This window comes from uncultured Amaricoccus sp. (assembly GCF_937891315.1).
Classification (GTDB): Bacteria; Pseudomonadota; Alphaproteobacteria; order Rhodobacterales; family Rhodobacteraceae; genus Amaricoccus.
This window is the reverse complement of sequence record NZ_CALAGI010000156.1, coordinates 1-55857: the sequence shown is the minus strand read 5'-3', so window position 1 is coordinate 55857 and position 55857 is coordinate 1. Positions and strand designations below refer to the sequence as shown.

General features: G+C 69.0%; 58 protein-coding genes, 1 tRNA gene and 1 pseudogene (1 of these 60 only partly in view). 23 read left to right on the top strand and 37 right to left on the bottom strand.

Features of this window, described 5'->3' with window-relative positions; translation table 11 throughout:
* A protein-coding gene (locus tag Q0480_RS15575; protein WP_299134290.1) for a NahK/ErcS family hybrid sensor histidine kinase/response regulator crosses the window boundary here: on the top strand, window positions 1-1732 show its 3' portion. It extends 1748 nt beyond the left edge of the window; the window shows 1732 of its 3480 coding nt (coding positions 1749-3480); its start codon lies off the left edge, out of view; its stop codon occupies window positions 1730-1732.
* 12 nt (window positions 1733-1744) lie between these two features.
* On the opposite strand, the gene Q0480_RS15570 is transcribed toward Q0480_RS15575, so the two are convergent.
* From Q0480_RS15570 to Q0480_RS15525, 10 genes are all read right to left on the bottom strand, one after another.
* Window positions 1745-2389, bottom strand: a complete 645-nt coding sequence (locus tag Q0480_RS15570) for a response regulator transcription factor (RefSeq protein ID WP_299134289.1) — start codon at window positions 2387-2389, stop codon at window positions 1745-1747.
* A 154-nt stretch (window positions 2390-2543) separates the two neighbouring features.
* Window positions 2544-2786 carry a hypothetical protein gene (locus Q0480_RS15565; RefSeq protein WP_299134288.1) on the bottom strand — a complete coding sequence of 81 codons (243 nt, stop codon included), beginning with the start codon at window positions 2784-2786 and terminating at the stop codon, window positions 2544-2546.
* Between the two features lie 142 nt (window positions 2787-2928).
* A complete protein-coding gene (locus Q0480_RS15560) occupies window positions 2929-4035 on the bottom strand; it encodes an acyltransferase (RefSeq protein ID WP_299134287.1) in 1107 nt (368 codons plus the stop codon).
* Between the two features lie 292 nt (window positions 4036-4327).
* Window positions 4328-5149, bottom strand: coding sequence for an arginyltransferase (locus Q0480_RS15555; RefSeq protein WP_299134285.1), 822 nt, complete (start codon window positions 5147-5149; stop codon window positions 4328-4330).
* A 189-nt stretch (window positions 5150-5338) separates the two neighbouring features.
* Entirely contained in the window at window positions 5339-5812 is a 474-nt protein-coding gene (locus tag Q0480_RS15550; RefSeq protein ID WP_299134284.1) for an RDD family protein, read from the bottom strand.
* 68 nt (window positions 5813-5880) lie between these two features.
* Complete coding sequence (ppk2, locus tag Q0480_RS15545) at window positions 5881-6759, bottom strand: polyphosphate kinase 2 (RefSeq protein ID WP_299134283.1); 879 nt, start codon at window positions 6757-6759, stop codon at window positions 5881-5883.
* A gap of 82 nt (window positions 6760-6841) precedes the next feature.
* Window positions 6842-7762, bottom strand: coding sequence for a homoserine O-succinyltransferase (gene metA / locus Q0480_RS15540; RefSeq protein WP_299134282.1), 921 nt, complete (start codon window positions 7760-7762; stop codon window positions 6842-6844).
* Between the two features lie 27 nt (window positions 7763-7789).
* Entirely contained in the window at window positions 7790-8755 is a 966-nt protein-coding gene (locus tag Q0480_RS15535; RefSeq protein ID WP_299134280.1) for a cation diffusion facilitator family transporter, read from the bottom strand.
* Window positions 8752-9618, bottom strand: a complete 867-nt coding sequence (locus Q0480_RS15530) for an ATPase (RefSeq protein WP_299134279.1) — start codon at window positions 9616-9618, stop codon at window positions 8752-8754. Before Q0480_RS15530 ends, Q0480_RS15535 begins: the two co-directional genes overlap by 4 nt.
* Window positions 9619-9949: 331 nt before the next feature.
* Window positions 9950-10501: an SH3 domain-containing protein gene (locus tag Q0480_RS15525; protein ID WP_299134277.1), complete on the bottom strand. Its 552-nt coding sequence runs from the start codon at window positions 10499-10501 to the stop codon at window positions 9950-9952.
* A 154-nt stretch (window positions 10502-10655) separates the two neighbouring features.
* Between Q0480_RS15525 and Q0480_RS15520 the strand changes: the two genes are divergently transcribed.
* Window positions 10656-11642 (top strand): D-glycerate dehydrogenase, encoded by a 987-nt coding sequence (locus Q0480_RS15520; protein ID WP_299134275.1) that lies wholly within the window; start codon window positions 10656-10658, stop codon window positions 11640-11642.
* A 26-nt stretch (window positions 11643-11668) separates the two neighbouring features.
* Window positions 11669-12697: a M10 family metallopeptidase C-terminal domain-containing protein gene (locus Q0480_RS15515; RefSeq protein WP_299134274.1), complete on the top strand. Its 1029-nt coding sequence runs from the start codon at window positions 11669-11671 to the stop codon at window positions 12695-12697.
* Between the two features lie 13 nt (window positions 12698-12710).
* On the opposite strand, the gene Q0480_RS15510 is transcribed toward Q0480_RS15515, so the two are convergent.
* The 5 genes from Q0480_RS15510 to Q0480_RS15490 form a co-directional block, all read right to left on the bottom strand.
* A complete protein-coding gene (locus tag Q0480_RS15510; protein ID WP_299134272.1) occupies window positions 12711-13052 on the bottom strand; it encodes a chaperone modulator CbpM in 342 nt (113 codons plus the stop codon).
* Window positions 13049-13975 (bottom strand): J domain-containing protein, encoded by a 927-nt coding sequence (locus Q0480_RS15505; RefSeq protein ID WP_299134270.1) that lies wholly within the window; start codon window positions 13973-13975, stop codon window positions 13049-13051. Before Q0480_RS15505 ends, Q0480_RS15510 begins: the two co-directional genes overlap by 4 nt.
* A gap of 242 nt (window positions 13976-14217) precedes the next feature.
* A complete protein-coding gene (locus tag Q0480_RS15500) occupies window positions 14218-14952 on the bottom strand; it encodes a TerC family protein (RefSeq protein ID WP_299134269.1) in 735 nt (244 codons plus the stop codon).
* A 133-nt stretch (window positions 14953-15085) separates the two neighbouring features.
* Window positions 15086-15352, bottom strand: coding sequence for a hypothetical protein (locus Q0480_RS15495; protein ID WP_299134267.1), 267 nt, complete (start codon window positions 15350-15352; stop codon window positions 15086-15088).
* 302 nt (window positions 15353-15654) lie between these two features.
* On the bottom strand, window positions 15655-17442 hold the full coding sequence (locus Q0480_RS15490) for an extracellular solute-binding protein (protein WP_299134348.1): 1788 nt from the start codon (window positions 17440-17442) through the stop codon (window positions 15655-15657).
* Between the two features lie 365 nt (window positions 17443-17807).
* On the opposite strand from Q0480_RS15490, the pseudogene Q0480_RS15485 reads away from it, so the two are divergent.
* A pseudogene (locus tag Q0480_RS15485) lies at window positions 17808-17969 on the top strand (3-hydroxybutyrate dehydrogenase); the annotation flags it as partial.
* 146 nt (window positions 17970-18115) lie between these two features.
* Entirely contained in the window at window positions 18116-19189 is a 1074-nt protein-coding gene (locus Q0480_RS15480) for a patatin-like phospholipase family protein (RefSeq protein WP_299134265.1), read from the top strand.
* Window positions 19190-19244: 55 nt separating this feature from the next.
* Here Q0480_RS15480 and Q0480_RS15475 read toward each other — a convergent pair whose 3' ends face one another.
* The 11 genes from Q0480_RS15475 to Q0480_RS15425 form a co-directional block, all read right to left on the bottom strand.
* Window positions 19245-19814 (bottom strand): RSP_2648 family PIN domain-containing protein, encoded by a 570-nt coding sequence (locus tag Q0480_RS15475; RefSeq protein ID WP_299134264.1) that lies wholly within the window; start codon window positions 19812-19814, stop codon window positions 19245-19247.
* Window positions 19811-21004: an RSP_2647 family RNA methyltransferase gene (locus Q0480_RS15470; RefSeq protein WP_299134263.1), complete on the bottom strand. Its 1194-nt coding sequence runs from the start codon at window positions 21002-21004 to the stop codon at window positions 19811-19813. Before Q0480_RS15470 ends, Q0480_RS15475 begins: the two co-directional genes overlap by 4 nt.
* 37 nt (window positions 21005-21041) lie before the next feature.
* Complete coding sequence (locus Q0480_RS15465) at window positions 21042-21731, bottom strand: ABC transporter permease subunit (RefSeq protein WP_299134262.1); 690 nt, start codon at window positions 21729-21731, stop codon at window positions 21042-21044.
* A complete protein-coding gene (locus Q0480_RS15460) occupies window positions 21721-22413 on the bottom strand; it encodes an ABC transporter permease subunit (RefSeq protein WP_299134261.1) in 693 nt (230 codons plus the stop codon). Before Q0480_RS15460 ends, Q0480_RS15465 begins: the two co-directional genes overlap by 11 nt.
* 48 nt (window positions 22414-22461) lie before the next feature.
* Window positions 22462-23223, bottom strand: a complete 762-nt coding sequence (locus Q0480_RS15455; protein ID WP_299134259.1) for a transporter substrate-binding domain-containing protein — start codon at window positions 23221-23223, stop codon at window positions 22462-22464.
* A 61-nt stretch (window positions 23224-23284) separates the two neighbouring features.
* Entirely contained in the window at window positions 23285-24052 is a 768-nt protein-coding gene (locus Q0480_RS15450) for a transporter substrate-binding domain-containing protein (protein WP_299134257.1), read from the bottom strand.
* 91 nt (window positions 24053-24143) lie between these two features.
* Window positions 24144-24671, bottom strand: a complete 528-nt coding sequence (locus Q0480_RS15445) for a sarcosine oxidase subunit gamma (RefSeq protein ID WP_299134255.1) — start codon at window positions 24669-24671, stop codon at window positions 24144-24146.
* Window positions 24664-27675 carry a sarcosine oxidase subunit alpha family protein gene (locus tag Q0480_RS15440; RefSeq protein WP_299134253.1) on the bottom strand — a complete coding sequence of 1004 codons (3012 nt, stop codon included), beginning with the start codon at window positions 27673-27675 and terminating at the stop codon, window positions 24664-24666. The genes Q0480_RS15445 and Q0480_RS15440 overlap by 8 nt, the downstream gene beginning before the upstream one ends.
* Window positions 27672-27995, bottom strand: coding sequence for a sarcosine oxidase subunit delta (locus tag Q0480_RS15435; RefSeq protein WP_299134252.1), 324 nt, complete (start codon window positions 27993-27995; stop codon window positions 27672-27674). Before Q0480_RS15435 ends, Q0480_RS15440 begins: the two co-directional genes overlap by 4 nt.
* Window positions 27996-28032: 37 nt before the next feature.
* On the bottom strand, window positions 28033-28344 hold the full coding sequence (locus tag Q0480_RS15430; protein ID WP_299134250.1) for a hypothetical protein: 312 nt from the start codon (window positions 28342-28344) through the stop codon (window positions 28033-28035).
* 90 nt (window positions 28345-28434) lie between these two features.
* Complete coding sequence (locus Q0480_RS15425) at window positions 28435-29682, bottom strand: sarcosine oxidase subunit beta family protein (RefSeq protein WP_299134248.1); 1248 nt, start codon at window positions 29680-29682, stop codon at window positions 28435-28437.
* 351 nt (window positions 29683-30033) lie between these two features.
* Between Q0480_RS15425 and ccmI the strand changes: the two genes are divergently transcribed.
* The 3 genes from ccmI to Q0480_RS15410 are packed head-to-tail and all read left to right on the top strand — an operon-like array spanning window position 30034 to window position 31983.
* A complete protein-coding gene (ccmI, locus tag Q0480_RS15420; protein WP_299134246.1) occupies window positions 30034-31269 on the top strand; it encodes a c-type cytochrome biogenesis protein CcmI in 1236 nt (411 codons plus the stop codon).
* 8 nt (window positions 31270-31277) lie between these two features.
* Window positions 31278-31751 (top strand): Holliday junction resolvase RuvX, encoded by a 474-nt coding sequence (gene ruvX, locus Q0480_RS15415; protein ID WP_299134347.1) that lies wholly within the window; start codon window positions 31278-31280, stop codon window positions 31749-31751.
* Entirely contained in the window at window positions 31744-31983 is a 240-nt protein-coding gene (locus Q0480_RS15410; RefSeq protein ID WP_299134244.1) for a DUF1289 domain-containing protein, read from the top strand. The genes ruvX and Q0480_RS15410 overlap by 8 nt, the downstream gene beginning before the upstream one ends.
* Here Q0480_RS15410 and Q0480_RS15405 read toward each other — a convergent pair.
* The 6 genes from Q0480_RS15405 to Q0480_RS15380 form a co-directional block, all read right to left on the bottom strand.
* Window positions 31980-32810, bottom strand: coding sequence for a sulfite exporter TauE/SafE family protein (locus tag Q0480_RS15405; RefSeq protein WP_299134242.1), 831 nt, complete (start codon window positions 32808-32810; stop codon window positions 31980-31982). The genes Q0480_RS15410 and Q0480_RS15405 overlap by 4 nt on opposite strands.
* A gap of 256 nt (window positions 32811-33066) precedes the next feature.
* Complete coding sequence (locus Q0480_RS15400; protein WP_299134240.1) at window positions 33067-34158, bottom strand: TRAP transporter substrate-binding protein; 1092 nt, start codon at window positions 34156-34158, stop codon at window positions 33067-33069.
* Window positions 34159-34197: 39 nt separating this feature from the next.
* Window positions 34198-35652 carry a TRAP transporter large permease subunit gene (locus tag Q0480_RS15395; protein ID WP_299134238.1) on the bottom strand — a complete coding sequence of 485 codons (1455 nt, stop codon included), beginning with the start codon at window positions 35650-35652 and terminating at the stop codon, window positions 34198-34200.
* Window positions 35653-35680: 28 nt separating this feature from the next.
* Window positions 35681-36220 (bottom strand): TRAP transporter small permease subunit, encoded by a 540-nt coding sequence (locus Q0480_RS15390; protein ID WP_299134236.1) that lies wholly within the window; start codon window positions 36218-36220, stop codon window positions 35681-35683.
* 109 nt (window positions 36221-36329) lie between these two features.
* Window positions 36330-36920, bottom strand: a complete 591-nt coding sequence (locus Q0480_RS15385; RefSeq protein ID WP_299134234.1) for a DedA family protein — start codon at window positions 36918-36920, stop codon at window positions 36330-36332.
* On the bottom strand, window positions 36917-37252 hold the full coding sequence (locus Q0480_RS15380) for a hypothetical protein (RefSeq protein WP_299134233.1): 336 nt from the start codon (window positions 37250-37252) through the stop codon (window positions 36917-36919). Before Q0480_RS15380 ends, Q0480_RS15385 begins: the two co-directional genes overlap by 4 nt.
* 174 nt (window positions 37253-37426) lie before the next feature.
* Between Q0480_RS15380 and hisA the strand changes: the two genes are divergently transcribed.
* Genes hisA through Q0480_RS15360 form a run of 4 tightly spaced genes read left to right on the top strand, consistent with a single transcriptional unit; the run spans window position 37427 to window position 39855 of the window.
* Entirely contained in the window at window positions 37427-38149 is a 723-nt protein-coding gene (gene hisA, locus Q0480_RS15375) for a 1-(5-phosphoribosyl)-5-[(5-phosphoribosylamino)methylideneamino]imidazole-4-carboxamide isomerase (protein WP_299134232.1), read from the top strand.
* 10 nt (window positions 38150-38159) lie between these two features.
* Window positions 38160-38780, top strand: a complete 621-nt coding sequence (locus Q0480_RS15370; RefSeq protein WP_299134231.1) for a LysE family translocator — start codon at window positions 38160-38162, stop codon at window positions 38778-38780.
* Entirely contained in the window at window positions 38780-39541 is a 762-nt protein-coding gene (gene hisF / locus Q0480_RS15365; protein ID WP_299134230.1) for an imidazole glycerol phosphate synthase subunit HisF, read from the top strand. Before Q0480_RS15370 ends, hisF begins: the two co-directional genes overlap by 1 nt.
* Window positions 39541-39855: a phosphoribosyl-ATP diphosphatase gene (locus Q0480_RS15360; RefSeq protein WP_299134229.1), complete on the top strand. Its 315-nt coding sequence runs from the start codon at window positions 39541-39543 to the stop codon at window positions 39853-39855. Before hisF ends, Q0480_RS15360 begins: the two co-directional genes overlap by 1 nt.
* Window positions 39856-39992: 137 nt before the next feature.
* Here the strand turns inward: Q0480_RS15360 and Q0480_RS15355 are convergent, their stop codons facing one another.
* The 3 genes from Q0480_RS15355 to ampH form a co-directional block, all read right to left on the bottom strand.
* Entirely contained in the window at window positions 39993-40214 is a 222-nt protein-coding gene (locus Q0480_RS15355; protein WP_299134228.1) for a hypothetical protein, read from the bottom strand.
* 49 nt (window positions 40215-40263) lie between these two features.
* Window positions 40264-40340: transfer RNA gene (locus tag Q0480_RS15350), tRNA-Arg, on the bottom strand.
* A 197-nt stretch (window positions 40341-40537) separates the two neighbouring features.
* A complete protein-coding gene (gene ampH, locus Q0480_RS15345) occupies window positions 40538-41677 on the bottom strand; it encodes a D-alanyl-D-alanine-carboxypeptidase/endopeptidase AmpH (RefSeq protein ID WP_299134227.1) in 1140 nt (379 codons plus the stop codon).
* A gap of 240 nt (window positions 41678-41917) precedes the next feature.
* Between ampH and Q0480_RS15340 the strand changes: the two genes are divergently transcribed.
* The 5 genes from Q0480_RS15340 to Q0480_RS15320 are packed head-to-tail and all read left to right on the top strand — an operon-like array spanning window position 41918 to window position 46433.
* The gene (locus tag Q0480_RS15340; protein WP_299134226.1) at window positions 41918-43201 is read left to right on the top strand and encodes an ABC transporter substrate-binding protein; all 1284 of its coding nucleotides are present in this window, start codon (window positions 41918-41920) and stop codon (window positions 43199-43201) included.
* 19 nt (window positions 43202-43220) lie between these two features.
* Window positions 43221-44102: a branched-chain amino acid ABC transporter permease gene (locus Q0480_RS15335; RefSeq protein WP_299134225.1), complete on the top strand. Its 882-nt coding sequence runs from the start codon at window positions 43221-43223 to the stop codon at window positions 44100-44102.
* Complete coding sequence (locus Q0480_RS15330; protein WP_299134224.1) at window positions 44099-45040, top strand: branched-chain amino acid ABC transporter permease; 942 nt, start codon at window positions 44099-44101, stop codon at window positions 45038-45040. Before Q0480_RS15335 ends, Q0480_RS15330 begins: the two co-directional genes overlap by 4 nt.
* On the top strand, window positions 45037-45738 hold the full coding sequence (locus tag Q0480_RS15325; protein ID WP_299134346.1) for an ABC transporter ATP-binding protein: 702 nt from the start codon (window positions 45037-45039) through the stop codon (window positions 45736-45738). The genes Q0480_RS15330 and Q0480_RS15325 overlap by 4 nt, the downstream gene beginning before the upstream one ends.
* Window positions 45738-46433, top strand: coding sequence for an ABC transporter ATP-binding protein (locus Q0480_RS15320; RefSeq protein ID WP_299134223.1), 696 nt, complete (start codon window positions 45738-45740; stop codon window positions 46431-46433). Before Q0480_RS15325 ends, Q0480_RS15320 begins: the two co-directional genes overlap by 1 nt.
* A 27-nt stretch (window positions 46434-46460) precedes the next feature.
* Here the strand turns inward: Q0480_RS15320 and Q0480_RS15315 are convergent, their stop codons facing one another.
* Window positions 46461-46919 carry a DNA polymerase III subunit chi gene (locus Q0480_RS15315; RefSeq protein ID WP_299134220.1) on the bottom strand — a complete coding sequence of 153 codons (459 nt, stop codon included), beginning with the start codon at window positions 46917-46919 and terminating at the stop codon, window positions 46461-46463.
* A gap of 5 nt (window positions 46920-46924) precedes the next feature.
* Complete coding sequence (locus tag Q0480_RS15310) at window positions 46925-48403, bottom strand: leucyl aminopeptidase (RefSeq protein WP_299134218.1); 1479 nt, start codon at window positions 48401-48403, stop codon at window positions 46925-46927.
* A 142-nt stretch (window positions 48404-48545) separates the two neighbouring features.
* On the opposite strand from Q0480_RS15310, the gene Q0480_RS15305 reads away from it, so the two are divergent.
* The 6 genes from Q0480_RS15305 to rsmA are packed head-to-tail and all read left to right on the top strand — an operon-like array spanning window position 48546 to window position 55793.
* Window positions 48546-49661, top strand: coding sequence for an LptF/LptG family permease (locus Q0480_RS15305; protein ID WP_299134216.1), 1116 nt, complete (start codon window positions 48546-48548; stop codon window positions 49659-49661).
* Window positions 49658-50752: an LPS export ABC transporter permease LptG gene (lptG, locus tag Q0480_RS15300; RefSeq protein WP_299134215.1), complete on the top strand. Its 1095-nt coding sequence runs from the start codon at window positions 49658-49660 to the stop codon at window positions 50750-50752. The genes Q0480_RS15305 and lptG overlap by 4 nt, the downstream gene beginning before the upstream one ends.
* A gap of 46 nt (window positions 50753-50798) precedes the next feature.
* Entirely contained in the window at window positions 50799-52964 is a 2166-nt protein-coding gene (gene lptD, locus Q0480_RS15295; protein ID WP_299134213.1) for an LPS assembly protein LptD, read from the top strand.
* A 26-nt stretch (window positions 52965-52990) separates the two neighbouring features.
* Window positions 52991-53932: a peptidylprolyl isomerase gene (locus tag Q0480_RS15290; RefSeq protein ID WP_299134212.1), complete on the top strand. Its 942-nt coding sequence runs from the start codon at window positions 52991-52993 to the stop codon at window positions 53930-53932.
* On the top strand, window positions 53929-54921 hold the full coding sequence (gene pdxA / locus Q0480_RS15285) for a 4-hydroxythreonine-4-phosphate dehydrogenase PdxA (RefSeq protein ID WP_299134211.1): 993 nt from the start codon (window positions 53929-53931) through the stop codon (window positions 54919-54921). Before Q0480_RS15290 ends, pdxA begins: the two co-directional genes overlap by 4 nt.
* Window positions 54918-55793 carry a 16S rRNA (adenine(1518)-N(6)/adenine(1519)-N(6))-dimethyltransferase RsmA gene (gene rsmA / locus Q0480_RS15280; protein ID WP_299134209.1) on the top strand — a complete coding sequence of 292 codons (876 nt, stop codon included), beginning with the start codon at window positions 54918-54920 and terminating at the stop codon, window positions 55791-55793. The genes pdxA and rsmA overlap by 4 nt, the downstream gene beginning before the upstream one ends.
* Window positions 55794-55857: the final 64 nt, after the last annotated feature.

Here is a 55857-nt window from a genome sequence, read left to right as displayed (position 1 = left end):
GCTCGCCCGGTCGGACCCCGAGGCGGCGCGGATAACCGAGCGGCTGCTGGCCGGGGCGATCGGCTCGGCCTCGGCGCGAGTGGTGGTGGCGAGCCTGTCGTCGGACCGACGCTTCTCGAAATCCGACGCGCGCGGCCTGCTCGACGAAGCATCGCGCGCGATCCTGAGCCGGCACGAGCTGCTGCGCGACACCTTGCAGAACGTGCGGCAGGGGATTTGCGCCTTCGACGAAGATATGCGCGTGGCCCTCTGGAATCGCCGGTTCCTGGAGCTCATCGATCTGCCGCCGGACATGATGCGGGTCGGTACCCGGCTCGACGAGATCGTCCGCTTCAACGAGGCTCGGCAGGAATACGGGCCGGAGGGCGAGTTCGAGTCGCTGCTGTCGCGCCAGATCGATCCGACCCATCGCGGTCAGCCGGACGTCTTCGAGCGGGGCCGGCCGGACGGAACCATGCTCGAGGTCGCCACCAATCCGCTGCCGAGCGGCGGATTCGTCGCGGTCTATACCGATGTCAGCGACCGCTACCGGGCCGCCTCCGAACTGCGCGAGGCGAACGAGTCACTTGAGCAGCGCATCGCCGAGCGCACCCATGCGCTGTCCGATGCCAAGGCCGAGGCGGAACAGGCGAACCGCGGCAAGACCCGGTTTCTCGCCGCCGCCGGCCACGACCTGCTTCAGCCGCTGCAGGCCGCGCATCTCTTCCTTTCGGCGCTGGCCGAACGGGTCAGCGACCCGGCCATCGCCCAGATCGACGCGTCGCTGCGCTCGGTCGGGCATCTGCTGGGCGAGCTCCTCGAAGTCTCGAAACTCGACGGCGGCGTGACCACGCCCGAGATCGCCGATTTCCGCGTCTCCGACCTGCTGCGGCCGCTCGGCGAGGAATTCTCGGCGCTGGCCGGTCAGCACGGGCTCGGCTTTCGCAGCGTCGCCTCATCGGCCTCGGTGCGCAGCGATCCGGCGATGCTGCGGCGAATCCTGCAGAATTTCCTCGGCAACGCGGTGCGCTATACCCGCGACGGGCGGGTGCTGATCGGCTGCCGGCGCCGGGCCGGGCGGCTGATCATCGAGGTCTGGGACAGCGGGCCTGGCATCCCGGAGGACAAGATCCACGAGATATTCCTTGAATTCCAGAGACTTGACACCGCGACGAGCGACCGGGGACAGGGGCTCGGACTCGGGCTCGCCATCGTCGAGCGGTTGGCGGGGTTGCTCGGTCACGAGGTGGCAGTGCGCTCGCGGCCGAGCCGGGGCAGCTGCTTTTCAGTATCGGTGCCGCTGGCGGCGCGGCCGGTGGCGCCGCGCGCGCCGGTCGACCGGGCGCGACGGTTCGACGGCGCCTTCGACGGGGCTCTGGTGCTCTTCATCGAAAACGACGCGACCATCGCCGGGGCGATGAGCGAGTTGCTCGCCGGCTGGTCCTGCGAGGTCGTCTGCGGCGCGACCGCCAAGGAAGGGCTGGCAAGGCTCGGCGGGCGCGCGCCGGATGTGATCCTCAGCGACTATCACCTTGATCACGGGCGCACCGGGCTCGAGGCGCTCGCGATCCTGCGCGCCCGCTTCGGGGCGGACACGCCGGCGGCGCTGATTACCGCGGACCGCGCCGCCGATCTGCGCGAGGCAACCGAGGCGGCGGGTTATCGGCTCCTGCGCAAACCGGTGCGACCCGGGGCACTGCGCGCGCTGCTGACGCGGATGCTGTCGGAACGGGCGGGACAAGCGGCGGAATAGGCGCGCGTCGCTTCAGATCGGCGCTGGCGGCGGCTTCAGGGCGAGCTGGCTCGCCACAAGGATCGCCTGGGTACGGTTGGAGGCGCCGAGCTTGCGCAGGATCACCGTCACATGATCCTTGACCGTCTGCTCGGCGATCGACATCTCGTAGGCGATCTGCTTGTTGAGCTTGCCCTCGGCCATGCCGAGCAACACGCGCAGTTGCTGCGGCGTCAGGTTCACCGCCCGGGCGGCCATCGCGGCGGCGGCGTCGTCCTCGGCGGCGGTGGTCTCCGGGAGCCAGACGCCGCCGTCCAGAACCGCGCGGATCGCCTCGGCCACCTGTCCGACCGGCGCCGATTTCGGCACGAAGCCGGAGGCGCCGTAGTCGATGGAGCGCTGGATGGTGGCCGCGTCCTCGGCGGCGGAGACGACGATCACCGGCACCGCCGAATGTTCCGAGCGCAGCATCATCAGACCGATGAAGCCCGACATTCCGGGCATATGCAGGTCGAGCAGCACCACGTCGGGGGACCAACCCTCGTCGAGCACGACGCGCAACTGCTCGAACCGGGCGGCCTCGCGAACCTCGACGCCAGCGAAGGCCTGGACCACGGCCTGACGCAGGGCCAAGCGCATCAGCGGATGGTCGTCGGCGATCACGATCCGCTGCGGCATGTCGAACCCGAACAATTTCCTGGCGCCGGCAGTATCGAAGCCTTGGCGGATCATGGCAAGGGCGTCGCGGACAGGGCGGTTTCGCGAAAGGTCGTCTGGCGCATGGCGGTCCGGGTTGGGGCGCGGGCGAACAGGCCCGCGCCGGGATCAGGGATCAGTCGTCGGCGTGGATACTGATGCCCCTGGTCTCGCGGACAAAGCGCATGCCGATCACGAATATGTCGGCGGCGACCACGACGGGATAGCGGAGGCCCGAATGGATGCTGTTCGTCGCCACCACGATGGTCGTTGGATCGAAGCCGGAGAAGACCCGCGCCGCGATGACGGCGCCGAGCCAGCCGCGAACATGGATGTCGACCCATTCGAACACCGTCCCGAGGGATGGGGCGAAGATCACCTTGGGTTCTCCGGCGGTCATCCGGCGCGCGGAATCTCCCGCGAGGGCATCGGGAGCCGAGGTGGACCACCGGCCCCTGAATGCAGGAAAGTGCCTTGGTCTCCGAGGCCGGCGAACCCAGACCTTGGTCAGGGCGTCGGAGTCAGGGCCGCCGGACTCCCGGGGCGGACGCGCGCGTCGCGGCTCGCGGCGGCGTGGCAAGGCGGGCGTGGCCGCGCAGAGCGATGCGCAGCGGCGGCGCGAGATGATCGGTCACCGCGCCGACGGCCTGGCCCGCCACGACGGCCACCACCGGCGCGAACAGGAAGAAGACGAGGTAGCTCGGACCCGCCGCGCCGCCGATGGTCCGGCGCCAGATCGCCCAGACGGCGTGAAACAGGGCCGCGTGCATCAGATAGGTTTCGAAGATCCGCTCCTCGAATGGCACGATCCGCGCGCCCGCCCAGGTTCCGGCGAGTTGCGTTGCGAGCGTGATCACCCCCGCCGACAGCAGCAGGCGGCGCAGGATATCCTCGATCGCGACGCCGCAGCCGCGCGCGCCGAGTCCCGTCACGTGGCAGAGGAACAGCGCGACGCCAACGGCGAGAAGGCAGGGAACGAGGCGCCGCGGCAGGACGAGTTCTGAAAGACTATCCACCCGTTGCGCCGCCACGACGCCGAGACAGACAAAGAGCAGGATCGAGGGCCGGAAGATGACCGGCTCCGTCAGCTCGAACACCGCGAGCAGGGCGACGAGCCCGAGCACCGGCAGCGGAAACCGGCGCAGCAGCGGCTGGATCCCGTATGCGACGAGGCTGGCAACGAAGATGTCGCGCAGGAAAAAGAGGGAAAGGTTTTCCGTCGGCCCGGCCAGCCCGGTCAGCGACGAGACGGCGGACAGTGTCGAGGTGAATTCCCGCGGCACCGGCTTGCCCTCGATCGCCGCGACCAGAACCACCGCGAAGCAATAGAGCAGGTTCCAGGTCAGCATCGGCAGGATCAGCGCCACGAACCGCCGCCGCGCGAAATCCGGGAACCCATGCGCCGCGCCGTTGCGCACGAGGAGATAGCCGCTGATCAGGCTGAGCGCCGCGACGCTGGTCCGGCCGAGGAAATCGATCCAGACCGCGCCGACCCAGGAGAAGGCGCCGCCATGCACGATCGAACTCTCGACCGGGCCGGGGTCGATATGCACGTTCATCATGAAGAAGATGCACAACACGCGGCAGATGCCGATGGTCTGGGATTCGGCGGAGCCGCGCGCGATCATCCGTCCCACATCCGCCTTCGTTCCCGGCTCACCCAAGCTCAGCGGATCGACCCGCCCCCGGCGCGCCGAGGCAACCAATGGAATCGTCCTGCATCCTCGAAACGACAGTTGCGACGAAGCCGTTCAGGATTGGTTAAGTCTGGCACGGGCCGCGCGTGGCGGAGTGCTGGGATGGACGAATTCCCGCCCCGCGCGACCGCTGTCCGACGCGCGGGAGGCAAAGCGGTATCTTCCGCCGGGGCCGATCCAGGATTTGGCAAGGGCCGGTTCGAGCGTCCGGGACGCGCCGGAGCTATTTCGTCGCGGGCAGCTCGATCGCGGCGACCTGATCGACGATCGCCGCGCGATCCCCGTGACGGCGCGAAATCTGCGACAGGTCGGTTTCGGTCAGCAGGCTCCAGCGGCCCTCGGAGAAAACCTCCAGCGGCTTGAACCGCGACTTGTAGTCCATCTTGCCGCTGCCCGGCACCCAATAGCCGAGATAGACGAAAGGCAGGCCGGATTCGCGGGCGAGCGCGATGTGGTCGAGGATGATGAAGCTGCCGAGGCTGTCGCGCGCTAGTTCCGGATCGAAGAAGGAATAGACCATCGAGACGCCGTCGGTCAGCAGGTCGGTCAGGCAGACCGCGACCAGATCGCGCCCCCGCCCCCCGGCGCGCGGCCTGTAATATTCGATGACCCGGCTGCGCACCGGCGTTTCCTCGATCATCGCCGAGAATTCGTGCATGTCCATGTCGGCCATGCCGCCGGTGGCGTGGCGCGCGTCGAGATAGCGGCGGAAGAGGGAATATTGCGGCTCGGTCGCCCAGGGGCTCGTCACCACCCGCTCCAGCCCCTCGTTCCGGCGCAGGATCCGGCGCTGGCCGCGTGCCGCCTCGAACCCCGCGACCACGATCCGCGCCGAGAGGCAGGCCGAGCAGCCGGCGCAGGACGGCCGGTAGAGCACGTTCTGCGAACGGCGGAAGCCCTGATGCGACAGCACGTCGTTCAGATGCGAGGCGCCTTCCCCCTGCAGCGCGGTGAACAGCTTGCGTTCAACACGTCCGGCAAGGTACGGACAGGGCTGCGGCGCCGTGACATAGAACTGGTGCGACTGCGGCAGACTGTGGCGCATTCCCGGCCCCGATGGCTTCCTCCGAGAGGAAAGCTAACAACAGGTGTCGCCACCGGGCAACAGGATTCTCGCCACGCGGTGAATGCGCCGGCGAACGATACCTCCCCCTCCCCCGGCGGCCGCCCCGAAGGCGCGCGAGCGGCCGAGGCAGGGCGATCAAGCCCCGGACCCGACCGCGCGCGGCGGCGCTCAATCGGCGGGGCGATTGATCGCGGTGGTGCGAAGGATCACGTCGGGCAGGCCCTGACCATAGCGGCTCGCCACCATCGAGACGCAGCTGACGATCTGCAGCACCACCACCCCGAAAGAGATGGTATAGAGCGCGGTATGCATGATCGCGGTCGCGAAATCGAAGCGCGACCCATCGGCGCGGCGCAGCTCGATCCCCATGGCGCGCATGCCCCAGGTCGCCGAGCCGCCGGCGATGGTCGCGACGCGGTAGACGAAGCCGACGGTCGCGACCAGGAACGGAAAGAGCGCGAAGCCGAAGCCGAGCGTCATCAGCCCGAACATCACCGCGGCTGGAACGCCGACCAGCAGGGTGATGAGCAGGTCGATCATCCAGGCGGCGAGCCTCCGCGCCGGCACGCCCTCGTAGAACTGGCGATCCATCTCGGGATCGGGCAATCCGGCAAGGGATCCTGCGTATCCATAGGCCTGCATCGGCGGTCCTCGTTTCGGTTCCAGCCCGACAGATGGGAAGGTTCGCCGCCCCGTGCAAGATCGCGGAGTCAGTCTCGACGGAGGATTTCCGGGCCGCCGCAGATCCGGGGATCGGGCGCCGGCACCTTCCTGTCCGGATAGTCGAGCCGTCCGAGCAGGGCGCGCATGCCCGCGATCCGCGCCCGGCGCTTGTCCTCGCCCCAGACCACGGTCCAGGGCGTCAGCGTCGCATGGGCGCGCTGCATGGTTTCCTCGATCGCGGCGGTATAGTCGTCCCAGCGGGTCAGGCCATCGACGTCGGTCTGGCTCAGCTTCCATTGCTTCAGCGGATCGGATTCGCGCTGCAGGAACTGGCGCAACTGCTCGGCGCGGCCGATCGCGATCCAGATCTTCACGAGGATGACGCCGTCGCGGACCAGCATGTCCTCGAACTCCGGCAACTGGAGGAAGAAGCGCTCGCGCTCGGCCTTGGTACACCAGCCGAACACCTTCTCGACCACGGCGCGGTTGTACCAGGACCGGTCGAACAGCACCATTTCTCCGCTGGTCGGCAGATGCGTGACGTAGCGCTGGAAATACCACTGACCGCGTTCGGTGTCGGACGGCGCCGGCAGGGCGACGACGCGGGCGTTGCGGGGATTGAGATTCTCGGTGATCGCCTTGATCATGCCGCCCTTGCCGGCGGCGTCGCGGCCCTCGAAGACGGCGACGATCCGCTTGCCCTCGGCCCGCATCCAGCGCTGCGCCTTGACCAGCTCGAGCTGGCAGGCCTCGGCCTCCTTCTCGTAGTCGTCTTCGTCGAGCCGGGTGGCATAGGGATAGCGCGGATCGAGGATCGCGCCCTTGTTCGCGCCCTTCAGCGCCTCGCGCACCGCCTTCGGCGCGTCCTTCTCGGCGAAGCGGCTGATCGCTCCGTCGAAGGGCTTCTTGAACTCCGATTTGGCCATGCCATCCTCCCGTTTCCCGCACTATGCCGGGCGCGGGTGGGCAGGACAACGCCGGCGCAGGCTGGACGGCCTTCGGGCGGCGTCAGGTGCCGATCGCCTCGATCTCGAACGGCGCGGTCTGGTAGATCTGGTTGATCCAGTTGCCGTAGAGCAGCTGGCCGTGGCTGCGCCACAGATTCTCCGGCGGCAGGTTCGGATCGCCCTCGGGAAAATAATCCACCGGGGGCACGATCGCGCCCCCGGCGAGAATGTCGCGGTCGTACTCCTCCTTCAGCGTGACGGAGTCGTATTCGAGATGGTTGAACATGTAGAGCGCGCGGTGGCCGGCGTCCTCGATCAGGCAGGGGCCGACCTCGTCGGACGAGATCAGGATCTCGAGATCGGGATGCAGGTCGACATCCTCGGACCGCACCTCGGTCCAGCGGCTGACCGGCACGAGGAAGCGGTCGGAAAAGCCCTGGACGAAGCGCGAGGCGGTGCCGGGGGTCCGCGCGTGGCGGTAGCAGCCGAAGGCCTTGGCGGGCAGCATGTGCTTTGGCACGCCATGGAAATGGTGCAGCATGGCCATGCCGCCCCAACAGACGCCGATCGTGTGATGGACGTTGGTCTGGGTCCAGTCGAAAAGCTCGCGCAGTTCGTCCCAATAGGACACCGCCTCGAAATCGAGATGCTCGATCGGCGCGCCGGTGATGAGCAGCCCGTCGAACTTCGAGGCCCGCGCTTCCCGGAACGGCTGGTAGAAGGCCTCGAGATGGGCGGGCGAGGTGTTCTTCGACTGGTGTTCGGACATGCGGATCAGCGTGAGATCGATCTGCAGCGGCGTGGCGCCGATCAGCCGGGCGAACTGGGTTTCGGTCTGCACCTTCTTCGGCATGAGATTGACGAGGCCGATGCGCAGCGGGCGGATGTCCTGCCGCGCCGCCAGTTCCTCGGACATGACCATGACGCCCTCGCGGCGCAGGACATCGTAGGCGGGCAGGCTCGCGGGGATCTTGATCGGCATAGGCGAGGCTTTCGTGGCGAAGACCGGCTAGATAGGACGGGCGCGGCCCGGTGGCAATCCGGACGCCCCGGACGAGGGTTTCGCGGCGGCCTTGATCTCGACCGTGGCATGGTCGAAGCCGAAGCGCTCGGCGAGGCGCGCCTTGATCGCGGCCCGCGCCGTTTCCGGGTCGGTGGCGGGTGCGAGGATCGCCTCCAGTGTCACCATCGGCCGCTCCTCGCTGATCGACCAGGCATGCAGATGGCAGATCTCGGCCACGCCCGGCACCGCGCCGGCGATGTCGGCCGCGATGGCGGCCGCATCGAAACCGGCGGGCGAGCCCTCCAGCAGGATATGCCCGCTCTCGCGAACCACCCGCCAGGCCGAGCGCAGGATGAGCAGCGCCACCAGCACCGAGAGGATCGGGTCGATCGGATACCAGCCGGTGCCGAGGATGACGAGCGCCGCGAAAATCGCCCCGACCGAGCCGAGCAGATCGCCGATCACATGCAGGATCGCCGCGCGGAGATTGAGATTCTCCCGATCGCCGCGCGACAGGACCCAGAATGAGAGGATGTTGACGACGAGCCCCGCCACCGCGACGGCCAGCATCAGCCCGCCGGTCACCGGCCGCGGGTCGGTCAGCCGCTCCACCGCCTCGATCATGATCCAGGCGGTGACGGCGAAGAGCGCGAGCCCGTTGACGAAGGCGGCCATCACCGACAGCCGGTCGAAGCCATAGGTCCGCCGCGCGTCGGCCGGGCGGCGGGCCACGCGGAAGGCGAACCAGGCGAAGGCGAGCGCCGCGAAATCGGTCAGCATGTGTCCGGCGTCGGCGATCAGCGCCAGCGAGCCGGCGGCGATCCCGCCCAGCAGTTCGACGATCATGAAGCCGCCGGTCAGCAGCGCGGCGAACCCGACCGCCCGCGTGTTCGCATGATGGCCATGGGAATGGGAATGGCCCTGCCCGCCATGATCATGCCCGTCGCGCAGCTGATCCCCGTCCGGGGTCATGCCCGGCTCCGGTCGATGGCACGCGCGATCAGCGCCTCGAAATCGGCGGGCGAACGCACGGCCGCCGCCTCCGCCGCCTCGATGGTGACGCCCCATTTCTCGGCGATCGCCCGATAGCGCGGCAGGCGGTGCGCGATCAGCGCGCGAAAGCCGTGGCGGATGAAGGCGTCGGGATCGACCGCCTCCGGTGCGATCCGCCGTGTCGCACAGAATTCGTCCCAGAGTGCCACCAGGAAAGGCTCGGGATAATACATCGGCTTCGGCGCGCGGTCGAAGCGGGCGGCGAGTTCCTCGACATGCTCCTCGGTGCCGCGGATCCAGACCGGCAGTGTCGCCGCCGCGAGATCGCGCAACACCGGATCGTCCGCGTCGTCGGGATCGACGACCTCGCAGAGCGAGCCGGAGGTGTCGCAGACGAAATGCCGGTAGTCGTAGATCTCGCGCGCCTTCTCGATGAAGAGCAGCGTGTCGCGGGTCGCGGCGATCTCGGCGGCGCGGTGCTGGCGCTGGCGCCTCAGATATTCGTCGAACGGAATGCCGCCCTTCGCCGGATCGCCCGGCTTGCCGAGATAGGTCGAGAGCGGGGCGAGGTTCTGGAAGGTGATGTTCGAGGCGATGAAGATCGAATCCGAGCGCAGCAACTCGCGCAGGAACGGATTGCGCATCGCCTCGCGCTTGAAATTATCGACGATATGCTCGCCCATGTAGCGGGTGCCGATGCGGAAATCGACGGAATAGTGGAACCAGCCGCCATCGTCGCGCAGCATGCTCGAGATCCGGGTCTTGCCCAGCCCGGACATGCCGAACAGCGTCGCCCGCTTGCTCGGCGCGCGGTTCCAGTCGTGGGACGTCTCATAGAGCATTCGGCGGTCCACCTGAAATCCGCGCCCTGCCTAGCCGCAGCGACGACGCCGCGCAACCGGAACCTCCCGCGCGCCCTCGCTGACCCGGGGCTCAGCCCTCCAGTGCGCCAGGAGCCCTACGGGACCATGCCGCCCCTAGGCTTCTTCCAGTTTCATATTGGCAGAATTCCTATCGGGCAGGACGAGGGGCCCCGCCAACAGGCGGGGAGAAAAAAGACTCGCGGCCAACAGGCCGCTCCTTTGGCGGCCGCGCCGCGGCCGCCGGGCCCAAGGGCTACGCCCCGCGGGAGCCTCCGCGCGGAGCGCCAGGGATCGGTGCGCCGCCTCGCCGTCATTCAAGGGTTTCGTCCGGCCCGACCCCCCAGATCGTGGCGCGCGGCAGCCAGCCCTCGACGCCCGCCGCCCCGATTTCGCACCAGTCGCCCTGGCAGGCTTCGAGCCGGGCGACGACCCCGGGTTCGAACAGCCCCACCACCCGCGCCTCCGCCCTCGGCTCTTCCAGCAGGGTCGCGCGCTCGGGGCCGAGCACCAGCGCGGTCCGTGCCCCGGAGAGCAGCGTGTGATGCACCCAGCCGCCCATGCCCTCCGCGTCGCGCACCCGCCGCCAGTTGCCATATTCCGCCGTGATCTCCAGCGGCAGGCCGCGGTGCACGAATTCCCAGTCGACGCGCTGGTCGAGACTCGGCCCGCGCCGCGCATTGGCGCTTTCGGCCCGCATCGAGACATAGCGCGGCAACGGCAGGCGCGTCACCGGCCCGAACCCCGCGGCCTCGGCGGCGACCCGCGGCGGTGCGTCGGCCGCCATGCCCGCCGTGATCCCGACTGGCGCCGCGAGGAGCGAAAGCGCCAGCGCGAAGGCCGCGCCCCGTACGGACGCGGACACGAAGCCCGCCCGAAAGCCACGTCGAAAGCCACGCATGAGGCGATTATCCTGCTCAGAACCTCGGCGCCGGGAAGTGTCTGGATTTTCCGGACCCGCCCGTGCAATTATCCGCCTAGCATAGCGAAAATCACTCCCCAGAGGAACAGCAAAGCGCATGGCCTCCCCACGCTTGACCGTCTTCGTCACCCGTCGCCTGCCCGAACCGGTCGAGGCGCGGATGCGCGAGCTGTTCGATGTGACGCTCAGCCAGGACGACCTGCCGCTGTCGGCCGAGGCGCTGGCCGCCGCGATGGCCGAAACCGACGTGCTGGTGCCGACCATCACCGACCGGATCGATGCGCGCCTGCTCGCCCAGGCCGGCCCGCGGCTGAAGCTGATCGCCAACTACGGCGCGGGCTTCGATCATATCGATGTCGCGACGGCGCTTCGCCGCGGGATCACCGTTTCGAACACGCCGGGCGTGCTGGCCGAGGATACCGCCGACATGGCGATGGCGCTGATCCTCGCCGTGCCCCGCCGCGTGCCCGAGGGCGCCGAGACCATGCGCTCCGGCCAATGGCAGGGCTGGAGCCCGACCGCGCTGATGGGGCACCGGATCGCCGGCAAGCGGCTCGGCATTCTCGGCCTCGGCCGCATCGGCCGCGCGGTCGCCGCCCGCGCCGCGCCCTTCGGCCTCGAAGTGCACTACCATGCCCGCCGCCGCGTCCGGCCCGAGAACGAGGAGCGTCTGAAGGCGACCTGGTGGGAGAGCCTCGACCAGATGCTCGCCCGCGTCGATATCCTCAGCATCCATGTGCCGCACACGCCCTCGACCTTCCATCTGATGAACGCCCGCCGGCTGAAGCTGATGAAACCGACCGCCTACCTCGTGAATACCGCCCGCGGCGAGGTGGTGGACGAGAACGCGCTGACCCGCATGCTGCGCGCGGGCGAACTCGCCGGCGCCGGCCTCGATGTGTACGAGCACGGCCACGAGGTCAATCCGCGGTTGCGCGAACTGCCGAACGTGCTGCTGCTGCCGCACATGGGCTCGGCGACGATCGAGGGCAGGCTCGAGATGGGCGAGAAGGTCATCATCAATATCAAGACCTTCGCCGACGGACATCGCCCGCCGGATCAGGTCGTGCCCTCCATGCTCTGAGGGCTGGCCTGGAGGGGGAGCTTCCGGTGAGCACCGACATCTACAAGGCGAACGCGCAGGACGGGCTGAGCCTCGCCGAGCTGGACCTCTATCACCGGATCATCGCCTATCGCGACGCGCAGGGGCTCGACCCGCTGCCGCTTTCCCGCGCGCTGACCGTCACCGCCGGCCGGCACGTGGTCGACACCCGCGAGAACATCTGGCCGGACGATCCCGGCCATTCCGACCTGCACGACTGGAGCGACGCCCGGTACCACGGGTCCGGCGGCTCGCCCGAGGCGATGTGGGAGGCGCCGGAGCGACTCGGCACCGGCTACGCATCGCCCGGCTACGAGATCAGCGCCGCCGGCGCGGCGAACGGCGCGGCCGCGCTGGAGGTCTGGAAGGCTTCGGCGGCGCACAACGCCATCCTGACCAACAGCGGTGCCTGGGCCTCGGTCGGGTTCCAGGCGATCGGCATCGGCCTCGAGACCCGCTCCGGCGCCGGCATCTACGCGGGCCGCGTGTTCAACGTCTGGTTCGGCGAGGCGGTCGATCCCCGCGTCCCGACCATCCGCGGCACCGGGAGCGGCGAGCGGATCGAGGCCACCGCCTTCGCCGACCGCGTCGAGGCGCTGGGCGGTGACGACCGGCTGCTCGGGCTCGGCGGCGCCGACACGCTCTCCGGCGGCGCGGGCGCGGACAGGCTGCTCGGGGGCGCCGGCGCCGACCGGCTGCGCGGCGGCTCCGGCACGGACCAGCTCGTCGGCGGCTCCGGTGCCGACATCTTCCTGTTCCGCGCCGTATCGGACTCGCCGGACGGCGCGGCGCGCGACGTGATCCGCGATTTCGACTCCCGCCTCGACCGGCTCGATCTCCGCTTCGACGCCGACGCCACGACGCACGGCACGCAGGAATTCGACTTCATCGGCCGTGCCGCCTTTGGCCACGAAGCCGGCGAGTTGCGCTATGCCCGGGGCATCCTCTCCGCCGACACCGACGGCGACGGCGCGGCCGATTTCGAGGTTCGCCTGGTCGACGTCCCCCGCCTTCACACCGATGACTTCATCCTCTGAACCCGCGCGCGGCTCAGGATTCCGCCGTCTCGCGCCCGGCCTCGGCCAGACCCGCGAGGACGCGGCCGCGCGCTTCCGGGTCGAGCCGCGTCACGGCGGCGGTCAGCGACAGGAGGCGCGCCCGGGTCTCGTAGAGCTGGTCGAGCAGCGACATCACCACCGGCAGCGTCTCGGTCTCGACCTCGAGCTCGTAGCGGAGCGAGCAGATCAGACGCACCCGCGCGCATTCCATCTCGGTAAAGACCAGCGTCTCGCCGTCCGCCGTCGCCGTCACCAGCTCCTCGCGCAGCCAGATCTCGAGATCGGTCCGGTTGAGCACGGTGATCGAGGCGATAAGGTCCTCGGCGCGGGTCATGGCAACATCTCCTTGCGCGGATTCGCCTTGTCGCGCGGGGTCCAACCTTCGAGGAAAGCCGCCAGTTCCGGCTCGTCGCCGTTCGGCAGCACCACCTTGAGGGTAATGAACTGGTGGCCCCGGACCCCGGACCTGGTGTTGCGCACCCCCTTGTCGCGCAGGCGCAGCACCTTCCCGCTGTTGGAGCCTTTCGGCACCGTCACGCTGACCGGCCCGGTCAGGCTCGGCGCCTCGATCCGGGCGCCGAGCACCGCTTCTCTCAGCGTGACCGGCACCTCGACATGGATATCGTCGTCCTTGCGCCTGAAGAAGGCATGCGGCTCGACGCGAATCTCGACATAGGCGTCGCCCGCCGACCCGCCTCCATAGCCCGGACCGCCCTGCCCTTTCAGCCGCAGCGTCCGCTGATCCTCCGCCCCCTCGGGGATCGTCACCCGCAGCACCTTGCCTTCCGGCAGGGTGATGGTCCGCGTCGCACCATTCGCGGCGTCGAGAAACGAGACCGGCATGGTATAGCTCACATCCTGCCCGCGCGCCTTCATCTCGGCCCCGCGCCGCGCGCGAAAGCCGCCCGAGGCGCCGAAAGCCTGCGACAGGAATTCCTCGAGATCCTCGGGATTGGAAAATCCTTCCTGCGCGGCGTAGGAAGAATGCGCCGGCCCTTCCGCGAAATCGCGGTAGTACCGCTGCCGCGGCTTCTCCTGTCCCGCCGCGTCGATCTCGCCCGCGTCGTAGCGTCGCCGCTGCTCGGCATCGCCGAGCAGGTCATGGGCGACCGAGATATCCTTGAACTTCTCCTCGGCCGCCGCGTCGCCGGGATGCAGATCGGGATGATATTTCCGCGTCAGCTTCTTGAAGGCGGCGCGGATCTCCTGGTCCGTCGCCGCCTTGGTCAGGCCGAGGGTCTCGTAGGGGTCGTTCATTCCGGGCTCCGGCCGCGCCGCGCGCAGTCAATGCGCGGCCCCCACGATAGCCAAGGCGCGCGCGGGTGCAACCCTTCGACCCGGGCGGGCAAGGGCCAGGTGACCGGGCGGACGGGCGCCGTGAAGCAGGCCGTCGAGTTGCATTGCGATCCCATCGCCTTGTCGATGTCGCGGCGTTCATCGCGCCGCAATCTGTCGACAGCCTGTCACGTCGGGGCCAGATCCGGCCCCGACGCCGGATTTCAACGCCGCCGCCGAGCCAGCATGTTCAGTCCCTCGACCAGCGCGGAGAAGCCCATCGCGGCGTAGATGTAGCCTTTGGGCACATGGAAGCCGAAGCCGTCGGCGATCAGCGTCATGCCGATCATCAAGAGAAAGCCGAGCGCCAGCATCACGATCGTCGGGTTTTTCTCGATGAAATTGGCGAGCGGGGTCGCCGCCACCATCATGACCGTGATCGCAACGATGACGGCGATGTACATGATCGCCAGATGGTCGGTCATGCCGACGGCCGTGATGATCGAATCGACGGAGAACACCAGGTCGAGCAGGAGGATCTGGAAGATCGCCCCGCCGAGCGAGATATTGATCGCCTGCCCCACCGTGCTGTCTTCATGATCGACCGGATCGACGGTGTGGTGGATTTCCTTCGTCGCCTTCCAGACGAGGAACAGGCCACCGGCGATGAGGATGAGATCGCGCCAGGAGAAGGCATGGCCGAAGGCGGTGAATACCGGCGCGGTCATGCCGACGATATAGGCGATGGTCGCGAGCAGGATCAGCCGCATGATCAGCGCGGCGGAAATGCCGAGCCGGCGCGCCCGCGCGCGATGCTCGGCAGGCAGCTTGTTCGTCAGGATCGAGATGAAGATCAGGTTGTCGATACCGAGAACGATCTCCATCGCGATCAGCGTCACCATCGCGGCCCAGCCCTCCGGACTGGACAGGAAAGCGAAATGGGTGGCGAAAAATTCCATGGGACTCCTCGGGTCTATGTTCGTCGCGGTCTCCGGGGGCCGCGCGGCAAGGTCGCCGCTTCACGCTCCACCGGTGGTGCGTTTGATTGATCAGCCTGTCGTCACCCTGACAGGCGGCGGTTGGCTCAGTCGGTCAGCACCAGCTGATGGCCGAGGCCGCGCAGCGTGCGGATCGCACCCCCTTGCCCTCGAGCCCGCGGCGCAGGCGCGCGACGCAGGTCTCGATCGCATCGAGGCCGACCTCCTCCTTCATCGAGAACCGCCGCTCCTTCGGCATGATGCGCGTCCGATTCGCCCTCGGCGCCTCGGGCAGGCTGAATTCGCGCCGGGTGAGCGACATCGGCGAGGCGGCGATGGCCTCTGCCACGTCTTCGGTGTCCTCCACGATGAGCAGCAGCACCGACCTTCTCCCCCTTTGCCGATAAAACTCGTCGGAAAAGGTTAACCGCGCCGGACCTGTTGGAAAAGCACTACCCGCCGCGCCCCCGTCGAAGCGGCTCTTTTCAGCCGCCGACAGGCGTCGAGAGCAGCCAACGGCCAAGGGTGGTGTAGCCGACCATTCGCGCCGTGATGGGCAGGTGCGAGAGTGGCGGCGGAGGTCGGCGACGGCGCGCGCAAGCCGAGCGCGAGGGCGAGGGCGACGGCCCCCGCGTTCAGGCACCACGGGGCCAAGGTCCGGCGGGGAAATCCTCCCTCGCCGCCTCACGGCGCCTGCCACCAGACCTCGGGCAGCCAGCCGATCCAGTCGCCATAGACCGGCAGTGTCTCGGGAAATTTCAGGTCCGCCTTGTGCGCGATCAGGCTGACGTCCGAGAACGCGAAGGGGATCACATAGCGCCCGGTGGTCAGCACGCGGTCGAGCGCCCGCGCCGCCGCGACGAAATCCGCCTCGTCGCGGGTGGCGAGCAATTCGGCGATCATCGCCTCGGCCGCCGGGCTGTCGATCCCGGCGTAATTGCGGGTGCCGGGCTTGGTCACCCCGTCCGAACCCCAGTAGAGATACTGCTCGTTGCCAGGGCTGAGCGACATGTTCCAGGCATTGACGATCATGTCGTAGTCGTAGGAATTACGGCGCTCGTTATATTGCGCCTGATCGACGATCTGCACCCGCGCCTCGATCCCGAGCTGGCGCAGGGCATCGACGAAGACGCCGCTCACCGCCTCGTTCTGCGACCCGGTCAGCAGGATGGTGAAGGCGAAGGGCTGCCCCTCGGCGTTCCTGAGCTTGCCGTCCCGCGCTTCCCAGCCGGCTTCGGTCAGCTCCTTCGTGGCGACACGCATGTTCGCGCGGTTGCGCGGCGAACCATCGGAAACCGGCGGCGCATAGGCGTCCAGCGCGCCGGGGGTCAGGGAGTCGGCGAAGGGCAGCAGAAGCTCGCGCACCCGCCCCTCCGCCGGCCCGGTTCCCATGCCGAGCGCCGAATTCGAGAAATAGCTCGTCCGCCGCGGCTGCTCGCCCCCGTTCAATGTCCGATTGATGAACTCGAAGTTGAAGGCATGGAGCAGCGCGTCCCGCACGCGCCAGTCCTGGAACAGCGGGCGGCGGGTGTTGAAGACGAATCCCTCCATGCCCGAGGGCCGGCCATGCGGGATCTCGGATTTCACCACCGCGCCCGAAGCGACGGCGGGAAAGCCGTAGTCGCTCTGCCAGCGCACCGGATTGAGCTCGCGGAACACCGAGAGCTCGCCGGCGACGAAGGCCTGGAACATCACGCCCTTGTCGACGAAATAGTCATAGCGGATCTTGTCGAAGTTGTTCAGCCCCCGGTTGATCGGCAGGTCCTTGCCCCAATAGTCCGGGTTTCGCTCGAAGGTGATGAAGCGCCCGGGCTCGAAGGCGCCGACGCGGTAGGGACCGGACCCGATCGGCACGCGCAAGCCGCTCTCGGAGAAATCGACCCCCTCCCAGTCCGCCTTCTTGAGAATCGGCCGCAGGCCGATGAGGAGCGGCAATTCGGAATCGGCACCGCTGAATTCGAAGCGGATGCCGCGCGTGCCCACCGGCGTGATGCGCGCGACCTTATCCCAGGAATTGGAATATCTTGGCAGGCCTTTTTCGGCGAGAGTCTCCATTGACCAGATCACGTCCTCGACCGTCACCGGACTGCCGTCGGAGAATTTCGCGCCGTCGCGCAGGGTGAATTCGACCGAGGAGCGGTCGGGCGCCACCTCGATCGATTCGGCAAGCAGGCCATAGAGCGAGAAGGGTTCGTTCCAGTTCCGGGCCATCAGCGTCTCGAAGACGTGACTCTGGATCGGGTAGGCCGCCCGGCCCTTGAGGATATAGGGATTGAGGGAATCAAACCCGCCGGTCTCGCCGAAGACGATGGTTCCGCCCTTGGGCGCGTCCGGGTTCGCATAGGGCAGCGACACAAAATCCGGTGGAAGCGCGGGGTCGCCATACATAGCTATGCCGTGGCTCGGTTCGGCGGCGGCGATCGCGGGCAGCAGCGCCAGAGCGAGACCGAACCGCCGCGCCGCCCGGAGCATGCGTGTCATATCCATCACATCCTATCGATCGATTAGCCATACCCACTCTAAACCACCCCCAGACGGGGCCGCATCAAGATTTTTGTCTTGGCGATAGGCCTTTGATTTCGTATAAGGGTTCCACTGCTCGATAGGTTTCTTGCCTGTATGAAACCTGCCTCAACGACTTGACGCCCTCCTCGTGAGGGCGTCTTTTTTTTGTCGCACCCTCCCTCCGCGTACCCTGCCCAGACGGGACGATCGCTCTCCGACTGGGCGATTTCGCCGCGCCGTCTTGCGCGACCGCTCACCGCGACGACTTGTTCTTTCGCATCCGCCGCATCTAAATCGGCCCGACCATTCACAGGCGGAGAGGTTGAGATCGGATGTCCATTTCGGAGAAATGCGTGGTCGTCACCGGTTCGAATTCCGGGCGCGGGGTCGCGCGGGAGCTGGCGAAGCGCGGCGCGGACGTCGTGCTCAATTCCCTTTCCGACACCGGCGAAGACCACGCGCTGGCCGATCGTATCGCCGCGGAGCACGGCGTTCGCCGCGTCCATGTCCCGCCCCCGCTCGTCGCGGCGCGGATCCCCGACATGATGACGCCGTACGGCATGGCCCGGGAACGGGTGGCGCGCGACGTTCCGCCAACGCGCCAGCCGACCCCGGCGGTCGATGGCGGCCGGACCGCGCCATGAGCGCCGCGAAGAAGGTGCTGAACCTGGCGCTTCAGGGCGGCGGCGCGCATGGCGCCTTCACCTGGGGCGCGCTCGACCGGCTGCTGGAGGAGGAGGAGATCGAGATCGAGGGCGTCAGTGCCACCTCCGCCGGCGCGATGAACGCCGCGGCGCTGAAGCGCGGCTGGACCGAGGACGGCCGCGCCGGCGCGCGGGCTGCGCTGGCGGATTTCTGGCTGGGCCTCGCCGGGCTCGAAAACGTGTTCTCCGAGGCGATCATGGACTGGCTGCGCGCGGTCTCGCCTTCGCCCTCGGTAACCGCGCGGGTGCTGGAATTCGCGCCGCAAACGCTCGCGACCGAGGCGATCACCCGGGTATTCTCGCCCTATCAGTTCAATCCGATGAACTATCACCCGCTGCGCTCCGTGGTGGAGAACCTGACGGCGGACCGCGCGATGCACTCGGCCGTCGGGCCGAAGCTCTTCATCTCGGCGACCAATGTCCGTGACGGCAAGCCGCGGATCTTCATGGGCGGCGAGATTACCACCGACGCGATCCTGGCCTCGGCCTGCCTGCCGACGCTCTATCAGGCGATCGAGATCGACGATCCGCGCACCGGCCGCCGCGAGGCCTACTGGGACGGCGGCTATATCGGCAATCCCGCGTTGTATCCGCTGCATTATCATACGCGTGCGACCGATCTGCTCATCGTGCATATCAATCCGTTGTATCGCGAGGAACTGCCGCGCAGCGCGCAGGAAATCGCGAGCCGGATCAACGAGATCAGCTTCAATGCCTCGTTGTTGCAGGAATTGCGCGTCATCGTCTTCGTCAACCGGCTGCTGGACGAGGGGCTGCTGCCGCCGGACCGGATGAAACGCAACAACGTGCATTCGGTCAGCGACGACGCCTTGATGAACCAGCTCGGCATCGTGACCAAGATGACGCCGAGCAAGGCACTGATCCTGCAACTCCGCGACGCCGGCTATGCCGCGATGGCGCATTTCCTCACGCGGCACGGTGCGCAAATCGGCGAATGCTCCTCGGTCGATGTGCGGGGGATTCTCGATTCGCCCGGGGCCCTGGTCTGAAGCGAGCTGCGACTTCCGGCCGGGGCGTTTGCATCATCAGGAAGCCGCTTCCGGATCAGCCGGAGGCTTCGAGCGCCTTTGCCAGGCGCGGGAGGCCCGCGCGCTTCAGGAGCGGGCGGAGATCGCGGGGCTGACCGCCGGCGCGTTCGGCGCGGGCACGGACCTCGGCGGCCACCGCGCGAAGATCGGTCCCGGCATGCCAGAGTTCCAGCAGGAAGCCGTCCGGCTCGCGCCGCTGAATCCCGTGGGCGGCGAGGCGCCAGCCGGGAAAGTCCGCGCGGTTGAGCGTGAGGAGCGCGGTCGCCCCGCCCGTGATGGCGGCGGCGAGCACATGGCGATCGTCGGCGTCGGGCAGGTCGAGGCCGGCGATCAGCGCGTCGGGCGGCGTCACCCCCGCCCCCGGCCAGTCGGCGCGCAGCAATGCGATCTCGGCACGGGCGATGGCCTCGGCGCCCGACGGAAGCCGGCGGGTGGCGCGCGCCCATTCCTCGAGGATGCGCGGCGACCAGAGCGGGACGAAGCCGCCACGCCGCGCGGTACCGATCAGCATCTCGCGCAGCACCGTCGGAAAGAGCACATTCGCATCGAGAAGGACGCGCTCCGGCGTGACCGGCCCGGACCTCACGGGCCGAGGCGCAGAAACAAGGCCTTCAGATAGGCGGATTCGGCGAGATAGGGATGGGTCGGATGGTCCGGCCCCGCGCCGCCGGTTGCGAGGATGCGCGCGGTCCGACCGGCCTTGCCGACGCCGCGCAGGCTTGCCTCGCGGAAGCGGGCGAGGTCGGCGGCGTGGCTGCAGGAACAGAGCACGAGAAAACCGCCCGGCTCGACCAAGGCGGCGCCGAGGCGCGCGACCCGCTCATAGGCGCGCAGCCCGGCTTCGAGCGCGGATTTGCTCGGGGCGAAGGCGGGCGGATCGCAGACGACCAGACCAAAGCGCGCGCCTTCTCCCGCCAGCGCCGTCATCGTGTCGAAGGCGTCGCCCTTGCGCGCGGTGAAACGGTCGGCGACGCCGCTCGCCTCGGCGCCCGCCTCGGCGAGCGCCAGCGCGGGCGCCGAACCGTCGATGGCGAGGGCCAAGGTGGCACCGGCGGCGAGGCCGGCGAGGGCGAAGCCGCCGACATGGGCGAAGACATCGAGCATCGCGCGGCCCCGCGCGAGGCGCGCGGCGAAGGCGTGGTTCGGGCGCTGATCGTAGAACAGCCCGGTCTTCTGGCCGCCGAGCAGGTCGGCGAAATAGGTGGCGCCGTTCATCGGCACCGGCACCGGTGCTGCGAGCGCGCCAGACAGGAGCCCCGACTCCTCGGGCAGGCCTTCGAGCCCCCGGGCGCGGCCGGCGGCGTTCTTGACCACGATCGAGACCCCGGTCACGGCCTGGAGCGCCTCGGCGAGCGCTGCGAGATTGGCCTCGGCCCAGGCGGCGTTCGGCTGGATCACTGCGGCGTCGCCGAAGCGGTCGATGACCACGCCGGGCAGATCGTCGGCCTCGGCATGGACGAGGCGGTAGCAGGGCGCGTCGAACAAGGCCTCGCGCAGCGACAGCGCGCGGGAAAGGCGCGCCTCGAACCAGCTGCGATCGACCACCGCCGCGGGATCGCGGTCAAGCAGGCGCAGCGCGATCTTGGACCCCGCGTTGAAACCGGCGGCGCCGAGGGTGCGCTGCTCGCCGTCCTGAAGCTCGACGATGGAACCCGCCGGAATCGCCCGCGTGCGGCGGTCGAGCACGATCTGGTCGGCATAGACCCAAGGCGCCCCGAAGCGGAACGGCTGGGCGGCGGTCTTGGGCAGCAGGCGAACGACGGGACGGTCTGACATGGCGCCTGCCTATCCCGTCGCGCGGCGGAACGAAAGCTTAGTGCGACAGGTCGAGATGGCCGAGATAGCGCCGCTCCAGCCCGCGGAAGATCGCGACGAGCACGAAGGTGATCGCCATATAGAGCAGCGCCGCGGTGACGAACCCCTCGTAGGCGAGATAGAATTTCGCATTCAGCGTGCGGCCGGCGCCGAGGATGTCCTGCAAGGTGATGACGCTCGCCACCGCCGAGCCGTGCAGCATGAAAACCACCTCGTTGCCATATTGCGGCAGCGCGCGGCGCAGCGCGACGGGGATCAGGATCAGCGCGTTGACGAACAGCGGCCGCAGCCCGAGCGCGCGGGCGGCGTCGAGGTCACCCTTCGGCACCGACTGGATCGCGCCCCGGATGATCTCGGTCGCATAGGCGCCGGAGTTCAGCGAGAAGGCGATGAGCGCGCACCACCAGGCGCTGCGCAGATAGATCCAGGCCCAGCCGTCGCGGATCCATTCGAACTGCGACAGGCCGTAGTAGATGAGAAAGGTCTGCACCAGCAGCGGCGTGCCGCGGAAGAGATAGACATAGGCGTTGATCGCCGGCGAGAGATACGGCACCCGGCGCGCGCGGGCGAGGCCGAACGGCAGGCCGATGCAGAAGCCGATGGCCAACGCGAGAAAGGTAAGCTGGAGCGTGATCCAGACGCCGTTGGCGAACAGGTGCCAATTGGCCAGCACGAGATCAACGCGCATTGGCGAAGCCCCGCGCGTAGCGACGTTCCAGCGTCTCGAAGATCGTGGTCGAGGCCCAGGTCAGCAGCAGGTAGAACAGCATGACGGCGACGAAGAAGGCGAAGGGCTCGCGCACGCTCTTGCCGGCGCTGTTGGCGATGCCGACCATGTCGGCGAGGCCGATCACCGACACGACGGCGGTGGACTTCACCAGCACCTGGAACACGTTGGCATAGCCGGGCAAAGCCGCGCGCACCAGTTGCGGCAGGGTCACGGTCAGGAGCAGCGGCGCCGGCCGGAGGCCAAGCGCCTGCGCGGCCTCGATCTGGCCGCGGGGAATGGTCATGTAGGCGCCGCGGAAGGTCTCGGTCAGATAGGCGCCATAGATGAAGCCGATCGAGACGGTGCCGGCGACGAACGGCGAGACCTGAAATCCCGCCTCGGCGCCGAGAGCAGCGGCGAGCGTGTTGACCAGCCGCTGGCCACCGAAATAGACGAGCAGGATCACCACGAGGTCGGGAATGCCGCGGACGATGGTGGTATAGATGAACACCAGCCACGCGCCAAACCGGCCGCCGCCGAGCCGCCCGTAGGCGCCGAGACCACCGAGCAACGTGGCGAGCGCCAGCGACAGCACGGCGAGGCCGACGGTGACCACCGCCCCCTGCGCCAGGGGGCGGGCATAGGCGATCAGCGCCTCCATGCGGCGGGCGCTCCGGCTGGGCGTCCGGTGCGCGGACCGTGGGCGCGGTCAGCCGCCATAGATGTCGAAGTCGAAATACTTCTTCTGGATCGCGTCATACTCGCCGTCGGCCCGGATGGCGAGGATCGCGGCGCTCAACTGGTCGCGGAGCGCGGTATCGTCCTTGCGCACGCCGAAGGCGAGGCCATCGCCGAAGATGTCGGAATCGAGGTGATTCTCACCGAACATGGCAAAGCCCGCGCCGGCCGGCGTCTTCAGGAAGCCGACATCGAGGGTCAGAACGTCGGCCATCACCGCGTCGACCCGCCCGGCGGAGAGATCGAGGAAGGCCTCGTCCTGCGTGCCATAGAGCTGGAGCTGCGCCTCCGGGTAGTTTTTCTCGACGAAGGCGTTCCAGGTGGTGCCGCGCTGGACGCCGATGACCTTGCCGGCCAGCCCCTCGGTCGTGTCGGTCAGGCCGGCGTCGGCGCGACCGACGAACCGGTTTGGCACGTTGTAGTATTTGCTGGTGAAGTCGATCACCTGCTGGCGCTCCGGCGTCGCGGACATCGAGGCGATGATCGTGTCGCACTTCTTTTCGAGCAGCGCGGGGATCATGCCGTCCCAGTCGACCTTGAGCAGCGTACAGCTCTGGCCGATCTCGGCGCAGACCGCCTGCGCGATGTCGATGTCGAATCCGACGATCGAGCCGTCGGGCGCGGTCTCGGAGAACGGTGGGAAGGCGCCTTCCACGCAGACATTGAGGGCGAGGGCGGGCGTCGCGGCTGCGATACATACGCCGACGGCCAGGGCGCAAAGGCTGCGCTTCATGCGGATCTCCTGTTCCTAGGTTCCCGCAGCCTAGGCGACGGTGATCCGCCGTCAAGGCGGCTCAGGAGCCGGAGCCGCCGTAGATGTCGAAGTCGAAGTATTTCGCCGCGATTTCCTGATAGCTGCCGTCGGCGCGGATGCTCGCGATCGCGCTCGATAGCGCGTCGCGCAGCGCCGGTTCGTCCTTGCGCACGCCGATCGCCGCGCCCGCGCCCTGGATCGCGGGATCGAAATGCTCGCCGCCGAAGAAGGCGAAACCCTCGCCGGCGCTGGTCTCGAGAAAGCCGGCCTCGAGCTGCGCCGCCTCGCCGAAGACCGCGTCGAGGCGCCCGGCCTCGAGATCCATCAGCACATGCTCCTGCGTGACATAGACGCGGAGCGCGGCCTCGGGATAATGCGCCTGGACGAAGAACTGGTTGACGGTGCCGAGCTGGACCCCGATCGCCTTGCCCGCGAGGCCGTCCGGCGTATCGGCGAGCCCCGCCCCGTCGCGCGCGACGAAGCGGCCGGGCGAGCGATAGTAGGGCGCGGTGAAATCGATCAGGCGCTTGCGCGGCTCCGTGCTCGACATCGAGGCGACGATCGCGTCGCAACCGCCGTCGAGCAGCGTCGGGATCATCCGGTCCCAGTTGGTCCGGACGAGATCGCAGCTCTCGCCGATGCGGGCGCAGAGCGCATTCGCCATGTCGATGTCGAACCCGACCATCGCGCCGTCCTCCAGAACCTGGGAGAACGGGGGGTAGGCCCCCTCGACGCAGATATCGAGCGCGGCGACCGGATGCGCCGCCATCAAGGCGACGGCGGCGCCGAAACCGAGGAGAAAACGCATGGTGGCCTCTGCAATAAGGAGCCGTGCGCCAGTGTAGCGGAGCCGGGCCCGAAAGCAAAGCGCGCCATCGCCTGCCGGCTGGCAGGCTGTGCTAAAGATAGCCCGGCAGGCTGCCCGGACGGGCGGCGGTGTCAAGCCAGAGGCGCATGTACTCGGCGACCGAGCGGAAGCACATCAGATCGAAGGCGCCGTCCTCGCGCAGCCAGAAGGCGGCGGCGACCTGACCGACCCGGGTGCGGCGGAAGTCGCCGACCCCGAAGGCCGCGGGCGAGAGATCGGCCGGCGCCCCCTTGGCCAGCACCTCGCGCGCGCCCTGACCGCTCAGGCGGAAGATCACCCGCGCGTCCGAGACATCGACGGCGAGGCAGGGCGCCGGAGCGAGCTTCGCCGCGATCTCCGCCGCGACGGACGGCGCCTGGGCGTGGGGCAGGAACAGCATCGCCTCGTCGGGCGACATCCAGGCGAGCGCGCGGTCGCCGGAAAAGGCGATGCGCCGTGTGCCCGGCATGACGCAGCCGGTGGCGCCGAGCAGCGCCGACTGCGCCCCCGGCGCCGCGAAATCGTAGCGCAAGGTGATCATCCCCGGCGCGGTCGGTTGCGAGACGACGACGTCAGACATCCTGGCGGCTCCCTTCCTTGTCGAGGAAGACCGGATCGACCACCCGCGCCCGGATGACCCCGCCCGCGCCGACCGGGAAATCGAGCGTCTGGCCGAGCCGCCCCGCCCCGCCCTCGATCAGCGCCATGGCGATCGAATGGCCAAGTGTCGGCGAGAAGTAGCTGGAGGTGACGTGGCCGATGGTCCGCGTCGGTCCTTCCGCGGCGACCGGCTCCGCGACCGCGTAGGCGCCGTCGGGCAGCACCTCCATCGGATTTTCGGTCAGGAGGCCGACCAGGGTCTCGCGGTCCGGACGGGTCAGATCCGCCCGCGCCTGGGCGCGCTTGCCAATGAAGTCGGACTTCTTCTTCGAGACGGCCCAGCCGAGGTTCAGGTCCTGCGGGATCACCGTGCCGTCGGTCTCGTCGCCGATCATGATGAAGCCCTTCTCGGCCCGCATCACATGCAGCGCCTCGGTGCCATAGGGTTGGGCCCCCTGCGCCGCGCCGGCGGCGAGGCAGGCGTCCCAGAACTCCAAGCCCCGCGCCGCCGGCACCGCGATCTCGTAGCTGAGCTCGCCGGAGAAGGAGATGCGATACGCGCGGGCCGGCACGCCGGCCAGCGCGCCTTCGGCGAAGGCCATGAAGGGCAGCGCCTCGCGCGAGACATCCATGCCGCCGAGCGTCTCCAGCACCGCGCGCGCCTTGGGGCCGACCACGGCGACCTGGGCATATTGCTCGGTCAGGTTGGCGGTGAAGACCTTCAGATCCCACCATTCGGTCTGTAGCCATTCCTCGAGCCAGGCATGCACCCGGTCCGATCCGCCGGAAGTGGTGTGGCAGAGAAAGCTGTCCTCGGTCAGCCGAACCACCACGCCGTCATCGAAAAGAAAGCCGTTCTCGTTGCACATCAGCCCATAGCGGCAGCGGCCGACGGCGAGGCTCGACATGATGCTGGTATAGACGAGATCGAGGAACCGACCGGCGTCCGGGCCTTTCACCAGGATCTTGCCCAGCGTCGAGGCATCGAGCAGGCCGACGTTGCTTCGGGTGTTCAGGATCTCGCGGGTCACCGCCTCGGCGACGGATTCGCCGCCCCGCGGATAGGCATAGGGCCGGCGCCAGTCGGCGACCGGCTCCCAATGCGCGCCGTTCGCGTCGGACCAACCGTCGATCGGCGTCTTGCGGGTCGGCTTGAACAACGGCCCGCGCGCCTCGCCCGCCAGCGCGCCGAAGGTCACCGGCGCATAGGGCGGGCGGAAGGTCGTGGTGCCGACGGCCGGGATCGGCGCGGCCAAGGCATCGGCGAGCACGGCGAGGCCGTTGATATTGCTGAGCTTGCCTTGATCGGTCGCCATGCCGAGCGTGGTATAGCGCTTGGTATGCTCGACCGAGGCATAGCCCTCCTGCGCGGCGAGGCGGACGTCCGAGACCTTCACGTCGTTCTGGAAATCGAGGAAAGCCTTGGCGCGCAAACCGGGCGCCGCGCCTTGCGGCATCGACCAGACCGGCATCATCGGCGCTTCCGCTTCCGCCTCCGCCGCCGGGGCGGCGAGGTTGACGGAATGGCCGGTCTCGGCCGCGGCGCGCAGGCCGGCGCGGTGCGCATCGTCGAGCGCCGCGGCCGCCTCGAGCACGCCCGAGGCGGAGCCGGCGGAAACAACGAAACCCGCGCCGTCGGCGCCGAGCGGCGGGCGCGAAGGGTCGGGGGCGAAATGCGCCAGCGCCTCGTTCCAGGCAAGCTTGCCGCCGGAATGGGACCAGAGATGGACCACGGGCGACCAGCCGCCGGACATGGCGACGGCGTCGCAGGGGATGTCCTCCAGCACCGCGCCCTCGCCCGCCTGGGCGCAGACCCGGACGCCGGTGACCTGCTTGCCGCCCTTGACCGCGGCGACGCCCCTGCCCTCCAGCACCCGCAGGCCCAGCGCGCGGGCCTCGACGGGGAGCGCGCCGGTCGCCGAAGGCCGGGCATCGAGGATCGCCGGCACGTCTAGCCCGGCGGATTTGAGCGCGATCGCGGTGCGATAGGCGTCGTCGTTGTTGGTGACGAGCACGACGCGGTCGCCGGGGCTGACACCCCAGAGTGCCACGAAATCGCGCGCGGCGCCGGCCAGCATCACCCCCGGCAGATCGTTGCCGGCGAAGGCGAGCGGCCGCTCGATGGCACCGGTCGCGGTGACCACGCGCTTCGCACGGATGCGCCACAGGCGGTGCCGGGGACCGGCCGCGCCGGGCGCGTGGTCGGTCAGCCGCTCCTGCGCCAGCACATAGCCATGGTCATGGACGCCGGCCGCCATCATGCGCGCGCGGCGCGAGACGTTCGGCAGGGCGTCGAGCGCGGCGAGCGTTTCGGCTATCCAGTCCGCCGCCGGCCGCCCCTCGATCCGCGGGCCGTCGGTGAGCGCGCGACCGCCCCAATGCGCGGTCTGCTCGATGAGCAGCACCCGGGCGCCGGCCCGCCCGGCGGCGAGCGCCGCGACGAGGCCGCCGATCCCGCCGCCCACCACGAGCACATCGACGAAGGCGTAGAAATATTCGTAGCCGTCGGCGTCCGCCTCCTCGGGCGCGACGCCGAGGCCGGCGGAGCGACGGATCACCGGCTCGAACAGCGATTTCCAGGCGGCGCGCGGATGGATGAAGGTCTTGTAGTAGAAGCCGGCCGGGAACAAAGGTGCGAGGCGGGCGTTGATCGCGCTGACATCGAAGGCGAGGCTCGGCCAGCAGTTCTGCGGCGCGGCGGCGAGGCCTTCGAAAAGCTCGGTGGTGGTGGCGCGGACATTCGGCTCGGCCCGCGCGCCGGTGCCGAGCTGGACCAGCGCGTTCGGCTCCTCCGGCCCGCTCGCCACGATGCCGCGCGGCCGGTGATACTTGAAGGAGCGCCCGACCAGCGTCTCGCCGTTCGCGAGCAGCGCCGAGGCGAGCGTGTCCCCGGCATAGCCGCGCAGGCGCTTGCCGTTCCAGGTGAAATCGAGCGGGCGCGTCCGGTCGATCAGCGCGCCGCCGCTGGCGAGACGCGTGCTCATGACCAGCCCTTCCAATCCGGGCGACGGATCCTGATCGCGGCGATGAGCGGCGCGGGCGGGGCCGGGGCGCGGGCGGGATAGGCGCCGAACACCTCCAGCGTCGCGGTGTCGCGCGCGACATGGAACCACTTGCCGCAGCCATAGGCATGGCGCCAGCGCTCGAAATGCACACCGCGCGGATTGCGGCGCTCGAAGAGATAGGCGGCGAAATCCGCGTCGTCGCTGCCCGGGCCCTGGCGCTTCAGATGCGCCTCGCCGCCGGGGGCGAACTCGGTTTCCTCGGCTTCCACGCCGCAGCAGGGACAGGTCAGCGACAGCATGGAAGACCTCGGGAATTCACGATGAGCGAGGGACGGACTACATCATGATGTAGTAGGAAAACAGCGCGCCCGCGATCGGCACCACCAGCGGCACGGAGCGGGCGAAGAGCAGTTCGTCGTCCGCGGCCACGCATTGCATGTCGAGCCCGCTCCGCCTCTGCCTGCGCTGCGCCAGCCCCTCGAAGATGCGCGAAACGAGCGCGCCCGAGGTGGTGAGCAGCGCCAGCGTCGCGAGATGAATCGCCTGGACGCGGTGCGACAGGCAGTAGGCCATCATGCCCGCGACCACGCAGATGATCACGGCCGCGCCGCCGAAGAGAACGGGCCGAAGGGCCGGTCGGATGGTCATGGCAGTCTCCCAAGGGTTCCATTGAACCCTTCGGGCGACCGCGACCGATATTACCGGCGCGAAGGCTCACATTCGCGTGAGGAGTGGACATCAATGGGCCACCGCCGCGGCGACGCTCTCGTCGATCATCCGGCCCTCCCGGAAGCGGTCGAGGCCGAAGGGCGCGGCGAGTTCGCCCGGCGCGCCCCTCGCCAGCATCTCGGCGGTGGCCCAGCCGGAGCCGGGGATCGCCTTGAAGCCGCCGGTGCCCCAGCCGCAATTGATGAAGATGCCCGGCACCGGCGTCGGCCCGATGATCGGCGAGCGGTCGCCGGTCATGTCGACGATGCCGCCCCACTGGCGCAGCATCTTCAGCCGGCTGAGCATCGGGAAGGTCTCGATCAGCGCGCGCAGCGTCTCCTCGACATGCTGGAAGCTCCCGCGCTGGGTATAGTTGTTGAAACCGTCGGTGCCGCCGCCGATCACCATCTCGCCCTTGTCGGACTGGCTGACATAGCCGTGCACGGTGTTCGCCATGATCACGCAGTCGATCGCCGGCTTCACCGGCTCGGAGACCAGCGCCTGCAGCGCGAGGCTTTCGACCGGCAGGCGGAAGCCGGCCATGTCGGCGAGCACGGTCGAGGAACCGGCGACGACGATGCAGAGCTGCTTCGTCGCGATGGCGCCCCGCGTCGTGCGGACGCCGGTGACGCCGGCCTCGTCGCGGTCGACGCCGATCACCTCGCAATTCTGGATGATGTCGACGCCCATGTCGGAGGCGGCGCGGGCATAGCCCCAGGCGACCGCGTCGTGCCGGGCGGTGCCGCCGCGCGGCTGCCACAGGCCGCCGAGCACCGGATAGCGCGGGCCGTCGAGATTGATCGGCGGCGCGATCTCCTTGATCCGCGCCGGGCTCACCATCTCGCTCTCGATTCCGGCGAGGCGGTTGGCATGGGCGGTGCGCTTCCAGGCGCGGAGCTCGTGCTCGGTCTGGGCGAGCATCAGTACGCCGCGCGGGCTGAACATGATATTGAAGTTCAGATCCTGGCTCAGCGTCTCGTAAAGGCCGCGCGCCTTCTCGAAGATCGCGGTCGAGGCCGGCCGCAGGTAGTTCGAGCGGATGATCGTCGTGTTGCGCCCGGTATTGCCGCCGCCGAGCCAGCCCTTTTCCAGCACCGCGACGTCGCGGATTCCATGGTTCTTGGCGAGATAGTAGGCGGTGGCGAGCCCGTGCCCGCCGGCGCCGACGATGACGACCCGATAGGCGGCCTTCGGCTCGGGCGCGCGCCAGGCGCGATCCCAGCCGGCATGGTGGCGCAGGGCTTCGCGCGCGATGGCGAAAACGGAATAGCGACGCATGGCGGCGGCTCCGGGGGAAATGCCGCTTTCTCTTGCCCCATTCCGCCGCGGGGGCCAAGACCCGTTCCGGCGCTTCGAACCGCGTTCACGACATCGCGGCGCGCCGAATGGCCGATTGCCGCGCGGCGCGTGACTGGCTAGGGTCCAGGCCCGCGCGGCGGCGGCCCGCGCCGGCGCCGGAGATGGCCGCGCCGCGCCGCGGCGATGGGAGATGGCCGCCCAGCGGCGATGGAGGGTTCCGCCCGCGATGACTGCCCCGTCCCCGACCCACCGACCCGCGACCCCGACGGCCCAGCCCGGCGCGGCGCCGGGCTCCGGCCTCCGGGCCGGGTAGCCGACAGGGGCGGCCGCGTGGCGGAGGTGCTCTTCTGGGGGGTCGTGGCTTGCCTCGCGCTGGCGAGCCTCGGGCTTGCGCTGGCACCGATGCTGCGCGGCGGCCGCGCCGAGGGGCCGCGGGCGAGCTATGACATGCGGATCTATCGCGACCAGTTGCGCGAGGTCGAGGCCGACCGCGCGCGGGGCGTCCTGACCGAGGCCGAGGCCGAGGCGAGCCGGGTCGAAGTCTCGCGCCGGCTGCTGGCGGCGGCCGACGGCGCGGCGGGCGCGGTGGCGGACGGCGCGGCCCCGCGCGGCCTGTCGCGGGCGGTGGCGCTCGGGCTGATCGCCGCGCTGGCGCTGGCCGGCGCCGCGCTCTATGCGCGGATCGGCGCGCCGGGCTTGCCGGACGCGCCGCTGCGGGCGCGGATGGAGGCGGATGCGAAGCTGCGCGCCGCGCGGCCGGGACAGGACGCGGTGGAGGCGATGCTGACCGAGCAGGCGCCCCCCGACACGGCGCCGAAGCTCGGGCTCGAGGACGCCGCGCTGCTCGACAAGCTGCGGACGGTGCTGGTCGACCGCCCCGACGATCTGGAGGGCCATCGCCTCCTGTCGCGCAACATGAGCGCGCTCGGCCGCTGGCAGGAGGCGCGGGTGGCGCAGGGCGCGGTGGTGCGCATCCTCGGCGACCGGGCGACGGCCGACGATCTCGTCGAATGGGCCGAACTGATGATCCTCGCCGCGAATGGCTATGTCTCGCCCGAAGCGGAAGCCGCGCTTGGCCGGGCGCTGGCGCTCGATCCGACCAGCAAGCCCGGGCGCTTCTATTCCGGCGTGACGCTGATCCAGGGCGGGCGGCCGGACCTCGCCTATGGCCTCTGGACGGGGCTTCTGACCGAGGGTCCGCCAGACGCGCCCTGGGTTGCGACGATCAAGGCCGGGATCGGCGAGGTGGCGCGGCAAGCCGGCCTGCCGCCCCCCGATACCGGCGCCGCGGGCCCCGGCCAGGCCGAGATCGACGCCGCCGCCGCGATGACGCCCGCCGAACGCGAGGGCATGATCGCCGGCATGGTCGAGCGGCTGAGGGACCGGCTCGCCACCGAGGGCGGCCCGCCGGCGCAATGGGCGCAGCTCATCCAGGCGCTCGGCGTCCAGGGTCGGATGGACGACGCCGCGGCGGTCTGGAGCGAGGCGCGCGCCGCCTACGCCGCCGATCCGGCCGCCCTCGCCACGCTGGCCGAGGCGGCGCGGCTCGCGGGGCTGACGCAGTGAGTGGCGCGCTGATCGAGGCGGCGGAGGAGTTCGCGGCGGCCCTGCCCCCCGGCCGGGCGCTGATCGGGCTCGACCTCGGGACGAAGACCATCGGCGTCGCGGTCTCGGACACCGGGCGCCGGGTGGCGACGCCGCTGCGCACGATCCGGCGGACGAAATTCGGCGCCGACGCCACCGCGCTCGTCGCGCTGATGGCCGAGCGGCGGATCGGCGGCGTGGTGCTCGGCCTGCCGCGCAACATGGATGGCGGCGAGGGACCGCGGGCGCAGTCGACCCGCGCCTTCGCCCGCAATCTCGCACCGCTGATCGAGACGCCGATCACCTTCTGGGACGAGCGGCTGTCGACCGTGGCGGCGGAACGCGCGCTGATCGAGGCCGACGCCTCGCGGGCGCGGCGGGCCGAGGTGATCGACCATGTGGCGGCGGGCTTCATCCTGCAGGGCCTGCTCGACCGGCTCGGACATCTGGCGCGTCATGGCTGACGAGATCTGGCGCCGCGACGAGATCGAGAGCCCCTGCGTCAAGGTCTGTGTCGTGCATCCCGCGACCGGCCTCTGCGTCGGCTGCCATCGCACGCTGGAGGAGATCGCCGGCTGGTCCAGCCTCTCGCCCGAGGCCCGGCGCGCGGTAATGGCCGACCTCCCGGCCCGCGCCGCCCGCGCCAAGCCCCCCCGTCGGGGCGGCCGGGCCGGGCGGGTCCGGGATGCCCCCTAGCCGAGCAGCGCCTTGCGCAGCATGTTGAGCGCGACGATGATCAGGAAGCCGCCGAAGACGCGCTTCAGCGGCTTCGCGTTCATCGCATGGGCGAGGCGAACGCCCCAGGGCGTGGTGATCATCGTGGTGCCGACGACGAGCACGAAGGCCGGCAGGTTCACCATGCCGAGGGTCAGCGGCGGGCGTCCCGGCGTGCCCCATCCGGTCAGCAGGAAGCCGATCACCGAGGGCACCGCGATCACCATGCCGAAGCCCGAGGCGGTGCCGATCGCGCGGTGGATCGGCACACCATGCAGCCGCATCAGCGGCACGCCGAAACTGCCGCCGCCGATCCCCATCAGCACCGATAAAAAGCCGATGACCGGGCCGGTGATGGCGCGTCCGAGGCCGGTCGGCATGCGCTCGCCGAGCTTCCAGTTGTCGCGCCCGAAGGCGATATAGAGCCCGACCAGGCTGCCGAGCACGCCGAAGACGATCATCAGCACGGTCGATTTCAGGCCGCTGGCGGCGACGACGCCGACGATCGAGCCGATGGCGATGCCCGGTGCCCAGCCGCGCAGGATATCCCAGTCGACCGCGCCCTTGGCATGATGGCCGCGCACCGAGCGGGCCGAGGTGGCGGCGATGGTGGCGAGCGAGGTGGCGAGGCAGACCTGCATGATCATTGGCCCGTCATAGCCGAGGGTGGTGAAGGCATAGAGGAAGGCAGGCACCAGCACGATGCCACCACCGACCCCGAGCAGCCCCGCGATCACCCCCGCGACCCCGCCGATGGCGAGGAGCAGGGCGGCCATGACGAGAAGATGCGCGAAGTCGGGCGTGGGCATGGGCGAAACTCGGGATCAGGGGAGTTTCCCCCGCCCTAGCCCGCGTCGCGCCCGCTGGCAAAGGGAAAAACCCACCGGCCTTTCACGGAACGTGAAGTCCGCGATCGTCCAGGCGCCGCCCAGGGCGCGAGTGGACCAAGGCGCGGCGCATCGACCGCCACGCACTGATCTGGCACAAATCAGACGCTGGCACCCCGCCGCGGGGGAACCGGGGCGCTGCCGAGGCCTCGGCCCGAAGGCCGAGGCCCGAGGGGCGTCAGCCCTTGGTGCGGTTGCGGATCATGAAGCTGTCGTAGGTGTATTCCGCAACCTGGTTCCAGAGATAACCCTCGTTGCGGAAGGCCTTGACGTTGTCGATGATCGCCTTGAAGTCGGCGTTCTCGGCCGAGATCTCGTCATAGACCTCGTGCGCCGCCGCGTAGGCCGCGTCCATCACGTCGGCGGGGAACGGCTTCAGCTTGGCGCCACCAGCCACGAGCCGGCGCAGCGCCGGGGGATTGCGGGCGTCGTACTTGGCCAGCATGTCGGTATTGGTATAGGCCGCCGCGTTGGTCAGGATCGCCTGGTATTCCGGCGTGAGCGCGTTCCACTTGTCGAGATTGACGAAGGCGTGGATCGCCGGACCACCCTCCCAGAAACCGGGATACATGTAGTACGGCGCGACCTTGAAGAAGCCGAGCTTCTCGTCGTCGTAGGGACCGACCCATTCCGCCGCGTCGATCGTGCCGCGCTCCAGCGCCGGATAGATGTCGCCGCCGGGGATCTGCTGCGGCACGACCCCCAGCTTTTCCACCACCTTTCCGGCGATGCCGGCGATGCGCATCTTGATGCCCTTCATGTCTTCGAGGCTGTTGATCTCCTTGCGCCACCAGCCGCCCATCTGCACGCCGGTGTTGCCGGCCGGCATGCCGTAGAGATTGTGCTTGGCATAGAAGCCGTTCAACAGGTCGTTGCCACCGGCCTCATAGAGCCAGGAGTTCATGAGACGCGCATTGAGACCGAAGGGGACGGCCGTGCCGATCGCAAAGGTCGGATCCTTGCCCCAGTAGTAGTAGGAACAGGTGTGGGTCATCTCGACCGCGCCGGTGCCCACGGCCTCGGCCGCCTGGGGCATGGGCACGATTTCGGCGGCGGGAAATACCTGGATCTCGAAATTGCCTCCGGACATCTCCTTGACATGGGCCGCGAAGACCTCGGCGCCGCCGAAGATCGTGTCAAGCGACCGCGGGAAGCCGGAGGTCAGGCGCCATTGAAGCTTGGGCTGGGTCTGGGCGATGGCGGGGGCCGCGAGGGTCGCCGCGGCGGCCCCGCCGCCAGCGGCCACCTTCAGAAAGCTGCGTCTTTTCATATGTGTATCCTCCGATGATCTGAGCTTCGCCATCTGGCGTTACTGGTTGGGTGCGAGGTCGAGGTCCAAGGGTGGAATTCCGAGTTCGGTCGGCGCGCCCATATCGTCGCCGGGCATGGGAATCGCACCAAGCGCGTCCTCGACGGCGGTCGCGTCGAGCAATTCGTGCTCGCCGATCCAGTAGGTCACGGACTCGGGCCAGAAGATCAGCAGCGCGACCAGCAGGAGCTGAAGGACGATCCAGGGAATCGAACCCCAGTAGATGTCGCTGGTCTTGATCGACGGCGGCGCGATGCCGCGCAGGTAGAACAGCGCGAATCCGAACGGCGGATGCATGAAGGACGTCTGCATGTTCACGCAGAGCAGCAGGCCGAACCAGATGAGGTTGATGTCGAGCGCGGCGGCGACCGGGACCAGCAGCGGAACGACGATGAAGACGATCTCGAAAAAATCGAGAAAGAAGGCGATGAAGAAGACAAAGAGCATCGTGAAGATGAGAAAGCCGGTCTGCCCGCCCGGCAGGTCGCTGAGGATATGCTCGATCCAGCGGCCGCCGTTGACGCCCTGGAACACGAGGCTGAAGACCGTGGCGCCGAGCAGGATGAAGACCACCATCGACGTCAGTCGGGCGGTCGAGGTCATGGCCTGCCACATGAGATCGTTGCGATAGCGTCCGTGCAGCATCGCGAGTACGATCGCGCCGACCGCGCCCATGGCGCCGGCCTCGGTGGGGGTCGCGAGCCCCATGAAGATCGTGCCGAGCACGAGGAAGATCAGCACGAGCGAGGGGACCATCCCCCACAGTACCTTGGAGACCAGCGCCCAGCCGCGCAGCGTGCGCGCCTCGGGCGGCAACGGCGGCACCTTCCACGGCTGGAAGACCGCGACCGCGAGGACAAAGAGCAGGAACAGGGCGATCTGCAGGACCGAGGGACCGATGGCGCCGAGATACATGTCGCCGACCGAGACGCCGAGTTGGTCGGCGAGCACGATCAGCACGAGCGACGGCGGAATCACCTGGGTGATCGTGCCGGCCGCGGCGATGGCGCCGGTGCCGATCCGCATGTCGTAGCCATACCGCATCATGACCGGGATGGTGATCATGCCCATGGCGATGACCGAAGCCGCCACCGTTCCCGTGATGGCGCCGAGGATCGCGCCGACGATGATCACCGCGAAAGCCAGGCCGCCCGGGATCGGCCCGAACAGCTGACCGAAGCCGTCGAGCAGATCCTCGGCGAGGCCGCTGCGTTCGAGGATCGTTCCCATGAAGGTGAAGAACGGGATCGCCAGCAGGAGGTCGTTCGACATGATGCCGAAGACGCGGTAGGGCAGCGCCTGCAGGAATTCGGGGCCAAAGTAGCCGACCTCGATGGCGAGACCGCCAAAGAAAAGTCCCAGCGCGGACAGCGAGAAGGCGACCGGGAAGCCGAACAGCATGAAGGCGATCAGTCCGGCGAACATCGCCGGCGCCATGTAGCCGTATTCTAGCATGTCCCGCGGCTCCGCGATGTTTCGAGGCTCATTGCAGCGGCCTCTCGTATTCGACGGCCACGGCGTATTCCCCGCGCAGCGCCGCGATCCGCTTGATCAGCTCCGCCAGGCCCTGGAGAAACACCAGCGCCATGCCGAAGGGGAGCAGGAACTTGACCGGCCAGACCGGCAGGCCGCCGGCGTTGGAGGACATCTCGCCGGACTGGAAGCTCGAGAGAAAGAAGGGCCAGGCCATCGCGCCGATCATGATCGTGGAGGGAAACAGGAAGAAGATGATCCCGATGACATCGATCCAGAGTTTCCGCCGCGCGGAGGCCGACCCATAGAACAGATCGACCCGCACATGCTCGTTCACCTGCAGCACATAGGCCGCGCCGAGCAGGAATATGCCGGCGAACATCTGCCACTGGATCTCGAGCCAGGCGTTCGAACTGGCGCTGAGGATATAGCGCGACATCGCGTTGCCCGCGCTGATCAGGCAGCTGAGCAGGACCAGCCACGCGGCGATCCAGCCGAAGAACCTGGTAATCCGATCGATTACACCCGCCAGAAGCAGGAGCCCAGACATCCGATGTCCTCCCATTTCGCCGATGGGGTATCGGATCCCGCCACGGCCTTGAGGTTTTTCGTAGCCGCGTCTGATCCTTCAGACAAGAACTTTGAGTAACAAAACCACCTTAGCCGGGCAGCTTCGAGCGCCTTCGCAATCGGAGACCGAAGACGACGGCGGCGGTCGCGGCGACGAGAAACAGGCCGAGATCGCCGCTGGTCCGGGCGATGACCGAAATCGAGCGGCCGAAGCCGTATCCGAGGCCGACATAGAGCGCCGTCCAGACGACTTCGCCGGCCGCGGCGAAGACGAGGAACCGCCCCGGCGCGACGCCGATCAGGCCGCTGATCAGGTTCACCGCCGGCGCGATCGGGCTGACGAGCCAGCGGCAGAGGAAATTGCCGGCGTCGCCCCGATGGTCGGAGAAGTCGCGGGCACGGGCGATGGCTTGCCCCATGCCGTGGCGGCCGGCCCAGTCGAGCGCCCCCTGCCCGGCCCGCGCGCCGATGCCAAAGCCGACGAGATCGCCCGCCACCGCGCCGACGAACGCGGCGATGAGCACGGCGGCGAGGTTCATCTCGCCGCTGGCCGCGAAGGAGCCGGCGGCGAGCAGGGTCAGTGTCCCGGGCACCGGCAGGCCGATCGAACTCAAGAGGGCGGCCGCGAAGACGAGCAGCGGACCGTGGGCGGCGAGCAGGCGCAGCACATGCTCGCTCACGGTCGGCCGCCTCGTTCGCGGACGATCTCGGCCTTGGTCTCGGCCTTCACCTCGGCCAGTGGCCGCCCGGTGTCGCGGGCGACCTGCTCCAGCGTGAGACGCTCGCCGGGCCGTGTCTCCACGCCAAGCGCGGCGGCGAGCGCCGCGCGATCGATGTCCCAGGCGTTGGCGACGAAACCCAACGTCATCCACCCGGCGAGCGGCGTCTCCCGCTCGGCCCAGTGCAGCGCGGAATCGACGAGTCGCGCGGCGAAGACGAGCGTGAGGGCGGAGGCGACCAGGAAGCCGACGAGGGATCCGGCCCGGCCAGGGCGTTTCGCATGGTCGGGCACGGCGCACTCCCTGTCTGGGCGACCCTGACTATCGCCGGAGGCGCTCGTCCTGTCCATCGCGCCCATCGCGTGCATCGCGCGCGGCGAACGGCGCCCGGCCCTACGATGCAAGGGGGGTTTTGCATTCGTGGCCGCGAGGGGCTATCAGACCCGCGACAGCAGCCGGAGCCGCCGATGATCCTCTATCCCGCCATCGACCTGAAGGACGGGAACTGCGTGCGCCTGCTGCGCGGCGACATGGGCTCGGCGACCGTCTTCGGCACTGATCCGGCGGCGCAGGCGCGCCTCTTCGCCGACGCCGGGTGCCAGTGGCTGCATCTCGTCGATCTCAACGGCGCCTTCGCCGGGACGCCGGTCAATGGCGCGGCGGTCGAGGCGATCCTCGCCGCGGCGCGCATCCCGGTCCAGCTCGGCGGCGGCATCCGCGACCGCGCGACGATCGACGCCTGGCTGGAGAAGGGCGTCGCGCGGGTGATCCTCGGCACGGCGGCCGTGCGCGACCCCGATCTGGTGCGCCAGGCCGCGCGGGCGCATCCGGGGCAGGTGGCGGTCGGGATCGACGCGCGCGGCGGCCGGGTCGCGGTGCAGGGCTGGGCCGAGGAAACCGACCTCGACGCCGTCGATCTCGCGCGGCGGTTCGAGGACGCGGGCGTCGCGGCGCTGATCTATACCGACATCGACCGCGACGGCGCGATGGCGGGGCCGGACGTGCCGGGGACGGCGGCGCTCGCCCGCGCGGTGACGATCCCGGTGATCGCTTCCGGCGGTATCGCTTCGATCGAGGATCTGCGCGCGCTGAAGGCCTGCGACACGGAGCTCGACGGGGCGATCTCGGGGCGCGCGCTCTACGAGGGCAAGCTCGACCTCGCCGAGGCGCTGGCGCTGCTCGCGGCGTGAGGAGGGACGGATGACCATCGAGATCTGGCTCGGCTTCGTCGCGGCCTCCGCGGTGCTTCTGGTGATTCCGGGGCCGACGATCCTGCTCGTTGTCTCCTACGCGCTCGGGCGCGGCTGGAAGGTGGCGGCGCCGGTGGCGACCGGCGTAGCACTCGGCGATCTCACGGCGATGACGCTGTCGATGCTCGGGGTCGGCGCGCTGCTCGCCGGCTCCGCCGCGCTCTTCACGGCGGTGAAATGGATCGGCGCGGGCTATCTGGTGTTTCTCGGGATCAAGCTCTGGCGCGCGGGCGCCGCCTTCGAGGCCGAGGCGCGGACCGAGGCCGCGGCGCCGGGGCGGATGCTCGCCCATGCCTGGCTGGTGACCACGCTGAACCCGAAGTCGATCGTGTTCTTCGTCGCGTTCCTGCCGCAGTTTCTCGATCCCGCCCGTCCGTTCTGGCCGCAGATGGCGGTCTTCGAGGCGACCTTCGTCACGCTCGCCTTCGCCAACGCCTTTGGCTACGCACTGCTCGCCGCCCGCGCCCGGCGGCTCGCCGAGAGCCCGCGCGCCATCCGCCTGTTCAATCGCGCCGGCGGCACCGCCCTGATCGCGGCCGGCGCGGCGGCGGTCACGGTCAGGGCCGCCTGATGCTGAAGGTGCGGGTGATCCCCTGCCTCGACGTCAAGCAGGGGCGCGTGGTGAAGGGCGTGAATTTCGTCGACCTGATCGACGCCGGCGATCCCGTCGAGGCGGCGCGGGCCTATGACGCGGCCGGGGCGGACGAGATATGCTTTCTCGACATCGCCGCGAGTCAGGAGAACCGGGGCACCCTGCTCGACCTCGCCTCGCGCACGGCGGAGCAGTGTTTCATGCCGCTGACCGTCGGCGGCGGGGTGCGGACGCCGGAAGATGTGCGGGCGCTGCTGCTGGCCGGCGCCGACAAGGTGAGCTTCAACACCGCCGCCGTGGCCGATCCCGAAGTGATCTCGGCCAGTGCCAACAAGTTCGGCAACCAGTGCATCGTCGTCGCGATCGATGCCAAGGGCGTGGCGCCCGGCCGGTGGGAGATCTTCACCCACGGCGGCTCGCGCCCGACCGGGATCGACGCGGTCGCCTTCGCCCGCGAGATGGCCCGCCGCGGCGCGGGCGAGATCCTGCTGACCTCGATGGACCGCGACGGCACCAAGGCGGGCTACAACCTCGGCCTGACCCGCGCCGTCGCCGACGCCGTGGGCATCCCGGTGATCGCGAGCGGCGGGGTCGGCACGCTGGCGCATATGGTCGAGGGCGTGACCGAGGGTCATGCGTCCGCGGTGCTCGCCGCCTCGATCTTTCATTTCGGCACCTTCTCGGTCGCCGAGACCAAGGCCGCCATGGCGGCGGCCGGCATCCCCGTGAGGCTCGTCTGATGGATACGCTCGCCCGGCTCTTCGCCACGGTGGAGGCGCGCGCCGGCGCGCATCCCGACACCTCCTATACCGCGTCGCTGCTGGCCAAAGGCCCGGCGAAATGCGCGGAGAAGTTCGGCGAGGAGGCGGTCGAGGCGATCATCGCCGCCGCGCAGGGCGACCCCGCCGCCCTGACGCGCGAGGCGGCCGACACGCTCTATCACCTGCAGGTGATGCTCTGCGCCGCCGGTGTCGCGTGGCAGGATGTGCTCGCCGAACTCGCCCGCCGCGAGGGCCTGTCCGGCCACGCCGAGAAGGCGGCCCGCCCGCGATAGCGCACGGGCGGAGGGCGGCCTTTGCCGCCCATGCGGAGCGCGCGGTGCGCGCGAGTCTTTTTGATTTGTTTTCCGACCGTTGTCGGAAAACGACTGCTCTCCAGGTTAGCAAACCCGTATGAATGCCGGGGTGCGCGTCAGGCCGGGGCGGGTTCGGCGGCGGCGAGATCCGCTTTCAGCCGCGCGCGGCCGGTGGGGTCCCGGCCGAAGGCGCGGAGGCGGTCGGTCGCCATCACGGCGAACGCCGCGGCGTCGGCCCGGGGTGGTGGCGGACGCGGACAATTGGTCGCGGCGCGAACAAGGCCGATCAGACCGTGGCGGTCGAGCATGATATCCGAGACATCGAGCCGCCCCGTCACCTCCGGCCGACCCAGCGTCGGGTGGACGGCCTTGATGCGCGGCGGGTGCTGGCGGACTCGGCGCGATTCGAACGCGCGACCTTCGCCTTCGGAGGGCGACACTCTATCCAGCTGAGCTACGAGTCCACGTCGGCGTTCCTAGACGGAGGGGGAGTCGCTGTCAACCGAACTGCGAGCCCGGGTGGCCCTCGGGTGCCCAGCCTTCCTTTCGCGATCGAGACCGTCGGCGAGGTCGTAACGGTCGAACCCTGCCGAGGGCGCGCCCGTCCCGACATCCGGGATCCCGGGAAACCCGCCGCCCCTCTCCGGGAGTTTCCCGCCGGCTACCGCGGCGCCAGATCCGCCACGAGGTCGATCGCGGTCTTCACCATCAGCGGCCAGCCGGCGAGGCTGAACTGGTTCATCGAGACGAAGACCCCCACGTCGCGGGTCGGCGCGATCGCCAGGAAGGAGAACTCACCCTGCAGGCCACCGGACTTCACCAGCATCAGCGGGGCGGGACCGTCCGGCAGCACCGTCACCCAGCCCATCGCCATCGCGCCCATCTCGCCGCCGTCGTCGAGCCCGCTGACCGGCGACAGCCCGTCGCGATAGAGCCAGCCCGCGTGATTGAACCGCCGCCGCTCCGCATTGGCCGTGTCGTCGCGGTCGAGATGCCAGGCCATGAAGCGCAGCATGTCGCTGGCCGTCGAATAGAGCCCGCCGGCGCATTCGATCGTCACCGGGGTCGGCGCCAGCGGCATCGGCGAGCCATCGAAGAAATGCCCCTGCATGGCATTCGCCTCGTCGCCGGCGGCGAGATTGAACCTGGTCCGCGTCATGCCGCGCGGCGCCAGCACCCGCTCGGCCAGCAGGTCGGCATAGGGCTTGCCGCCGATGCCCTTGAGCGCGATGCCGAGCAGGTCGTGACCCCAGTTCGAATAGAGCGCGCCGGTACCCGGCGGAAACAGCAGCGGATCGCCCTTCAGCCCGGTGATCTGCGCTTCCATGGTGTTGCCGCCGAAGGGATCGCTGTCGGTGCCGCCGGTCTGCGGCACCTCGCGCGGCAGGCCGGAGGATTGCGTGACGAGATCGACGATCCGCACCGCGCGCCCGCCCTTCTCCGGCACCTCGAATTCCGGCGGCAGATGGGCCTGGACCGGATCGGTCATCCCGACCGCGCCCTCGGCGACCAGGCTCGACAGCACGTCGCCACAGAAGGTCTTGGAAATCGAGCCGATGCGCAGCAGCGTGTCGCCGTCCGGCTCCTTGCCCGAGCCGGTGGCCGTCTCGCCGAAACCGGCGATGGCCGTCTCGCCGTCCCGCACGGCTGCGATGACGAGGCCGGGCGCGCCCGCGCCGAGAAAGGCGATGCCGCCGGCGAAATTCACCGTCTCGGTCAGGAGCTTGTCCTCCGCCGCGGCGGGCGCCGCCAGCGTCGTGGCCAGCATCAGCGCGATCGCAACCTTTTTCCGTCCCTGCATCGTCCGACTTCCTCCTCTGCCCGGATCCGGCGGCACGCTAGCGGCTTTCGCGCCCGGTCCCGAGTCAAATCCGAAGCCGCGACCCATGGCCGTGAACCCGCGGGTATCCGCGTAACAAATTGTTATTGCATAAAAATTCACAATTCTAGCGCCTTGCGTCAGCGGAAGGCCTTGCGGGCACCCCGATGATTGCCGATGATCCCGCCGGACAAACACCCCGAGCGGAGCGCGAACGACCCCATGACGACCCCACACTCGACCACCCGGCGCGGGCTGCTCAAGGGCCTCGCCGCCGGCTCCGGCGCGCTCGCCGCGACCCATGCCTTCCCCGGCTTCATCCAGGCCCAGACCTCCGAACCGATCCGGCTCGGCTTCCAGCTGCACCGGACCGGCATCGGCGCCGCCTATGGCCGCTGGTACGAGCGCACCGCCAGGGCCGCGCTCGAAATCGTCAACGCCGGCGGCGGCATCAATGGCCGGCCGGTCGAGATCCTGTTCGAGGACGACGGCACCGATCCCAAGCGCGGCTCCGAGCTGATGGAGAAGTTCGCGACGCAGCTGAACTGCGACGCCGTGTTCGGCGCGCTGTTCAGCCATGTCGTGGTCGGCACCGCGCCGCGCGCCGGCGAACTCCGGATGCCCTATCTCGTCTGTTCCGAGGGTCATCACGTGGCCAGCGGCCTCAACCGCTGGACGCTGCAGCCCGGGATCACCGACGTGAAGAGCCAGGTCCAGTCGATGGCGCCCTGGGTCGCATCGAACCTCGGCAAGAAGGTGACGATGGTCTATCCGGACTATGCCTTCGGCTATGACCACCGCGACTTCTTCTCGGCGGCGCTCAAGGCCCAGGGTGGCGAGGTGATCGAAACCATTGCCATCCCGCCGACCGAATCCTCCTTCACCCGCTACTTCCCGCGGATCCCGCGCGAGACCGAGGTGATCTATCATGTGATGGTCGGCCCGGCCGTGCTGACCTTCGTCAAGGAGCTGGGCGAGTTCTATGGCACGGCGAACCATCCCCAGATCTTCGGCTTCATCGACTCGCTCGAAGGGGTGAACATCGCCACGCCTGGCCTTGAATTCCTTGAAGGTTCCCATTTCTGGGAAGGCCAGTGCCGGTATCTCCAGGCGGACGCGGGCCCGTCCGAGGGCTTCTATCGCGAGAAGGTCGGCGTCGACGATATCGGGGCATCGACGGCGGATCCGAAGGACATCTCGACCTATTCCCACATGTTCAGCCCGTGGGAGACGCTGTTCGCCCTCAAGGCGGGGATGGAGGCGTCGGGCTATCAGGGCCGCGACGGCGGGCAGGCGCTGATCGAGGCCTTCGAGGCGATGACCGATTTCCCGCTCTCCAACGAGCATCCGCAGGGCGACAAGATCTTCAATGGCCGGACCCATCAGGTCTTCGGCCACCAGTATATCTCCAAGGTCGAGGGCGGCGCGCTCAAGCGGGTGCATACCACCACGATCGAGGACGGGCTCTATCCCGACGAGGTCGACTACCTGACCCAGCCGTTCTGATCCCGCCGGGCCGCCAGCCTTGGATCTCGGTCCCTATCTTCTGCTCGCCGCGCTCGAGGGGCTGGTCATGGCGGCGGTGCTCGCCTTGACCGCCTCCGGGCTGTGCCTCGTCTTCGGTGTCATGCGCGTCGTCAACGTCGCGCATGGCGAGTTCTTCATGCTCGGCGCCGTCGCCGCCTGGTTCATCACCGATCACCTCGCCGGCCCGCCCTGGCTCGGCTTTCTCGCCGCGCTGGCTCTCGGTCCGCTGTTCGTCGGCGGCATCGCGATCCTGGCTGACCGGCTGATCCTGAAGCGCCTCGACTACGAGCCTGAAGCGACCATCGTGGCGACCATCGGTCTGCTCTACGTGTTCCAGCAGGCGGCGCTCAGCCTGTTCGGCCCCGATGCGCGGGCGGTGGCCGCGCCGTTCGACTGGCGCATCCAGCTGCCCTGGTTCGGCTATTCCGGCTACAAGCTCGCCGTGGTCGGCGCCGCCGTCCTGCTGCTCCTCGGGCTCTGGCTGGTGATGACCCGCACCCGCTTCGGCCTCGTCATGCGCGCCACCCAGTACGACCGCGAGACCGCGACCGCCTTCGGCATCGATGTCGACCGGGTCTATGCCGGCGTCTTCGGCCTCGGCGCCGCGCTCGCCGCCGTCGCCGCGGTGCTCGTGGTGCCGATCAGTCAGGCGCACTACCTGATGGGCGGCGATCCGCTGCTTCTCTCCTTCATCGTGGTCATCATCGGCGGGCTCGGCAGCCTGCGCGGCACGCTGGTCGCCGCGCTGCTCATCGGAATGAGCGATGGCATGATATCGGTCTTCTTCTCACCGACACTGGCGAAGATTCTCGCGACGCTGCTCGTCGCGCTGGTTCTGGTCTTCCGGCCCGAGGGCCTGTTCGGAAAGCGCGCGGCATGAGGCTCGACCGGGCGCTCCCGCTGCATGTCGGCCTTGTCGCGCTGCTTCTCGCGCTGAACTTCCTGTTGCCGGCCTATCATCATGCCAGCCTCGCGCGGATCATGGTGCTCGCGATCTTCGCCATGGGCTACAATATCGCCTTCGGATATTGCGGCTTGCTCAGTCTCGGCCACGCGCTGTTTCTCGCCGCGGGGCTCTACGCCGCCGGTCTCGCCGTGACGCTCGGCGGATGGACCGCCGGCCCGGCACTGGTCGCGGGCGTGGCGGCGGGAGGCGCGACGGCGTTCCTGATCGGCCTGCTGGCGCTGCGGACTACCGGCGTCGCCTTCATGATCGTGACGCTGATGTTCGCCCAGACCGGCTATCTGACCGTGCTCTATTTCGGCGATGTTACCCGCGGCGAGGAAGGTTTCGTCCTGCCGCGGGCCGCCCGGATGATCGGCGGGATCGACCTGTCGGGCGAGGAAACGCGCTATCTCGTCGCCCTCGCCGTCTTCTCCGTCGCCCTCCTCGCCAATCTCGCGCTTGTCCGCTCCGCCACCGGGCGGGTGCTGGTCGCCATGCGCGAAAATGCCGAGCGCAGCCGGATGCTCGGCTACGACCCCTTCCGCTATCGCCTGCTGGCGCTCGTCGTCTCCGGCGTCTACGCCGGAGCCGCGGGCGCGCTCTATGGCCTGCTCTTCGGCTATGTCGGCGGCACCTTCGCCTCGATCCAGTATTCGATCCTGCCGTTGCTCTGGGTGCTGCTCGGCGGCGCGGGGACGGTGCTCGGGCCCTTCGTCGGAACGCTCGTCATGTTCTATCTCATCGACCTCAGCGGCGGCGTCACCTCCGCCACGCTGCTGGTCGTCGGCCTCGCGCTGGTCGCGCTCGTACTCTTCGCGCCGCGCGGACTGCTCGGGCTGTTGCGGAAAAAGGCGCCGGCATGGCTGCCCTGACCGTCTTGCGCACCCGCCAGCTCAGCCGGCATTTTGGCGGACTCCGGGCGGTCCAGAACGTCGATTTCGAGCTGCTCGACCGCGAGATCCACGCGCTGATCGGGCCGAACGGCGCCGGCAAAACCACTTTCGTCAGTTTGCTCTGTGGCCGTCTCGCGCCGAGCTCGGGAAGCGTCTTCTTCGCGGGCACCGACATCACCCATCTACCGGCGCAGGCGCGGGTCCGGCTCGGCATCGCCTATACCTTTCAGATCACCTCGATCTACAACCGGTTGACGGTGCTGGAGAACGTCGTCCTCGCCGCCCAACGCTCGGGCACCCGCGACCTCGAGGCGCGCGCCCGCGCCACCCTCGCCCGCGTCGATCTCGACCGCTTCGCCGAACAGCGCGCGGGCACGCTCGCCTATGGTCACCAGCGGCTGCTGGAGATCGCAATGGGCCTCGCACTCGATCCCCGGCTCCTGATCCTCGACGAGCCGACCCAGGGTCTCGCCGAGGCCGAGATCGAGGCCTTCAAGGCGCTGGTGCGCGAGGTCTCGACCAGGGCGACCGTGCTCCTCATCGAGCACAACATGGAACTGGTCATGGATCTCGCCGATCGGATCAGCGTCCTCAATTTCGGCGAGATCCTCGCTCGCGGCACGCCGGAGGAGATCCGCGCCGATCCGGCCGTGCAGGCCGCGTATCTGGGGGGATGATGCTGCGGGTCGAGGAGATCGAGGCGGGATATGGCGGGGCCCGGGTGCTGCGCGGGCTGTCGCTGTCCGTCGCGGCGGGCGAACTGCTCTGCGTCATGGGCCGCAACGGCGCCGGCAAATCGACGGCGCTGAAGGCGATCATGGGTCTTGTCCGCCCGAGCGCCGGTCGGATACTGCTCGATGGTGTACCGATCGAGGCACTGCCGGCGCACCGGATTCCGCGGCTCGGCATCGCCTATGTGCCGCAGGGCCGGCGCCTCTTCGCCGAGCTGACGGTCGCCGAGAATATCGAGGTCGGCCTGATGACGCGCGGCCGGGGCACCGAGACGCGGGAGCGGGTGCTGTCGCTCTTTCCCCGCCTGCGCGACCGGCTGGCCCAGGTTTCCGGCACCCTGTCGGGTGGTGAGCAGCAGATGCTCGCCATCGCCCGCGCTCTCTGCCTCGAACCAAAGGTGCTGCTGCTGGACGAGCCGACCGAAGGGCTGCAACCTTCGATGATCACCCTGATCCGCGAGACGATCATGGCGCTGAAATCGACCGGCGTCGCGACCGTGCTCGTCGAGCAACGGGTGGAGGCGGTGCTGTCCATCGCCGACCGCGTGAGCTTCGTCGTCAACGGCGCCACCGCCGAGACGCTGGACGCCGCGCGGTTGACGCCCGACGCGCCGCAATTCCGCCAATATGTCGGGGTCTGAGGATCCGGCGTCGCCTCCGTTGTCCGGTCACCCGCTCGCCTTCTGGATCCATCGGCCGTCCTCCTGGGCCCAGTATTTCGCCGGCAGGCCCGCCGCGCGGACCGCGCGCCAGTCGCGCCGCGCCTCTTCCAGCCGCGGCGCGTCGTTGCCATCGAAGACGAGACAGGTGCGCTCGAACTCCCGCATCTCCTCCGGCGCCGCGCGGGCGCCATCGACCAGCATCAGGATCCGGGCGCGATTGGGATTCTCGTCGCCGATGGTCAGGTAGATCGGCTGCCGGTCGGCGTGGTCGCGTCGCGACGTGCCATGCGGCAGGAAGGACGCGTCGCGGTAGGTCCAGAGCAGCGCGTCAAGCTCCTCCATCCCGGCGGCGGAACCACAGCGCAGCAGCACCCGCCAGCCGCGCTCGAGCGACCGTTCGAGAAGGTTGGGCAGGGTCTGCTCCAGCGGCGAGGCGGTCAGTTGATAGAACCAGACCTCGGCCATGGCGCTCAGCCTTCGCAGCGGTCCCGGATCATCCGGTCGAGCGCGCGCACGCCCCAGCCGGTCGCGCCCTTCGGCGCGAGCTCGGTATCCTTGGAGACATAGGCGACGCCCGCGATGTCGAGATGCACCCAAGGGGTGGCGTCCCGTACGAAGCGGCGCAGGAACTGCGCCGCGGTGATCGAGCCCGCCGGGCGGCCGCCGACATTCGCCATGTCGGCGATCCGGCTCTTGATCTGCTTGTCGTAGCCGGCGCCGAGCGGCATGCGCCACGCGCCTTCGCCCTCGGCGGCGGCGGCGTTGAGGAAGGATTGCGCCAGCCCGTCGTCATTGGCGAAGACGCCCGCCTTCTCGTGGCCGAGCGCGATGATGATGGCGCCGGTCAGGGTGGCGAGATCGATCATGCCGCTCGGCTTGAACCGCTCCTGCGCGTACCAGAGCACGTCGGCGAGCACGAGCCGGCCTTCGGCGTCGGTATTGATGATTTCGACCGTATCGCCCTTCATCGAGGTTACCACGTCGCCGGGCCGCGTCGCGGCGCCGTCCGGCATGTTCTCGACGAGACCGACGATGCCGACCACGTTCGCCCTGGCCTGTCGCAGCGCCAGCGTCCGCATCACCCCGGCGACCACGGCCGAGCCGCCCATGTCCATGGTCATTTCCTCCATGCCGGCGGCCGGCTTGATCGAGATGCCGCCGGTATCGAAGACCACGCCCTTGCCGACCAGCGCGAAGGGCTGGCTGTCATCGCCCGCGCCTTGCCACTGCATCACCACCACCTTGGACGGGCTGACGGAGCCTTGACCGACGGCGAGCAGCGTACGCATCCCGAGCCGCTCCAGCTCCGGCTCCTCCAGCACCTCCACCTGGACGCCAATGTCGCGCAGCGCGAGCAGCCGCTCGGCGTATTCGCTGGTGGTAAGCACGTTCGCCGGCTCGCTGACGAGGTCGCGGGTGAAGAACACACCGGATATCTGGGCGGCGAACGGCGCGAAGGCCTCGGCCGCGGCGGCGGGATCGCGCACGAGGAAGCGGACCGCGCGGTTCGGCGCCGGCGCGTCGGCCTCGCGCGTCCGGTAGGCATCGAATTCATAGGCGCGGAGCCCGAGCCCGAGCGCCACCTCCGCGACCCGGGGCAGCGCGCCGGCGAGCACGGTCAACGGGACGCTGGTGTTGAAATTGGCGATGGCCGCCCCCGCGAGGCGCGCGTCGGCGACCGTCGGGCGGCGGGGCAGCTTCACGACCAGCGCCGCCTCGGCGGCGAGACCGCCGGGAAAGGCGAGCACATGGCCGCCGCCGGCCTTGCCCTTGACGAAGGCCGGGCTCTGCGACAGGCGCCTGACCGCGCCCCGCGTCAGTCGATCGACCCGCCGGGCCACCGCGCCCATGCCGCCGTCCTCGTCCAGGAAAACGACGATCCGGCCCGGAACGTCCTTTATTTCGACGGACTCGACCTCGGCGAAGGTGGTTTCCAGTGGCGCGGTCACAGCGGTCTCCGTAGGTTGCGTGGCGAGGGCAAGCCCTAGCGGCTTTCGCCGGCCTTGGCCAGACGGCCGCCGCGCGCCCCCGGGTACGACAACGCTGGTACGACGACGCTGTGACGACGGGGCTGGGAGACGAGGCGCGGACTTGAGGCGACTGGACCGCTACATCCTGGCTCAGCTGATCACGGCCTTCGGCTTTTTCGTGCTGGTCTTCACCGGCGTCGTCTGGCTGACCCAGGCGGTGCGACTGATCGATACCGTGATCGCCAGCGGCCAGAGTGCCATGGTGTTCCTGACCTTCTCGGCGCTCGTCATGCCGCAGGTCTTCGTCATTGTGCTGCCGCTGTCGGGGATCGGCGCCTCGCTCTTCGCGCTCAACCGGCTCTATACCGAATCCGAACTCGTGGTGATGATGTCGGCCGGGCTCAGCCCCGTCGGCCTCCTGCGCTCGGTCGGAGCCTTCGGCGCCATGGTCGGCGTGGCGATGGCGGTGGTGCTCATGTTCCTGGTGCCGCTCTCCGGCGGGTTGCTCGCCGACCGCACCCAGGCGATCCGCTCCGACCTCGCCAACGCGCTGATCGTCGAGCGGCAATTCCTGCACCCGCTGCCCGGGCTGACGCTCTTCATCCAGGACACGAGCCGGGCGGGAGAGATGTCGGGCATCTTCCTCAACGACCAGCGCGAATTCCTGCGGCCGATCACCTATTCGGCGGAGCACGCGCGGCTCCTGCGCGAGGGGGACGAGGCGCGGCTCGTGATGCTCGACGGGGTGGCGCTGTCGCTCAACGAGCGCAGCCAGCAGATGAGCACGGTACGGTTCGACCAGTTCGTGTTCGATCTCAGCGACCTTCTGCGCGACGAGAACGCGCGGACCCGGCGGCCGTCCGAATATTCGGTGATCGAGCTCGTCCGGCCGACCGAGACGATGCTCGCATCCGGACGCCACAGCCGCGGCGACTTCGTGGCCGAAGGGCACTACAAGCTGACGCTGCCTCTGCTCGCCACCATCTTCCCCATGATCGCGCTGGTGACGATCCTCGCCGGCGGCTATCGGCGCAGCGGCTTCGGACGCCGGGTGATCGTCGCGATCGGCGTATCGGCCCTGCTGCAGATCCTCGTCTTCGTCACCCGCGCGCAGGTACAGGAATCGGCCGACCTCTGGCCACTGATGTATCTGCCGATCCTGCTCGGCATCCTCTATGTCGTCGTGCTGGCACGGCGGCTCGCGCGGCCGCGCCGTCCGTCGGGAGTGCTGGCGTGATCCTCTGGAACTATGTCCTGCGCGGCTTTCTGCGCGCGCTGCTCGCGGTCTTCGCGGTGCTGGCGTTCGTCGTCGTGCTGTTCGGCTCGGTCGAGAACCTGCGGCGGTTCGGCGACACCGCCGCGGGCGGCGCCGACGTGATGCGCATCACGCTCCTGCAGGCACCCGAGACGCTCTACCAGATTTTCCCGCTCGTGCTGATGCTGGCCAGCCTCGTCACCTTCCTGCGCTTCGCCCGCACCAGCGAGCTCGTGGTCATGCGCGCCTCCGGCGTCTCGGCGCTGCGCCTGATCCGGGTGCCGGTCGGCGCGGCGGTGATCCTCGGCGCGATCTTCGTCGCGGTGGTCAATCCCTTCGTCGCGGCGACCATCAAGCGCGGCCTCGCGCTCGAGGACGAGTTCCGGGGCGACGGCGCCAGCCAGCTCTCCTTCTCGGCCGATGGCGTCTGGCTGCGCCAGGCCGATCCCGACGGCCAGAGCGTGATCCAGGCGGCGCGCACCAACGCCGACGGCACGGTGCTGAGCCGGGTGCGGGTCTATCGCTTCGACCGCGATGGCACGATCTACACCCGCATCGACGCGCCGGCCGCGCGACTGACGCCCGGCGCCTGGCTGATCGAGCAGGCGACGCAATGGGATCTCGACGCGGACGGGCGGTTCGAGCGCGTGTCGCAGGCGAAGCGGATCACCCTGCCGACCGCGCTGACCAGCGACCAGATCCTCGACAGCTTCGCGCCGCCGGAAGTGGTGGGGTTCTGGCATCTCGGCGGCTTCATCTCGCAGATGGAGGAATCGGGTTTCTCCGGCCAGCGCCACCGGCTGTTCCTTCAGAGCGAGCTGGCAAAGCCCGCGCTCTTCGCCGCGATGGTGCTGATCGGCGCCGCCTTCGCACTGCGCCCGACGCGGTTCGGCCAGACCGGGGTGATGATCCTGCTCGCGGTGATGGCGGGATTCGCGCTCTACTTCCTCAAGGATTTCTCGGAGACGCTCGGCGCGCGCGGCCAGATTCCGCTGCTGGTCGCCGCCTGGACGCCGCCCGTCGCCGCCATCCTGCTGGCCCTGGGCTTGCTGTTGCATCTCGAAGACGGGTAATCACGAAGGCGCGCGCGCAAAGCGTGGGATCGGTCACAGGAACGGCATGTCGCAGCGGGGTCGGTTCATCGCGTTCGGCCTTGCGCTCGCGGTCGCCGCGACGGGCCTGCGCGCCCAGTCGCCGGAGGCGGACCAGCCGCCGGCCAGCCTGATCGCCGACGAAGTGACCTACGACCGGGAGACCGGCCTCCTTGTCGCCACCGGCGATGTCGAGGTGCTCTACGAGGGTCGGGTGCTGAAGGCGACCTCGATCACCTATGACGAGAAGGCGGACAGGATTCGCGCGGTCGGCCCGATCCAGATCACCGATCCCGAGCGCGGCATCCTGCTCGCCGACAGCGCGGACCTGTCCGCCGATATCACCGACGGACTGATCGAGAGCGCCCAGCTGCTGATCGCCGGTCAGTTGCAACTCGCCGCCGCCGAGGCGCGGCGCTCGCAGGGACGCTACACCACGCTCTACCGGGCGATCGCCAGTTCCTGCACCATCTGCGAAGGCAATCCGACGCCGACCTGGGCGATCCGCGCCGCCCGGGTGACGCAGGACGCCGAGGCCAAGCGCATCTTCTTCGAGAATGCGACGCTCGAAGTCTATGGCGTGCCGGTCGGCTATCTGCCGCGGCTGAGCATTCCCGATCCCTCCGTCGGCCGGGCAAGCGGCGTTCTGGTGCCGGTCGGCGTCAATTCCAACATCTTCGGGCTGGGGCTCAAGATACCGTACTACTGGGCGCTGTCGCCGGCGGCGGATGCGACGGTCACGCCGTTCTTCACCACCACCGGCGCCAAGCTCTTCGAGGGCGAGTATCGCCAGCGCTATGCCAACGGCGGCTTCGACTTCAACGGCGTCGTGGCCCTCGACGACGGCCTCGGCGGCACGCCAGGGCGGGGCGCGGCCTTCGCGGTCGGCGAGTTCGCCCTCGGGGATTTCGGCCTTGGTGAGGGGTTCGTCACCGATTTCGATCTCGCGCTCGCCAGCGACGACACCTTCCTGCAGCAGTTCGACTATTCCGACTCCGACCTGCTGACCAGCACGGCGCGTATCCTGCGCAACCGCGAGCACGACTATTTCGAACTCGGCACCGTCGCCTTCCAGAGCCTGCGCGAGAACGAGGACACCGCCAGCATTCCTTTCGTGCTGCCGGAGTTCACCTATCATCGGTTGTTCGACGCTCCGATGGTCGGTGGCCGGATGTCACTCGACGCCCAGGCGCTCGGCATCATCCGCCAGGACGGCCAGGACGCGTTGCGCGGGGGTGGCGATATCGACTGGCGCCGGGTCTGGACCCTGCCCCAGGGCGTGCTGGCGACCGCCGGCGCGATCGCGGGTTTCGACATCTATCGGGTGTGGGATGATCCGGACCAGTCCGGCGACGTCCTGTTCCGCACCGACCCGAACGTGAATTTCGAATTGCGCTGGCCGCTGATGCGCGCGAGCGGCCGCGCCGCCCATGTCATCGAGCCGATCGTACAGGTAATTTATTCCGACACGCTCGGCGAAGACGACGTTCCGAACAACGACAGCACGCTCGTCGAATTCGACGAGACGAACCTCTTCGCGCTGAACCGCTTTCCCGGGGAGGATCGGATCGAGACCGGGCTCCGCGCCAATGTCGGGTTGGGCTATACCCGCTACGACCCGGCCGGCTGGTCGCTGGGCGTCGTCGTCGGACAGGTGTTCCGCGCCAAGGCCGATCCCGATTTCTACGAGAGCACCGGTCTCGCCGGGCAGTCGTCCGACGTGGTCGCCGCCGTATCGGTCAATTTCGGCACCGCCCTCAGCCTGGTGAACCGGGCACTCTTCGACACCGATTTCAGCTTCAACCGCAACGAATTCGCGATGACCTACGAACAGGATCGCGGCGCGCTGCGCGCGGCCTATGTCTATCTCGCGGAAGGCTACAATCCCTACTATGGCGCGCAGCCGGAGACCAACGAGTTCGGCCTCGATGCGCGCTACCGCGTGATGCCCAACTGGGAGGTTCGCGGCCTCTGGCGCTACGACGTCGTGACGGGCGCCAATCTGCGGGCGGGTGGCGGCCTGACCTATGGCAATGATTGCGCGGAGTTCGACCTTTCGGTCTCGCGCCGCTATACGTCATCGACTAATGTGCCGCCCTCGACATCGGTCGGCTTCAGCGTGCGCCTCGCGGGGCTTGGCGGATCGAGCGAGCGCAAATGGCCCGCGGGTGTATGCGCGGCGCGCAAGACGTGACGACAGGCTGCCCGGGAGGGGCGCGAATGCGAATGGCATGGAAGGCTCTTCTGGCGGTCTGCGGCCTCGGATTGGGCTACCTCGGACCGGGTGGGCCGCTCAACGCGGCGGACAATCGCTACGCCCCCGCGATCACCGTGAACCAGGGCGTCATCACCCATTATGACATCGATCAGCGCGCCCTGCTGCTCGGCGCCATGGGTGCCACCGGCGATCTGCGCGCGCAGGCCATAGAGCAGCTGACCGAGGATCGGCTGAAGATTCAGGCGGGCAAGGCTCTCGATATCGAGCTGCCCGACGGCGCGGTCCAGCAGGGGCTGGAAGAATTCGCGACCAATCGCGGCCTGACCATGGACAATGTGAACGAGGTGCTGGTCGCGCGGAAGATCGACCGTCAGACCATGGATGATTTCGTCGAAGCCGGCATCATGTGGCGCGAAGTGGTGGTCAACCGCTTCCGCGCCCGCGCGACGCCGACCGACGCCGACCTCGACCGGGCGCTCGAACTCGCGGCGACCAGCCCGCGCGAGATGGTGACCCTCGGCGAGATCGCCCTGCCCTTCGCCGAACGCGGCGAGCCCGAGACCATCGCCTTCGCCGATAACCTCTATCGCGACCTTTCCCGCGGCGCGAGCTTCGCGGACGCCGCGCGCACCCACAGCCGCAGCACCACGGCCGAGAACGGCGGCGTCATGGCCGAGATCCCCCTCACCCAGATGCCGCCCGCGATCCGGAGCCAGATCCTGCTGTTGCGCCCGGGCCAGGTGACGCGGCCGATGCCGATCGGCGGCGGGCTCGCGATCCTGAAGCTCATTTCCAGCCGGCAGGCCGCGCCCGAGCCAGTGCAGGCCGACGATCCGGCAGTGCGCGACGCCCTGCGCCAGAGGCTCTTCGGCGAGCGCATCAACAGCTTTGGCCAGGGCTATCTCCAGGAACTGCTCAGCGACGCCCTGATCGTCACGCGATGACAACGCCGGTTGCTCTGACCTTGGGCGATCCCGCCGGGATCGGCGGCGAGATCGCGTTCAAGGCGTGGCTCGAACTGCGCGACGCGGCGCCGTTCTTCATCATCGGCGACGTGTCGCATCTCGCGGGGATCGGCGGCGCGCTCGGCCTGTCGCCGCGACCGATCGCGGCCCCCGGGGAGGCGGCGGCGGCGATGGCCGAGGGGCTGCCGGTGCTGCCGCATGCCCTGCCCCGCCCCGCGCCGCCCGGCTCGCCGGCGCCCGAGAACGCCGCCGCCGTCATCGAGATCATCGCGCGGGGGGTCGAGCTTACCCGTTCCGGCGCCGCGCTGGCGCTCTGCACCAACCCGATCCAGAAGAAGGCGCTGCGCGAAGGGGCGCGTTTCGCCTTTCCCGGTCATACCGAATTTCTCGCCCATCTCTCCGGCGCGCCGTTGCCGGTAATGATGCTGGTGGCGCCGGATCTCCGCGTGGTGCCGGTGACGATCCATATCCCGCTCGCCGAGGTTCCGGTCGCGCTGACCCCGCCGCTGCTGGAGGAAACGCTGCGGATCACGCATCGGGCGCTGATCACCGATTTCGGCGTCGCGGCGCCCAGGATCGCGGTGGCGGGGCTCAATCCTCACGCCGGAGAGGGCGGAGCGATGGGGACCGAGGAGATCACGGTGATCGCTCCGGTTCTCAGCCGGCTGCGGCTCGAAGGGATCGCGGCGATGGGTCCGTATTCGGCCGATACGCTGTTTCACCCCGCGGCGCGGGCACGCTACGACGCGGCGGTCTGCATGTATCACGACCAGGCGCTGATCCCGATCAAGACGGTGGATTTCGAAGGCGGGGTCAATGTGACGCTTGGGCTCGATTTCGTGCGAACCTCGCCGGACCACGGCACCGCCTATGACATCGCCGGCCAGAACCGCGCCAGTCCGACCAGCCTGATCGCCGCGCTGCGGCTCGCGCGGTCGCTGGGCGAGACGCGACAGGCCAATCGGTGAGCGACGACGGCCTGCCGCCGCTGCGCGAGGTGATCGCGACGCATGGACTCGCGGCGCGCAAGGCGCTCGGCCAGAACTTCCTGCTCGACCTCAATCTCACGGCGAAGATCGCCCGGCGGGCCGGCGACATCGGCGCCTGCGACGTGCTGGAGATCGGGCCGGGGCCGGGCGGACTGACCCGCGCGCTGCTGATGGAGGGAGCGCGGCACGTGGTGGCGATCGAGCGCGACGCCCGCTGCCTGCCCGCGCTGACCGAGATCGCGGCCGCCTATCCCGGGCGGCTGACGGTGATCGAGGGCGACGCGCTGGCGCTCGATCCGCTGGCGTGTCTGACGCCGCCGATCCGGGTGGTGGCGAACCTGCCCTACAATGTCGGGACCGAGCTTCTGGTGCGCTGGCTGACCCCGCCGAGCTGGCCACCGTTCTGGCAGAGCCTGACGTTGATGTTCCAGAAGGAGGTCGCCGAACGGATCGTCGCGGCGCCGGGCTCCAAGGCCTATGGCCGGTTGTCGATTCTGGCGCAGTGGCGGGCGAACGCGCGCATCGCCTTCGAACTGCCGGCCCGCGCCTTCACCCCGCCGCCGAAGGTGACGAGCGCCGTGGTTCAGCTCGACCGGCTTGAGGCGCCGCGGTTTCCGGCCGACGCCGCGACCCTCGGCCGCGTCGTCGCCCTCGCCTTCGGTCAGCGCCGCAAGATGCTCCGCGCCAGCCTGCGACCTTTGGGCGACGTGGAGGCCCTGTTGGCGGAAGCCGGCATCCCGCCCACGGAACGCGCGGAACAGGTATCGCTCGAAGCATTCTGCCGGCTCAGTCGCGCCGTCGAGGCGCGGGCCGGGGCAAGACCGCCCCGTCCCGAAGCGACGCCCGGCTAGGATCTGTGAACACTTACCGTATCCAGAGTACGATAGCGGCGATGGTGACGACGGCGAGGAAGTT

Coding starts and splice junctions, on each gene's coding strand:
- Q0480_RS15570 (WP_299134289.1), bottom strand. CDS start 2,389: ATGCCGCAGCGGATCGTGATCGCCGACGACCATCCGCTGATGCGCTTG.
- Q0480_RS15560 (WP_299134287.1), bottom strand. CDS start 4,035: ATGATCGCGCGCGGCTCCGCCGAATCCCAGACCATCGGCATCTGCCGC.
- Q0480_RS15555 (WP_299134285.1), bottom strand. CDS start 5,149: ATGCGCCACAGTCTGCCGCAGTCGCACCAGTTCTATGTCACGGCGCCG.
- Q0480_RS15550 (WP_299134284.1), bottom strand. CDS start 5,812: ATGCAGGCCTATGGATACGCAGGATCCCTTGCCGGATTGCCCGATCCC.
- ppk2 (WP_299134283.1), bottom strand. CDS start 6,759: ATGGCCAAATCGGAGTTCAAGAAGCCCTTCGACGGAGCGATCAGCCGC.
- metA (WP_299134282.1), bottom strand. CDS start 7,762: ATGCCGATCAAGATCCCCGCGAGCCTGCCCGCCTACGATGTCCTGCGC.
- Q0480_RS15535 (WP_299134280.1), bottom strand. CDS start 8,755: ATGACCCCGGACGGGGATCAGCTGCGCGACGGGCATGATCATGGCGGG.
- Q0480_RS15530 (WP_299134279.1), bottom strand. CDS start 9,618: ATGCTCTATGAGACGTCCCACGACTGGAACCGCGCGCCGAGCAAGCGG.
- Q0480_RS15520 (WP_299134275.1), top strand. CDS start 10,656: ATGGCCTCCCCACGCTTGACCGTCTTCGTCACCCGTCGCCTGCCCGAA.
- Q0480_RS15510 (WP_299134272.1), bottom strand. CDS start 13,052: ATGACCCGCGCCGAGGACCTTATCGCCTCGATCACCGTGCTCAACCGG.
- Q0480_RS15505 (WP_299134270.1), bottom strand. CDS start 13,975: ATGAACGACCCCTACGAGACCCTCGGCCTGACCAAGGCGGCGACGGAC.
- Q0480_RS15500 (WP_299134269.1), bottom strand. CDS start 14,952: ATGGAATTTTTCGCCACCCATTTCGCTTTCCTGTCCAGTCCGGAGGGC.
- Q0480_RS15490 (WP_299134348.1), bottom strand. CDS start 17,442: ATGCTCCGGGCGGCGCGGCGGTTCGGTCTCGCTCTGGCGCTGCTGCCC.
- Q0480_RS15480 (WP_299134265.1), top strand. CDS start 18,116: ATGAGCGCCGCGAAGAAGGTGCTGAACCTGGCGCTTCAGGGCGGCGGC.
- Q0480_RS15470 (WP_299134263.1), bottom strand. CDS start 21,004: ATGTCAGACCGTCCCGTCGTTCGCCTGCTGCCCAAGACCGCCGCCCAG.
- Q0480_RS15465 (WP_299134262.1), bottom strand. CDS start 21,731: ATGCGCGTTGATCTCGTGCTGGCCAATTGGCACCTGTTCGCCAACGGC.
- Q0480_RS15460 (WP_299134261.1), bottom strand. CDS start 22,413: ATGGAGGCGCTGATCGCCTATGCCCGCCCCCTGGCGCAGGGGGCGGTG.
- Q0480_RS15455 (WP_299134259.1), bottom strand. CDS start 23,223: ATGAAGCGCAGCCTTTGCGCCCTGGCCGTCGGCGTATGTATCGCAGCC.
- Q0480_RS15450 (WP_299134257.1), bottom strand. CDS start 24,052: ATGCGTTTTCTCCTCGGTTTCGGCGCCGCCGTCGCCTTGATGGCGGCG.
- Q0480_RS15445 (WP_299134255.1), bottom strand. CDS start 24,671: ATGTCTGACGTCGTCGTCTCGCAACCGACCGCGCCGGGGATGATCACC.
- Q0480_RS15440 (WP_299134253.1), bottom strand. CDS start 27,675: ATGAGCACGCGTCTCGCCAGCGGCGGCGCGCTGATCGACCGGACGCGC.
- Q0480_RS15435 (WP_299134252.1), bottom strand. CDS start 27,995: ATGCTGTCGCTGACCTGTCCCTGCTGCGGCGTGGAAGCCGAGGAAACC.
- Q0480_RS15430 (WP_299134250.1), bottom strand. CDS start 28,344: ATGACCATCCGACCGGCCCTTCGGCCCGTTCTCTTCGGCGGCGCGGCC.
- Q0480_RS15425 (WP_299134248.1), bottom strand. CDS start 29,682: ATGCGTCGCTATTCCGTTTTCGCCATCGCGCGCGAAGCCCTGCGCCAC.
- Q0480_RS15410 (WP_299134244.1), top strand. CDS start 31,744: ATGGCTGACGAGATCTGGCGCCGCGACGAGATCGAGAGCCCCTGCGTC.
- Q0480_RS15405 (WP_299134242.1), bottom strand. CDS start 32,810: ATGCCCACGCCCGACTTCGCGCATCTTCTCGTCATGGCCGCCCTGCTC.
- Q0480_RS15400 (WP_299134240.1), bottom strand. CDS start 34,158: ATGAAAAGACGCAGCTTTCTGAAGGTGGCCGCTGGCGGCGGGGCCGCC.
- Q0480_RS15395 (WP_299134238.1), bottom strand. CDS start 35,652: ATGCTAGAATACGGCTACATGGCGCCGGCGATGTTCGCCGGACTGATC.
- Q0480_RS15390 (WP_299134236.1), bottom strand. CDS start 36,220: ATGTCTGGGCTCCTGCTTCTGGCGGGTGTAATCGATCGGATTACCAGG.
- hisA (WP_299134232.1), top strand. CDS start 37,427: ATGATCCTCTATCCCGCCATCGACCTGAAGGACGGGAACTGCGTGCGC.
- Q0480_RS15370 (WP_299134231.1), top strand. CDS start 38,160: ATGACCATCGAGATCTGGCTCGGCTTCGTCGCGGCCTCCGCGGTGCTT.
- hisF (WP_299134230.1), top strand. CDS start 38,780: ATGCTGAAGGTGCGGGTGATCCCCTGCCTCGACGTCAAGCAGGGGCGC.
- Q0480_RS15360 (WP_299134229.1), top strand. CDS start 39,541: ATGGATACGCTCGCCCGGCTCTTCGCCACGGTGGAGGCGCGCGCCGGC.
- ampH (WP_299134227.1), bottom strand. CDS start 41,677: ATGCAGGGACGGAAAAAGGTTGCGATCGCGCTGATGCTGGCCACGACG.
- Q0480_RS15340 (WP_299134226.1), top strand. CDS start 41,918: ATGACGACCCCACACTCGACCACCCGGCGCGGGCTGCTCAAGGGCCTC.
- Q0480_RS15330 (WP_299134224.1), top strand. CDS start 44,099: ATGAGGCTCGACCGGGCGCTCCCGCTGCATGTCGGCCTTGTCGCGCTG.
- Q0480_RS15320 (WP_299134223.1), top strand. CDS start 45,738: ATGCTGCGGGTCGAGGAGATCGAGGCGGGATATGGCGGGGCCCGGGTG.
- Q0480_RS15315 (WP_299134220.1), bottom strand. CDS start 46,919: ATGGCCGAGGTCTGGTTCTATCAACTGACCGCCTCGCCGCTGGAGCAG.
- lptD (WP_299134213.1), top strand. CDS start 50,799: ATGTCGCAGCGGGGTCGGTTCATCGCGTTCGGCCTTGCGCTCGCGGTC.
- Q0480_RS15290 (WP_299134212.1), top strand. CDS start 52,991: ATGCGAATGGCATGGAAGGCTCTTCTGGCGGTCTGCGGCCTCGGATTG.
- pdxA (WP_299134211.1), top strand. CDS start 53,929: ATGACAACGCCGGTTGCTCTGACCTTGGGCGATCCCGCCGGGATCGGC.